Source organism: Paraburkholderia sp. MM5384-R2 (assembly GCF_014201025.1).
GTDB classification, from domain to species: Bacteria; Pseudomonadota; Gammaproteobacteria; order Burkholderiales; family Burkholderiaceae; genus Paraburkholderia; species Paraburkholderia tuberum.
Window position 1 is genome coordinate 57,672 of the sequence record NZ_JACHDI010000022.1, and the last position, 54,170, is coordinate 111,841.

Consider the following 54,170-nt stretch of genomic DNA (forward strand, 5'->3'; position numbering starts at 1 on the left):
CACGTTTCCGAGGATGGCATCGAGGTTCCGCAGGTCGATGAGCAACCTCCGCCCGGGATAAGTGCTTGCGAAAATCGAGCCAAGGGAGGCCGGCTGATCGTCTTCGGACCGTAGCGATAGAGCGAGCTGCCGGGACAAGTGACCGCGTCGTACTGACCACTGAGCTGCAACGTCAGCAATCTTCGAACGGCAACGTAGCGAAAAGTGTTTCGTCGACTGACGGCGACAGACCAGTCCTGGTCAGTAACAAACCATCGCACCACACACGTTCGACGCGTCCCCACGCACAGGCTGAAGCAGCGTCCGGGAAGAAACCTCGTCCGTGATAGTTGGCGCTCGTGTTGCAGAGCAACGGAATACCCGTCAGCTTTTCGTATTCGACCAGAAGCTGCGCCACCGGATGCTCGGAAGTTCTCGAAATGGTCTGCAATCGGGCAGATCCGTCGAGATGCACGACGGCAGGGATTCTTTCTCGCCATTCCGCGCGCGTCTGATGATCGAACAACATATAGGGATCAGGGCTCCCCGGGCTAAAAATGGTCGGCGCACGATCCTCAAGGCAAATTGGCGCAACGGGACGGAAGTGCTCTCGAAACTTGATGTCGTTGAGATGATCCTTCATTGTGGGCAAAGTCGCGGCGGCCAAAATGCTTCTGCCCCCCAATGCTCGTGGTCCGAGTTCGGCTCGGCCGGCAAGGAAAATGACGGGCTTGCTAGTGGCGAGTATGCTGGCGAGTTCTGCAATGGAGCAAGTAGACGCCGTCCATCCGGGCGGTACTTGGCAACCTTTTAAGGCCGGTCCGCTATATACCGACCACTCCAGCGGCACGAAGCCCTTCTCGACTGCCAGCGCGCAACAAGCGGCGCCAATCGCAGACCCGCTATCGTTGGGAAACGGCGGCACCCAGATTGCGTCGAACAAACCGCTTGCGCGCAGGGCGCTGTTCCATTTGATATTGAGTCCGCATCCGCCGGCGATGCACAGATTTTTCGGCCCCGCAATCGAATGGCGCTGCAGCGCGATACCCATTTCATCAACGAGAAGACGCTCGAGGAATACATGGAACGAGGCGAGTACGTCTTCGGGCGGCTTGGCTTCCAGTCGCAGCCCGCTTGCTTCGAAGAACTCTCCTACAGCCGCTAGTGACGCGTCCGCGCTGTGGATGTTCTCGCGATAAGCTTGCGCACACTCCGTGTCGCCAGCAAAGCGTGCCTGATAAAGCTCGCGAAATACCTCAACGATATCTTCGTCAACGGAGCCTAGCGCGATGTAAGCCATCAGCTTGCCGGCCACACCCAGATCCCACCGGGCGCCGCCCGGCTTCTTATAAGGACCAAAGTGATGACCCGCCGCAGCGTAGATGTGACCTATCACGGGGAACAGGCAGTCAATATGGCGGGCGTGGTGGCGTTCTACATGATAGAGGCGTGGGACGATGCCACCATCCCACACCAAACAGAATGCAGGTTGCCCGCTTTGGGCAAAGGGACTGGTGCAGTACGCGGAGGCCACATGGCCTGACACGTGAGGATAGCTTTTATAAGGAAAGGACTGGCCCCCGACAAGCAGTCCGGAGCCGTCGATCGAAGCGAGAAGATCATCGGCTTGGCGTTCGGCATAAGGGGCCCCTTTCAGGCTGACGGGAATCGACCCACTGAGGACGCGAAACTGCGACTCGACTACTCCGTCCCAGCCGTCGATGACAAAGTGGTCGATATCGTGCGCATCGAAACCATGCTCGGCCAATGCGATCGCGATCGCGTCGAGGTCGTCGATTGCCTGATACCGCGGATTGTTGTCTCGCTTTTCCTGCTCCACGCAAAAAACCAGTTTTCCATCCTCGACAAGGGCGATCGCTCCGTCGTGCGTCAGTTTGATCCCACAGATGCGCATAATATCTCCCGGCCTAAGGCTGGTAAGTTGGTCCACACGAAGGCGAAGCCGCGTTTCGAAAACTGGCGAGCAGACAGTCTTCATTCAACGACTGACCGACGCACCTCAAACGATCGATTTCAACCAGCTCTTCTTCCAGGATGGCTATGACCGTCTCGGCTCCGGCAATGTGGCCCCATCGCCGGCAATTGGCGTCATGTGCCGATCCGAAAACCAGCTGTCCACCGGGCGCAAGCATCCGTGCTAAATTGCGGACAGCCGCGCGCACCTCGGCGCTGCCGTCGAGGTAATAAAGAACCTCCGCCACCACGACCAGATCGAACTGTTGCTCAGTCGAAAAATGCTGGACATCGGAGACGATCCAATTGATGTGTGGTGGGTCCATCATCCGTTCGCGTGTCCTGGCAATTGCGTGTGGCACGATATCGATCACGGTGAGCCGTTGGCAGTGCGGTGCCAATATTTCCGTGAAGGCTCCGCCTGCGCATCCGACTTCGAGCGCATTTGTGACGGATCCCTGCGAAAGTGCCATCCGAAGCATTTGCCTGTGGCGCTCCTGCTCAAAGGGATTGCTGTCGAGCCGCCATGGATCGTCTGCGTCCAATTCCCGACGCAGCAATTCGAAGTTCGTTTGATGTGTCAATTCCGCCTACCTTTATGGTGCGCCACTGCAAGTGTCCGGACCTTGGGCCGGGACTGGTGCTCCGTTGGACACCGGCGTGTTGGTACAAGAACTACACGGCGGCCAAACGCTATTGTTTAACGTTCTAGACAAATAGCTCGCGAGCGCTGTTACCTGGTTTCAGATCTTCAGCCACTCATTGGAAGGGCGTCGTTACCGTGACAACGCCCGTGAGGGATGTAGCCGAACCCGACGCTGTTCCCACAATCCGCGCAGCTCCTCGACGAGGGCTTCACGTCGAGTCTGCTCAGGCGTAAATGTATCGAGAAGATGTCCGATTACGGCTTCGCCTTCGATCTGCATCAGCAGATCGAACAACTCATGTGAAATACGCACACTGTCACAGTTGGAGCCGCCGGTGCGAATTTCGCACACCGTCTCCTGACGATCCCGCGCTGTGTGAGCGCGGACTCGATAGAGCGATGCATAGGGCGGCAGTGAAACCGCGAGCGCAGTCCAATGTTCCTGCGTTGCGGGCCGCTTTTTGACGAGGAACGGCCCGACCACAAGTCCATCCAGCTCTGTCGTCAGAAATGTGGCAATCGCGTCTGCAACCGAATCTACGATCGGCTCAGCGTTGTTATTAAAGGAAGTATTGAGCAGAATTGGGATTCCTGTCCGCTTCTTGAACGCATTAATAACCTCCCAATAGGGGGGATTGGTCTTGCGCGATACTGTTTGCAGCCGCGCTGTACCGTCAATGTGCGTGATGGCGCCGAGCAAGGGACGCTTGGAGTCGCGCACGCGAACTACAAAATTCATAAAAGGGAATTCGCAGGTGCGCTCTGGGAGGTCAAAAAATTCGCGCGCATCGTCCTCGAGCACTGATGGCGCGAACGGTCGGTAACCCTCACGCTTTTTGACCATGGCGTTGATCCGGTCCTTGTTTGCCGCCGGCCTGGGATCGGCAAGAATGCTGCGGTTGCCAAGCGCGCGTGGCCCGAACTCCGAACGACCCTGCACCCAGCCGATCACGGCGCCATTGGCCATCCAGTCCGCTGCTCTGCCTGCCACGTCATCACTGCGTTCAACGTCGAGGTGTCCGGCCCACGCATTCAATTCTTGCTCCACGACCAGATCGCTCCCCAGATCGGGCCCCCAATAAACCTCCTGTAATCGCTCACGTGGCGCGGGCCGACCGAAGTCGTTTGACAGCATCAGCGCAGCGCCTAATGCGCAACCGGCGTCATGCGCTGCGGGCTGCACGAAGATGTCTTCGAAAAGTCCCGAATACAGCAGCTTACCGTTCATGGTGCAGTTATGAGCTACTCCTCCGGCTATACACAGCCGCTTCATACCGGTGACCTCGCGATGATGGCGGAGAATGTGAAACACGATCCGCTCCAGCGCTTCCTGCAATGAAGCACCCACATCTCGATGCTGCTGTGTGAATGGCATTCCCTTTCGCCGGACCTGGATGCTGCGGAGCAGCGTCGGACCGATGCGGTCCAGGTATACGCGGTACTCACCGTTGACGGACAGTTGATAGAATTGCTCGAAGAGCCCGCGATAGGGAGCGGGATCCCCATAAGGTGCAAGCCCCATGACCTTGTATTCGTCGAACAAGCCGTAACCGAGATACCGGATTGTTTCGAGATAAAACAGCCCTAGAGAATTATGCTCTGCGAAAGTCGCGAGTTGCGTAATTTCGGTTCCAGATCCGAGCGCCAAGAGCCCTGAGAGGAAATCACCGCCGCCATCGACCGCGAGGATCAGACTTTGGTCGAATCCAGACATCGCAAACGCGCTCACGGCATGCGCCAGATGGTGACTCACGAATGAGACTCGCGAAGGATCGACCTCGGTACCGAATTCCCGCATTAGTAAGTTACGCAGAAACAGCTTGGCATCCACCGGATTGGAGATGTTCGGCTGGGACAGGCACAGGCGTTCGAGCATAACGTTGCAATAGGCCTCGGTAGCGTAAAACGCGATGTGGTCGATATCGCTGAGCTGAATCCCTGCGGATGCGAGGCAGTATTGAATTGAACTGCTCGGGAACTTGTTAGAGTGCTTGATCCGGTTGAGGCGCTCCTCTTCGACGGCCGCTATTACGCGTCCGTCCCGGACAAGCACCGCAGCGCCGTCGTGCAGAAATGTGTTCGGCAGTTCGAGTGAATTTTCATGAACTTTGTCTAGCCCGCCGCTCACTCCTAAGCACAGCATGTTTCTCTCCTTCATCGTGGTAGGAAGCCCCTATTGGCAAGACTCGAACCCCTACCACATAAGTAAGGTAGGGTATCGCTCGCCGCTGCGAACACCGGTCAGACGTCACCAGCCCCAAAGAATCTCGCGTAGGGTCCGTCTGCAAAATGGCGCCGCAATTCATGAAAATTCTGTACCGTTTGGTCCAGGGTCGCGTTTCTTGGCGCTGAAGGATGGCGCGACCAGAAAGCTGAAGCGCTGGAACCCCGAGGAAATCCCCAATCGTTGCCAAACATGCGGCTGGTTCGCGAGGAGGGCTCCCGATGCATGTGATTGATCGACAACTGCTGCAACGTCATTTCCTCGGCTTTGCTCAGTTCTACGACACACTGCATCCAATACCCCGGCACCACGAAGGTGCCAGCAGGTTTGCGAAATTCAATCGGATTTACAAGGAACACTATCCTCCATGCCGTACAATTCGTAAAATCGTTTGTCTTGATGGAACACATCCACACTATGGATAAGTTGGGATCATGCGTTTCAAAGGCCTCGATCTAAATCTCCTCGTCGCGCTCGATGCTCTGATGACCGAGCGTAACCTCACTGCGGCGGCACGCAGCATCAACCTGAGCCAGCCGGCCATGAGCGCGGCCGTCGCCAGGCTACGCGCCTATTTCTGCGACGAACTATTTACGATGAGGGGCCGGGAACTTGTCCCAACACCGCGTGCAGAAGGGCTCGCTGCTCCAGTCCGGGAGGCTCTGGTGCACATCCAGCTCTCCGTTATTTCCCAGGACGTGTTCAACCCAGCCAAATCGGATCGCCGCTTCAGGATCATTCTTTCCGATTTCATGACAGTCGTATTTTTTCGAAAGATCGTGGAGCGTATTGCACGGGAAGCTCCCGCCGTCAGTTTCGAATTGCTGCCACTTGCCGATGACCCCGATGAGGTTCTCCGGCGCGGCGAAGCCGATTTTCTTATCTTGCCGGAATTTTTCATGTCGAGCGCGCACCCTAAAGCGAAGCTGTTCGAGGAGACGCTCGTGTGCGTAGGCTGCCGCACGAACCAGCAGCTATCAGGGCAACTCACATTCGAGAGATATATGTCGATGGGGCACGTTGTGGTCAAGTTCGGGCGGGCGCGGCAGCCCTCCATCGAGGAATGGTTTTTGCTTCAGCACGGTCTCAAGAGACGGGACGAGGTCATCGTGCCGAGCTTTAGCATGATCCCGCCTATGCTATTAAACACTGACCGTATAGGGACGATGCCGTTAAGGCTGGTCAAGTATTTCGAAAAAGCGATGCCTCTGCGGATCGTCGAACTTCCGCTGCCACGTCCCGCATTCACCGAGGCCGTCCAATGGTCTGCCCTTCACAACAGTGATCCGGCAAGCAATTGGATGCTGGAGATAATATTGCAGGAGGCGTCACGCATGATTCCTCCGCCTAAGACCACGCGAAGACCAATCCAGCCAAGTTAGGAAATGGGATCTTTCAGCAAGGTTTTTGCGGCATGGATTTGTGGGGTTTCGGGGGTTTTGTGGCGATATAACGTGTATCGGCACACCGGGCCTCATTCGGCGCGGTGACGGCAAACGCCTGATCGAGCAGGTTCGGCGCGACCGGCAAGCCGTGTGTCAATCTGGTTGTTGCCTTGATTTGCGTTTCTGGTTGCAACGCAACCCCTGCTTGCGACGCGGTCTCTTTATCGGATGTACGCCGAATTGTCGGCAGCGCTGGGCTACCGGTTTCCACGGCTCGCTGAAAAAGCGTCCACGGCATGAAGCGAAAAAAATCCTCTACAAGCACGTGTGCGAGCGCGAGGCATTGATTATCTGCAAGGCTTCAAACTGCGGCGATTGTGCCGATTTCGCGGATTGCTTCGGGCCAGAATGAAGATCTGACTGTCTAGGTAGGCCAGCGTGCGCGCCCGCGCGAAGTGTGCGGTGAGCGTCGGCTTTGACTACTGAAACGATCGCCATGAACTGCAATGGAGTTCTGCCATAGCCATGCCGGGGACATATTGTCAATCTGTCAGTTGATCTTCCGGCGGCGATTATCGGGATCCGGACTGTGCGAGCAAGGCTTCCACGACGTCCAAGCCTATGCAATCGATCGGGTCCAGCCTGCGCAGCTTGGCGATCAGCCTCAGTGCAACGGCGCGCTCACCGCGCCGCACGCTGATGAACGCGAGCGCCTTCAGTGTGAAGAGCCAGAAGCGGCCCGGACCAGGAATGGTGAAGTCGGTGTCGCCCGGCTGTACCGCACACCAGTCGCTGTCGAGCGATGCCTGCCGGGCGGCAACCGCCAAAGCCTTGGTCGCGACCTCCTGCGCCTCGCCAAGTTCACCCCGGTTCGCATGGAACTTATACAGCAGATAGTAGGGGGGCAGGCAGCGCGGGTACGACAGGACCGCAGTCCACAACGCGGCGGCCACATCGTCGTTGCTGCCGCCGCGGGTTCTCTCGATCAGCTGTAGCACGGGGGAGGGAACATTGCCGCCGAAGAGAACGGTCGATTCGATACCAGTAATGAGATTCATCAATTTGCTCCGATATGATGAGGCGTCCGGCCGCTTTTGCAGCGCTCGGAAGCCGATGTGACGATGGATGTGTTTGTCTACGCGAACCTGAACTGGATGCGATTCCCGCCGCGCGGACACGCCCATTCGAGGTTGTGATGGTCCGTGCACAGAATGCGGCAACTACGGGTCAATGTTCAGCTCAGTGCAGTCGGCGGTGAGGCCGGTCAAGAGCGTCGTTGCGACAGATCCGGCGAGATCCCGGGCCATCGAGGTTGCACCGAGCAGCAGAATCTCGGCGCGGTACTTGTTGACCAGGTCGGTCAGCCCCTTCGTGAACGGTTCGTTGCGATGGCCGGGCGACACAGTGTCGTGAATCACATACGCTTTGTCCGCGCCGAAACTGAACGCCTCACTGGCAAACTGCTCAGGCGGCTCGTCGGTACCGCCGAGCACGGCCACAGCGACACGACTGCCGAGTTTGTCGGCGAGCTTGTGCGCCTCACCGAGCAGCTCCCACGACACGCTATGCACGTGGCCGCGGTCGTGCTCGAGAAAGACCCAGACGCCCTGGTAGGCTTTCAGATGTTCGGGCAGATTGAGGTTACGGCCGGCGGCCCGTTTGACCGGCGCGGCCGGCTTCTTTTCCGAGGCAGCGGGCGAGTTCATGGGGCCCTCTTCATCAACAGGTCCGCCTCCAATGTCGGATGGCGAGCGAATATCTTGTGCACGAGTTTCAGCGACACGTCGCGCAGGCTGGACGCTTTGAAGACCTTTTGCTCCGCGGGCGTGGATACAACGAAGTCGTTGTAGGCCTTCTGCAGTAAGCATCGATAGACGGCGAGCACGGCCGTCGCGTTGTTACGCGGTAGTTCTTTCTGTTGCTCGATATACTGAAAGAAGCGCTTGAGGACGTGCAGGCGGCTCACGTTCACCACCTTCTTGTCGAATGCGATGTCGAAGAATCGCAGGAAATCCTCGGCCGACGACGGGTGACGCAGTTGTTCGATAACTTCTTGCATGTCGTTACTTCTATTGGACAAGTTTGGCCGCCATAACCACACTCACGACACCTTCACCCGCGTGCTGTGGGCTTGGGTCAGGAAGCGGCGCAGATCGCTTGCATTCGGCGCCTGCTTGTACTGCGTGACGAAAGAGCGGATGCGCGCAAGCAGGAGCGGGATGAGCCGCTCCGACACCCTCACGCCTAGAGCGTCGTAGGCCTCACGCACACTTTGAGATCCAGAATGTTTCCCGAGTATCGTCGACCGTTGCCGGCCGAGCTCTGCCGGATCGAATCCCTCGTAGGTCGTGGGGTGCTTCGCGAGGCCGTCGGTGTGAATGCCCGACTCGTGAGTAAAGATGCTCCTACCGATGATGCTCTTGTTGAAGGAAACTGCGCGGCCTGAGGCTTGTTCGACCAGCGACGAAATGTCGGGCAGCGCTCTGGTGTCGACGCCAGTGTCTCGTCGCAGCAGGTGCCGCACGCCCATCACGACTTCTTCCAGCGCTGCATTGCCGGCGCGCTCACCCAACCCGTTGACGGTGGTGCTCGCATGGGTCGCGCCGGCCCCAAGGGCGGCCAGGGTGTTGGCTGTGGCGAGCCCGAGGTCGTCGTGCGCATGGATTTCGATCTCCAGATCGACGGCGACGCGCAGCGCTGCAATGGCGTAGAAGGTCTTAAAGGGGTCCAGGATACCGACAGTGTCGGCAAAGCGCACGCGCTGGGCCCCGTGCTGCTGCGCGCATTGAGCCACTTCTATGAGAAATGAGGGATCCGCGCGCGAGGCGTCTTCCATGCCAAGGGAAATCTTGGGATGGTTTTTCGCTGCCTCGTCGACGACGCGTGCGATCTGCGCCAGGACCCAACTGCGCGACTGCCGCAGCTTGTGTTGCAACTGAATATCCGAAACGGGAACCGAGAGATGAACGATATCGGCATCGCAGCGCAATGCCGCGGTGAGATCCTCGTCCGTGAGGCGCCCCCAAACCATCAGACGGGCGTCGAGGTTCAGGTCGACGATCGCAGCGATGCACGCCATTTCGTCTTCGCCCATGGCAGGAATTCCGATTTCGAGTTCGGCCACGCCGGCTTGCGACAGTGCGGCGGCGATCGCGCATTTTTCCTCGGTGCGAAACGCGACACCGGCGGTCTGCTCGCCGTCACGAAGCGTCGTGTCATTGATGATCGGATTGAGCATGTCAGGTCTCTTGAGTTGTCGGCGATGGATCGCAAGCGTTGTGCCAAGCGAGCATCTACAGTCGGAGCACAATTTGCGGGATGTTGACCGGCACAATGTCGGGTTATGGCGGTGCATCATCCGATTGTTCGTGTCGCGAATGTTACGTTCCGGACAATGCGGCAGCGCTGGAGGTGGCTCGATCGGTTCCATCCGCTAGCGGACAGAATGTCGAACTCATGTCGGTGGCGTCCCGCAGCGTTTTCGGAATTTCCGATAGATCGGCATCCCGATAAGCGTCGCCGACAAGCGGGTCTGGCAATGCCAGCTTCTCGTCGATGCCCGCAAGCCCCGCCGCGATCAGGGCCGCAAAAGCGGGATACGGATTCAGATCCGCACCGCCAATGCGGCACTCAACGCGGACGGCGTCCGAGCCTTCGCCGTAAAGGCGGAAACCGACCGTCCGATTGTCTTGGCTCCATGCGACCTTGGTCGGCGGAAACGTACCGATCTGGAATCGCTTGTAGGAGTTGATGTGGGGCGCCAGAAAGAGGGTGATGTCCTTCGAATATTTCTGCAGGCCCCCAAGGTAATGGTGCATCAGATTGAGACGTTTATATGTGGATGCGGTACGAACGCTTTGCCGCGCGGGCAACGCTTCACAGGGGAATCTTCCTGTCCGTGCAAAATCTGGCGGTGGGCCAGTGCCGAGCTGATTGCGGTAAGGCTCAGAAGCTCCCAGGTTTCACGGAGTCGACGGATGCACAAATCGTTAGTCGGTAAGGGATTTTAGAAACCAACTGCTAGATTCTCAACGGAAAGCACGAGCGTCATCTAGATGCTTTGGGAGTGCGATGGACTCCAGGCATGCCGAGAGCGCGCGCGGGTCCTCGTTGAAGCAGGGAACGATGACATCCACGCCCGGCAGAGTGTCGGAGTCGACCAGGCCGTCCGACAGCGATGACACGTTTGTCGGCTGAGCATAAAGCGTCTGAGTGCTTTTATAGACAGTCGAGAGCAGCGCATAACACGAGACAGCGACAGTGCTAGTTGCGCCAAGCAGGTTCATAGGGTGTCTGGTTTGTCCGGTGAGGTTGAGGAAGCGATCGGATTGCAAACCCCCGGTCATGCAATGCTGGAATCATGAGGGAAAGCGCCATGAGGGTCTGCTCGCGCCGACTAGCGAGAGTGCATCGTCCCAATTCATCGGGAGGGCATCCGTCGTGCAAGAGCACAATTGCACCCGGCCGGACAGAGGCCAGCACTGCGCTGACAATCGCGTCCACGCCGGGACGAGACCAGTCTCGCGGGTCTACCGACCAGTGGAGGGGCGCCAGACCAGCGCTCGCTGACGTAGTGAACACTGCTTCGGTCCACATGCCATACGGGGCACGCATATACCGCAGCGAAGCATGGGGGCTCGCCATCCTGATGACCTTGCTTGCCGTTAGTATTTCTTGTTGTACTTCGGTGGGTTCGCATCTGGACAGGTCCGGATGAGTCATCGTGTGGTTTGCGACCTCGTGCCCTTCTGCGATCATCCGTCGGATCAGCTTCGGCTGGTCCGCTGCGTACGCACCGATGACGCAGAAAGTAGCTGGCACCCGGTGTTCCGCCAGCACATCGAGGACGTCCGGTGTGCAAAGTGGATTAGGGCCGTCGTCAAACGTCAAATAAACGCTGCGACGTCCGTTGGTGTCAGCGCACTCGCTGCGCGCTTCGGATAAGCAGTGCCTCACAGCTCTGGCCCGTTCCGATCAATTATCGTTCCGGTCGGCCAATCGCTCATTGACCGTCCAATCGGTAAGACGACAATGAGTACGTCCTCGATGCGCGTGGGCGGCGTGTCGAGATGCACTTCTCGAAGGGTCGACCTCACGCGAACTCCAGACACAATAGTCGCCAGACCGTGTCGGCCGAGCAGCCTTGCAATATGTTGCCGCAACGCGTGTCGAACCGTGCCGAAGCCGAATGGAACGTCAAGTTCCTGCAACACGGGATACATCACGCGCATTAAATGAGGGATTCCGAGTCCCTCGAGATCCGGACGTACCGCGTACAATCCTAGTTCGGCCACTAGTAGATCGACTGCGCCAACCTTGATGAAACGACGCAGTGCGCCGACATGAGCCGCTACGCCGCGCGCGTCGTAGCCGATTGCACGGACCTCTGGCCTCGCACCAGCCCAACTGTGATTGCCTTCGAATGGTTTTGCATTAAACGCCCCGGTCGGTCCGTAGGTCTTTTGGAAGAACTCGGACAGTTCGATGTGGTCGGCGAGTCGCAACTCATTTTCCCAAGCCAGCCTCCACCGCACCTGAGAGCGCAGGGAGAGAGGTCCTCTATCTGTGGACACGGCCAAATTCACGACTGCCTCCTATGCGCCGTCCGGCCTTTGAGGGTGGACCTGACGCACGCGAAGGACTTGCTGAGAAAGCGGTGCGATTTCAAGAAATCATCTGCACTCTGGAACAGTGCTGGGATGAAGCCCGAAGAAAAGAGTATTTCCGTCAACGCTTCACGGACCGATTGAACCTCTTCCACGATGGAGATTACATCGACTGCGCGTGCCTTTCGCACCGGATCTACCAAAGACTTCCCCCGCATCTTCCGCACGATCTGACCGCGATTGACACGAGATCCATTTGGCCGGGTCACTGAAGCATTTGGCACCTGCAATCGGCTGCTCCCGATTTGTCGCGAAGCCCAGCCGAAGTCGAGGGTTGCCTCAACTGTACGAAGGTAAGCGGCCGATATAGAAAGGGTTTGGAGAACTATGCGAAGTTTTGCCGGTAGTAAGCGCCTACGCGACCTGCCAGACGCTTGCCGCGTCGTGTCGGCGCGATCCAGCTTGCCCATGCCGCCGAAGACCGTGGCCGCATTGGACATGTGCCTCGGTTGATGCTCGGCGTACACCTGAGGATTTTTCTCGGAGTCAGGGCAAAGATCGACAACCATCTTGATATGCCCAAATTCTATTTCTCCGGCCCGACGTTTTGCTACAGTATTCATGAGAGCGTCCACGAGAAATTGACTTGAAATTCGGTGCCGTATCCGCCGAGAAAGTTCAGCGAGTTCGGGATCGGCGATTTCCTTCGTCCAGGTGATGAAGCGTCGCCAGTGCTGCTTCATGTGCCCACCGTTATGGCCGCCCATCGGGCCGTACACGCCGCTGTTGCGCCATGCGTGAGCCGGTCACGGACCGACTGCCCGCTCACGCCGAGTTGCCCGGCGGCGAGCTTGCGCTTGATCCTGTGTCCGCGCAACGACAGGGCCGCCGCTCGCGTGCGCGTGTCCCGATGCATGTGAGTGATCGACAACTGCTGCAACGTCATTCCTCGGTTTCGCTCAGTTCTACGACACACTTCATCCGCTACCCCGGCACGACGAAGGCGCCAGCAGGTTTGCGAAATTGAAATGGACTTACCAGGAACACTATCCTCCATGCCGTGCATTTCGTAAAATCGATTGTTTTGATGGAACGCATCCACACTATGGATAAGTTGGGATCATGCGCTTCAAGGGCCTCGATCTAAATCTGCTCGTCGTGCTCGATGCTTTGATGACCGAGCGTAATCTCACCGCGGCGGCACGCAGCAAGGCCCAACTCAACGTCGTTCGCTACGCCGATGACTTTATTGTGACCGGTATGTCGAAAGAAGTGCTCGAATTCGAGGTGCTTCCGGCGGTCAGGCAGTTTATGGCCGCTCAAGGTCTGGAGCGCTCGGAAGAGAAGACCCGGATCACGAACATTGCAGACGGTTTCGATTTCCTTGGCCAGAACGTGCGCAAGTACGACGGCTACCTGCCCAGCGCCTGCCCGCTCAAGGAACGATGTCACCCGGCGACTACCGTCGCATTCGACGATGGGAACATGAGCATATAGTTGAAGCCATGCAGCGTCGGCTAGAGCGCAAGCCTGACGCAATGAACATCCGCAGAAGCACATGTCGAATATGTCTTCGGCACGCTGAAGCACTGGATTGGGGGCCACACACTTCCTGACCCGAACGCTCGGACGGGTCAGCACCGATAGGCTCGGATCTGACGATCTGAAAACAGTTTCCATACGTTCTCGGCCAGTTCAAGAGGAACATTTTGTCGCCCGACACGGAAGCGCTTCTTGTGCCAAATATCCCGCTGCGCCGGGGTGGGCATGCCCGAAGAGGTCGCAAAGATAGATCATCTTCGTCCTATGCTCGGATGCGGCGAGTTATCTCACGGGCACCGAGGCAGAAATCAATGATGGACGACACCTGTAATCGGCTGCACCTGGAGTAGACAAATCGCAGTTGATTTGAGCGACATCAATGGAACTCGCGTTCCTAACGGAATCCACGCAGCGAAATCGCAAAAGCAGAAAATAAGTACATCAAGGCACTACAGTTTCACCGTCCTTCCATGAAAGGGCATTATCTTTTGAAGTCAGCCCGTGAAATTGGGCGCTAGATCGAGGATGATATGCAACACAATGCCCGCAAATCCGAACAAGGTGACGGGGAGCACGGCCCCCACAACGGGGACGTCGTCATGCTGCATATCGCTTCCGTACGCGAAAGGCCTGGCTCAAAGTCCGAGACGGACCACGCGGTCCCTATTGTGCAGTGGCACGAGAGCGTGCTTACCGGCATCTTCGAAATATCGAAGGTACTCACCGCCCCCTACCGGCTCGAAGTCACGTTGGCCAACGTCATCGATCTCCTGCAATCGTTTGTTCAGATGCGACTCGGTATCGTCTCTCTCTTCGACGATGATGGCGTACCGGACATTACCGTTGGCGCGGACTGGAGCGAAGGCAGCGATGAGCACTACCGGATGCGCCTGCCGCAGAAGGCAATTGACCAGATCATGGCGACGGACAGGCCGCTCGTCGCCGAGAACATAGCGGTGCATTCGGGCTTCAGTGCCGCCGACATGGGCGTGCTCGGTGCCTCCGACAACATGCGAGTGTCGTTCATTGGCGTCCCTATTCGCATCGACGCGAAAGTCGTAGGCACGCTGACCATCGACCGCATCCTGGGCTATGAGTCGAACTTCCGGCTCGATTACGACGTGCGGCTGCTTACCATGGTCGCCAACCTGGTGGGGCAGACGGTGAAGCTGCATCGCTTTTTCAAGAGCGACCGCGAGCGACTGATGGCGGGGAAGGACGGGCTGCAAAAGCCATTGTCCGAGCTCAAGCACCCTGCAGGTGAGCGTAAGAAGTTTCAGATCGAGGGGATCATTGGCGACAGCCCGGCGCTGCGCGGGCTGCTCGCGAAGATCGCGGTGGTAGCCGAATCGAACAGCACAGTTCTGTTGCGCGGCGAATCCGGTACCGGGAAGGAGCTGGTCGCCAAGGCCGTTCACGAGCTGTCGCCGCGCGCCAAGCGGCCCTTCATCAAGCTCAATTGCGCGGCGCTCCATGAGACGGTGCTGGAATCCGAATTGTTCGGTCATGAGAAGGGTGCCTTTACCAGCGCCTTCAATTCGCGCAAGGGGCGCTTCGAGCTCGCCGACAAGGGGACGCTGTTTCTGGACGAGATCGGCGAGATCTCGGCCTCGTTCCAGGCAAAGCTGCTGCGCGTCCTGCAGGAGCAAGAATTCGAGCGCGTCGGCAGCAACCAGACCATTAAGGTCGATGTTCGCGTGATTGCCGCCACGAATAAAAACTTGGAAGAGGCGGTGGCAAGGAACGAGTTCCGCGCCGACCTTTATTATCGCCTCTGCGTGGTTCCCTTGCTGTTGCCGCCGTTGCGTGAAAGGCGCAGTGATATTCCGCTCCTCGCCGTTGAGTTTCTCGAGAATTTCAACAGCGAGAACGGCCGTACGCTGACCTTCGATGCGAGCGCGATTGAAGTATTGATGAACTGCGGTTTTCCCGGCAATGTCCGCGAGCTCGAGAATTGCGTGCAGCGGAGCGCGACCCTGGCGCCGGGACCAGCGATCGTGAGAAACGACTTTGCCTGCTGCCACGGCCAGTGCCTGTCCGCGATGCTGTGGAAGAGCCGATCGGACGAAATGGCGCTGCAGCCTGGGCCAATCGTACCAGTGCCCGTGGAGCCGGCTACGCCGCAGGCTGAGGCTGCTACGTCGCGCGCAGTTGCTGCGGTCCAGCCTGTCGGCAGCGAGCGGGCTCCGTTAGCGGCTGGCGGCGCAGTCCTCGGAAGTGATTCGAAGATGACCAACCGCGAGCGTCTCATCGCCGCCATGGAAAGATCCGGCTGGGTGCAGGCAAAAGCGGCGCGGCTGCTTGGACTGACACCGCGCCAGATTGGCTACGCGCTGAGGAAATACGGTGTCGAGATCAAGCGTTTCTGAAAGGACTGTCGGACTTGCGGCGTGTCGGGGCCGCGACATCGCGACTGAGGCGAATGGCTCGGAGAAGTCAAATCTGGATTTGGCGCGGACCTTGGCACGATCACGATCGGAAGCGGCCCCCGTGTCGGTGCTAATTCGGTAAGCGTCGAGAACAGCACGTCCGATCTTAGGGGGCGGTCCGTATCTCGACTAAGGTGGTGCGAACGCGGCGCTGTCATCGCCGGTTCGTTGGCCATGTCGCGCTCAGCGCACGGTCGACTGCTGCCACGCCGCCGGCTGCCAGATTGTCGTCGGCCAACGATGCGATGGCGGGCCGTTGGACATCGTGTGTCTCCTCAGACGGCCCGTTGCAGCAACGCTTCCACTAGGAGCCGAGGCAGCCCGAATACATGATCGCGACGGTATCGGGCGCCTGGCGTTTCTGCTGTTCCGCCCAGAAGGCCTTCAGCAGCGCGGTCGAGCCCTTGCCGCCCGGCGCCCCGCGGATGCGGCGGCGGCCGGTTCTCGGTGCGAGCAAACACATGTCGTTCTGGTCTGGCAATGACGATGTTCCTCAACCGAACTTGAACAGGATGCCGTGACCACCGCGCGGGTAGTCCCACTCGATATTCTGGTGGTCGGTACAGAGGATGCGGCAACTGCCGCATTCGAGGCAGCCGTCGGTGATCAGCGTCACCGCGCCGTTGCCTTCGGCCTTGTAGCACGAGGCCGGGCAGACGAAGGTGCAACTCTTCGCGCTGCATTCGCTCTGGCAGACGTCGGCATCCTTGATGTGGACGTGCGGCCGTCCTGCATCGACGCGATAACGGTTCTGGAACAGCTTTTCCTCTACGTTGACGGGTAGGGTGCTCATCGGAAGGCCCTCAGGAGTTTGTAAGCGTCACCCACGATGCCGGAAAGCGAACGGGCTGTTCGGAAGCTCGAAAAAATCTCGCGCTCCTTGCTTTTCTTGTCCTTACCGTCGACCGTGATCATCGTGCGCGCGGCGCGTGCCATGAGGTCGGGGTAGGTCGTGAAGAACTGCGGATTCTGGTGCAGCACGGCCGGCATGTCGCGGTATTTGTGCAGGTCTTTCATCACGAAGCTCTGATCGAGCGCGGCCTTGTAGGCCTTGAGCGTGCCGGCGCGGTAGCCGTGGCCCGCGGCTTTCGCGTGGATCACCGTTTCGGCGGCGAGGCGTCCCGTGGTCATCGCAAGATTCGATCCTTCTCGGTGCGCGGCGTTCACGAAACCGCCTGAATCGCCAACGATCATCCAGCCGTTGCCGTAGACCTGCGGGATTGCGTGAAAACCGCCTTCGGGAATCAGATGCGCGCAATACTCCTTCATCTCGCCGCCCGCAATCAGCGGTGCGATCGACGGGTGCTGCTTCATCTTTTCGAGGAGCGCGTAGGGGCTCGTGCGGTTGGGGTTTTTCTTGAAGTCGCTCAGCATGCAGCCCACGCCTATGGTGAGCGATTCCTTGTTGGTATAGAGGAAGCCAGTGCCCATCATGCCGTCGGTGATCCTGCCGACCATCTCGATCACGACGCCGTCGTCCTCGCCGACGTTGAAGCGCTGGCGGATCGTCTCCTCCGGCATGAAGAGAATCTCCTTGACGGCGAGCGCAACGTTGCCGGCCCCGATCTCTCCATGAAAGCCCGCCTTGCGCGCGAGCGTCGAATTCACGCCGTCGGCGAGCACCACCACGTCGGCATAGACATCGCCGTGCTCGCGGTCGCACTGCACGCCGACCACCCGGTCGCCGTCCATGATCAGTTCCTTCACCGTGGTCTCGCAGAGCAGCAGTGCGCCGGCTTCGCGCACTTTCGATGAAAACCACTTGTCGAACTGCGCGCGGATGATTGTGTAGCGGTTATAGGGCGGCTTGTTGTAATCCTCGCTGCGCACATGTGTACCGACAAACGACGTATCGTCGAGCATCCACATCCGCTGCTCGATGATGTGGCGCTCCAGCGGCGCATCGTCGCGGAAGTCCGGGATGATCTCTTCGAGCGCCTTCGCGTACAGGATCGCACCCTGAACGTTTTTGCTGCCCGGATATTCGCCCCGCTCGATCTGCAGCACTTCCAGACCTGCCTTGGCCATCGTGTAAGCGGCAGCGTTGCCGGACGGACCGGCGCCGACCACAATCACATCGAACTGTGAAGGTTTTCTCATCGTGATTCTCCTCAGGCAGCCTGCTTGCGGCGCCGGGTCAAATGCTCCGCAAAAGCCTGCTTCAGCGCGGGCAACACTTGCAACGCATTGCCGACAATCCCGTAGTGTGCGAAATCGAAGATGGGTGCGTTCGGGTCGGTGTTGATCGCCACGATCACGTCTGCGCTTTCCATGCCCACGCGGTGCTGGATCGCTCCGGATATGCCGGCGGCGATGTAGAGCTTGGGCCGCACCGTCTTGCCGGTCTGTCCCACCTGGCGCTCCCCCTCGACCCAGCCGGCCTGCACGCATGGCCGGGTCGCACCCACTTCGCCGCCGAGCACGTTCGCCAGTTCGAACGCCAGCTGGAAGTTCTCAGGGCTCTTCAACCCCTTGCCGCCGCTCACGATCACATCGGCATAGGGCAGGTTGATCCGGTTGCTGCTCGCATCCGGGATAAAGTCGAGCAGCCTCGTGACGATGTCCGTCTCGATCATCCCCAGCGTTCCATGGACGATGTTGCCGGTGCGTTCGGCGTCGCGCGGCGGCATCGGCATCACGCGGGGGCGCACCGTCGCCATCTGCGGACGGTACGCGAGCGTCATGATCGTGCACAACAGGGAGCCGCCGAAGGTGGGGCGCGTCGCCGCCAGCGCCCGCGACGCGGGATCGATGTTGAGTCCGGTGCAATCGGCGGTCAGCCCGGTCAGCAGGGTCGTCGCTACGGAGCCGGCGAGGTCGCGGCCCATCGACGTCGCGCCCAGCAGCAGGATCTCGGGCTGATGCCGGTTGACGAGGTCGGTCAGCCCTTTCGTGAACGGCTCGTTGCGATAGCCTTGCAAGACCGGGTCGTGGACGATGTACGCATCGTCCGCACCGTAAGTGAAGGCTTCTGCGGCGAACTGTTCGAGCGGTTCATTCGCGCCGCCGAGCACCGCGATGCCCACTCGGCTGCCGAGCGTGTCGGCCAATTTTCGCGCTTCACCGAGCAGTTCCCACGAGACGCTGTGCACGTGTCCACGGTCGTGCTCGATAAAGACCCAGACGCCTTTGTAGGCCTTCAGGTGTTTCGGCAGTTCGAGATTGCGTCCTGCGCGGCCGGCGGGTTTCTTCGCGGGGGCGGCGGGTGCGTTCATGAACCCTCCTTCATCAGCAGGTCAGCTTCCAGGGTAGGATGGCGCGCGAAGATCTTTTGCAGCAGGTTCACCGACACGTCGCAAAGACTCGTTGCGTCGAGGTCGAGCATCTCCGCTTTCTCGCTGCGCGGCGTCGGTCCAAAGACTTTACTGACCACCGTCGGCGAGCCCTTCAGGCCGATCTTGCCAAGATCTTCGATGCCGGCCTGTTCGCAGTTCCATTTGTGCACCGGATAGCCGGCCGCGTGAATCATCGCGGGCAGCGTCGCAAAGCGCAGTTCGTTGGTGTTCTCCAGCATTGTGATCAGGCACGGCAGCGCAGTCCTGAGCACGTGCACGCCGCCCTCGGCGCGGCGCTCGACGGTGATCGTGCGCGCATCGAGAGCGGTCTCGACGATGCGCGACACGTAGGTCAGCAGTTGCAGCCCGAGGCGTTTGGCGATACCGGGGCCGACTTGCGCGGTGTCGCCGTCGATCGTCTGCTTGCCGGTGAACACGATGTCCACCGCCTGCTCCTTCGCGATCTGCTGGATACCCGCTGCCAGCGCGTACGACGTAGCGAGCGTATCCGCGCCAGCGAATGCACGGTCGGTGAGCAGCACGGCGTCGTCCGCGCCGAAGCTGATGCACTTGCGCAGCGCTTCCTCGGCCTGCGGCGGGCCCATGCAAAGCAACGTGACCTTGCCGCCGAAGCGGTCCTTCAGTCGCAGCGCCTCTTCGAGTGAAAACAGGTCATACGGGTTGACGATCGCCGGAACACCTTGGCGCATGATCGTGTTGGTGACCGGATGAACGCGGATCTGCGTCGAGTCCGGGACCTGCTTGATGCAGACGACAATGTGCATGGTCTTAACGATGTGCATGGTCTTGCTCCACCTGTCCGGCAAGGGTGCGCGCGGGCAGCGACGCGCGCAGACTGTCGAGTGAAACGTGCTGCCGCCCATTTGTGTCCCGGAACACCTTGAACACTTTTTCCTGCGCCGGCGTGGAGGTGACGAAGTCGCCGTAAGCCTTCAGCAGCAGCGCGTGATATGACGCGAACAGGGCGGCTTCGTCGCCTTCCGGCAGCGCGTCCTGTTGCTGGATGTACTGAAAGAAGCGCTTGAGGATGTGCAGTCGACTCACGTTGACGACCTTCTGGTCGAACGGAATGCCGAAGAACTGCAGGAAGTCCTCGGCTGAGGACAGCGCCTTGAGTTGCTGGACAAAGCTTTCCATCGCGTTTACTCCTTGCAAGCGGATGAGGATAGGTGTGGACAGAACGTCGGCTCGGCGAAGTACTTGTCGCAGGCGCCGCTGGTGGGGCACGGCGTCGTCGTGCCCGACTGTTCGGATCGCGCGACGCACTTCGTGAAGCCGACCACAGCGCCGCTCATGACAATTCTCCGACGGTGTAGCGCAACTCGATCAGGAAGCGATAGAGGTCGGCGGCGCTGGGCGTTTGCTTGTGCTGGGTGGCATGGTGGCGGATACGGGGCAGCAGCAGCACGAGCAGCTTTTCACTGACGGCCAGGCCGAGCGCGTCATAAGCCCGGCGCACGCTTTGCGAACCCGAATGCTTGCCGAGCACGACCGAGCGTTCGCGACCGAGTTCGGCGGGATCGAAGCTCTCGTAGGTCGATGCATTCTTCGCGAGCCCGTCTGTGTGGATGCCCGACTCGTGCGTGAATACGCTGGCGCCGACAATGCTTTTGTTAAGCGCGACCGGGCGTCCTGAAGCCCGTTCGACAAGCCGCGAGATGCTCAATAGCGCGGTCGTGTCGACGCCGGTGTTGCGACCCATGATATGGCGCACGCCCATCACGATCTCCTCCAGCGCGGCATTTCCGGCGCGTTCGCCGAGACCATTGACAGTGGTGTTGGAGTGGGTTGCGCCGGCGCGCAGTGCGGCAAGGGTGTTCGCGGTCGCGAGCCCGAGGTCGTTGTGCGCGTGGATTTCGATTTCCAGATCGACCGCGTCGTGCAATCGCGCAATCGCTTCATACGTCGAAAAAGGATCGAGGACGCCGAGCGTGTCCGCAAAGCGGATGCGTTGCGCACCACACTGTTGCGCGTGCCGCGCCACGTCGGCAAGGAACGAGGGGTCCGCGCGCGAGGCATCCTCCGCGCCCAGCGAAACCTTGCGGCCGCTTTTGACGGCGGCGCTGATCACGCGATTCACCTGCGCGAGCACCCACGAGCGCGGCTGGCGCAATTTGTGTTGAAGTTGGATATCGGACACGGGAATCGACAGGTGAATGATGTCGGGATTGCAGCACAAGGCCGACGCCAGGTCCGCGTCGGTGAGACGGCCCCAGACCATCAGATCGGCGTCGAGATTCAGCGCGACGATGGTCTGGATGCAATCGATTTCCTCGGCACCCATCGCGGGGATACCGATCTCCAGTTCGGGTACGCCGGCGCTTGAGAGCGCCTCGGCAATCGCGCATTTTTCGGCAACCGTGAATGCGACGCCAGCGGTCTGTTCGCCGTCGCGCAGTGTGGTGTCGTTGATGATCGGATTCGACACGGGAAGTTGTCCTTTAGGCATTTGATCATACGGTTTGCAAGTACTGCGCCATGCACCGTTAGTGCGAATAGCCGCTTGCCGCGGGGCTTTCCCGTGTTCGCTGGCGCTGTGATGAAGCGGTTCCAACGAAGACCTGTCGCGAATGTCCTGTTTCGAACAGCCAGGTGTAGCGATGAACACGGCGCTGCAGAAAGCGATGCGCGATGCGATGGGCGTGGTCAGCCAGGATGTGCGGATGCGGTCGGCGCGATGCAAACGCTGGAGGAATTGGCTATCCATGGCGACGGCGATGCGGGAAGAAAAACACAGGCGGCGGCTATCAGCGCGGCTATGACCGCTATGGCGCTTGAAGAGGCCGCACAGCGCTAAGGACGCATGCCCTCAATGCTCACGCGCGAGCTCGCGCGTATGTGGCGGCAGTTCGATCGTCAGGTCGGCGTTGCGCAGCTTCACGCAGCACGCGAGACGCGATTGCACGTCAAGGCCCCACGCATTGTCGAACTGGTTGTTCTCCTCGTCGTCGGGAGGCGCCAGTCAGTGAGATTTCATGATTGCCTCACACGGAAAACGAACTGCCGCAGCCACAGGTGCTCTGCGCATTGGGGTTGTGAATGACGAAGCGCGAACCTTCCAGGCTGTCTTCGTAGTCGACGCGCGCGCCGGGCAGGTATTGCTGGCTCATCGAATCGACCAGCAGCGTGACGCCGTCCGTGACGGTCTGCATGTCGTCGTCCGCCACCTGGTCGTCGAACGCGAAGCCGTACTGCAAGCCCGAACAGCCGCCGCCTGACACGTACAGCCGCAGCTTCAGGTTGGGATTGCCTTCTTCCTCGATCAGCGAGGCCACTTTCGCAGCGGCCTGAGGCGTGAATTCGAGTAGGCCGGGCATGACGCCGGGTGTGGCGGAAGCCGGTTGGGCGAGCGTTTCCATGGAGGTTCCTCTCAGGCTTGAATGGACTCATTTCGGGTTAGACGAGCAGGTCGGTTGCTTGGCGAGTTACAGGTCGTCGGCTGCTGCGCCTCGAATCGTCTGGCGCGAGCGAAAGTCAGACACGGCCGCCTTGATCGCGTCCTCGGCGCGAGAATCGAGCAGTGGATCTCGATCGGCGGCAATGGCAGTTCCTCGACGATCTGATGCGTGCACAACGTCCCCGAGCGCATGCCGCGCTCGTGGACGCCGCCGTGCAGTTGGCACGCGATCCGCATGCGCGGCCCGAGCCCCACGAGGTCCAGACAATCTCGTCCGGGTCCCCGTTGACGAGCGAGCTGACCTGCTCGCGGGCGAGTTCCACCGCTTCTTCGCCGACCCAGCCGTAGGCATGCGAACGGCTGGCGGGATTGCCGTACATCTCGGTCAGGTAAGGCAGCATGCGTCTGATCACGCACGGATCGACCGGCGTGGTGGCGGCATGATCCAGATGCACCGGGTGGGCGCCGCGCGGATGGAGGCTGGTACTGACGCGTTGGAAATCCGACATTGCAGGCTCTTGAAAGCGGGGTAATGCGACCTTGAGGCAACTTCCATGCCACTGGATTGTCACGCTCTAGTGGCCTCTTTCAGCTGGGCCGCTGTTGTTTCGCTGTTGTTTTTGAGTCGATGCGCCCGACGAGTGAGGATTGCCGCCGTTCTTTTTGTCGGATTTGTCGTTACGCGCGCGGGATTGACATGCGCGATGGCTGAATCGTCAGGCGTTGAAATGCGCTTACTTCAAACGCTGTGTCTTTGGGTCGATCGTGCGCCTTGCGCTGGTACATCGAAAGCGCGCAGCGCACGAAGGGGAAGTCAACGGTGAACATTCAGGCAAGCGTTGGACGGCGTCTACGAGGTGAGCAAGACGCTGGTTTCGTCGCTCGATGTGGCGAAAGCCTTCCGCGAGTCCCTGAACTATCTTGTGCAGACGATGGAGTGGCGGCGCGCCTTTGTGGTGCTGGCCGAACCGGACGGGCAACTGCGCGGCCGTGAGCGCTACGGGACTTTCGCGTGACGAGCAGCAGCGGGCGACCACACGTTCGCGAAATCGCAAGCCAGGGAAGCCGGAGGGTGAACGCGAACGATTGATCTGGTTTGTGCGGGTCCCTCTCGCTGGTTTAGAACATGCCGTCCGGGTCGTGTGAGATTTGTCGCAACACCGACACGACGCAACGAAAATGTAGGGATACGTCGCGCGCCGGGATCAAACAGAACTGCGAAATATATCCTAACCCATTGATTCCTGGCGTTCTTGTCGAGTGGCATGGATCTGGCTCTATGGCTTGCGCGCGGCCGCCGTTGGTTGCGAGGAGATATCCATGCAAGCGAGTTCAAATGCGAGCGACTTGCCCGCAGCGGCCTATATCAGCATCGGGCAGATTAAACCGCTCGGTGTGAAGATCGAAGACCCGTCCACCGGTGCCGGCTGCGGCACGCACGGTGGCGAGGGTAAGGCCAGCTGCGGCGCGTTGGGTAGTCTCGACGACATGCCGCCGGACATCTGGGAGAAGGTCAAGAATCACCCATGCTACTCGGAAGAAGCCCATCATCACTATGCGCGCATGCATGTGGCGGTGGCGCCGGCTTGCAACGTCCAGTGCAACTACTGCAACCGCAAATACGACTGCGCGAACGAGTCGCGTCCCGGCGTGGTCTCTCAGAAGCTAACGCCGCAACAGGCAGTGAAGAAGGTCGTGGCGGTCGCAAGCGAGATTCCACAGATGACGGTGCTTGGCATCGCCGGTCCCGGTGATTCGCTGGCGAGCCCGAAGAAGACCTTCGAGACGTTCCGGATGCTGCAGGAACAGGCGCCGGACATCAAGCTGTGCCTGTCGACCAATGGCTTGGCGTTGCCCGACCTCGTGGACGAAATCTGCAAGTACAACATCGACCACGTGACAATCACCATCAACATGGTCGACCCGGCGGTGGGCGAGAAAATCTATCCGTGGATTTTCTGGAAGCACAAGCGCGTGACCGGTTACGAAGCAGCCCGAATCCTTCATGACCGGCAGATGAAGGGTCTCGAGATGCTCACCGCACGCGGCGTGCTGACCAAGATCAACTCGGTGCTGATTCCCGGCATCAACGAGGAGCACCTGATCGAGGTCAACCGCGACGTCAAGAAACGCGGCGCGTTCCTGCATAACATCATGCCGCTGATCTCGGAGCCCGAGCACGGCACTCACTTTGGCCTGAGCGGCCAGCGCGGACCGACTGCGCAGGAACTCAAGGCCGTGCAGGACGCCTGCATGGGCGGCGCCAACCTGATGCGTCATTGCCGCCAGTGCCGCGCGGATGCGGTTGGCCTGCTGGGCGAGGACCGCAGCGAGGATTTCACGCTCGACAGGATCGAGCAGATGGAAGTGGTCTACGACCTCGACCGCCGCCGTGAATACCAGCAGCGCGTCGAAGCCGAGCGTCAGGCGCAGCACGACGCGAAGCAGGAAGCGCTGGCTGTCTCTCGCGAGATCGACGTCGCCGACGACATGAAGGCGCTGGTCGCGGTCGCAACGAAGGGCGGCGGCCGGGTCAACGAGCACTTCGGCCACGTCACGGAGTTTCAGATCTTCGAGGTCTCGGCAGCCGAAGCGCTGTTCGTCGGCCATCGCCGGGTGGACCTGTATTGCCGGGGCGGTTACGGCGACGACGAGCAACTACCGTCGGTCGTGCGCGCGCTTCGCGACTGCCACGCGGTGCTGGTCGCGAAGATCGGCGCCTGCCCGAAAGACGAACTGGCGCAAGCTGGCATCGAGCCGGTCGATCAGTACGTCGGCGAATTTATCGAAAAAGCGGTGCTTGCTTGGTTCAACGACTACCGCAGTCGCATCGCCAGCGGCGCCATCGTGCACCTGGACCGCGGCGATGCTTCGATCCGCCAGGGTGCTTACACCTCGTCAGCCTCAGCGGCGTGACACCCCACACCCTTCCAGACAGGACAACAGGAGAGCCTCCATGTCTCTGAAGATTATTGCGTCCACCTGTACGGGATGCTCGGCCTGCGAACCGGAATGCCCCAATGTCGCGATCAGCGACAAAGGCGGCGTGTTCGCGATCGACCCCAAGAAATGCAGCGAATGCGAAGGCCACTTCGACGACCCGCAGTGCGTCGCCGTGTGTCCCGTGGACGGCTGCATCGTTCAGGTTTGAGTCTGGCTCGTGGCCGGGCCGGCCATTCATCCATCAGGAGACTACGCATCATGCTGTCCAACGTAACTGTTACGAGCGCCGCAGAGAAGTTCATGCGTCGTATCGTGCGCTTTTCGGGCCTGCCGGCTGGGGCCGGCTTTCGTCTGGTGGTGAGCGCCGGCGGCTGTTCCGGCTATACCGCGAAATTCACCGCCGAGCCGGCGCTGCAACCAGGCGAACAGGAACTCGACATCAACGGCCTGCGCGTATTCCTGCCGGCTGAGAGCCGGCTGATGCTCGAAGGCATAACGATCGATTTCGCCGACAGGCTAACCCAGTCCGGCCTGATCTTCTTCAATCCGAACCAGGCCGCTTGTGGTTGCAGTAGTAGTGCGGAGTCGGCGCCGCCGGGCGTGGCGACCATCGATGTCAGCGCGATTGGCCGCGGGCGGCCGCCGCTGCCGCGTCAGATCTCCTGAAGAGGAGCGATGGCGATGGAGTCCGGCGACCGTGCCCTCGACGACGTAATGACCGCGTTTGCGCAGAGCGCGATTGGCGGCGGCTTGCCGTCGGGCGTCAATGCATTGATCGCCGAGGCGGGTCGGTTGCGCGAGCGCCCCGGCGAGGCGCTCGCGCTGTTGCAACGCGCCCGCGCCGCCGCGCCGCGCCATCCGGTGCCGTTGATCGCGCTGTACCGCTTTTACTTCTACGACCATCAATTGGCGCAGGCGCGTGCGATCGGCGAAGACGCGCTGGCGGTCGCCCGCACCGCGCTGGGCTCAGATTTCGGCGATGAACCGCATGCGGCCGCGATCGTGACCACGCGTTATGACGCGGCCGCGCGTTTTTATCTGTTCACGCTGAAGGGCCTCGCGTACCTCAACATGCGTCTCGGCGACTTTGAAGAAGCGCGCATGCGACTGCGCGAATTGCGCCGGCTCGATCCCGAAGACCGGGTGGGGGGCGCGCTGCTTTCGCAGGTCTTGGATCGTCATGAGTCCGGCGTCGGGTCCGACGATGCAATGGATGCGCTGAGTGCATATCCGACGCGCGGCTGGACGGGGACGAAACCATGAGCGTACAGAACGTGCGCGTACCAGGCGGCGACATTGCACCGCGCCACTGGCAGGGCGGCCCGCTCGACTGCGCCGGCTGCGGGTGCGTGCGGTTGCGCGAGTTGCCGGCGGAGCACGATTGCGGGCCAGCGAGTCACGCCGGTGTGTTTTGTCTGCCGGCATTGCTCGGCGACCCGGACGAGATGGTCCGGCTGCAGCTCGCGTTGCGATTGCCGCAGGCGCAACTGGCACGCCTGATCCACGATCCGCATCGCGAGGTGCGGATTCGCGTGGCGCAGCGCCTGTCGCCTGCTGCATTGATCGGCATGCGGGGCGATGCCGACTACGGCGTGCGTGAATGGGTGGCGCGGCGTCTGCCGCTCGCGCTGCTGCCGCAGATGATCGGCGACCCTGATCGCGGAGTCCGGATGCGACTGGCCGAGCGTCTTGAGATGCCCGCGCTGCTGCGTATTGCCGACGACAGCGAGGCCGAGGTACGCCGCATCGTTGCCGAGCGTCTGCCCGCGACGCTGCTATCGCGCCTCGCGTTCGATCCCGATTGGCGAGTGCGCTGGCAAGTCGCGCGGCGCGCCGCTGGCGAAATCGTGGCGTCGCTGATGGATGACGCGGACGAAGAGGTGCGCGCGCTCGCGCGGCAGCGCCGGCAGTCGGGCGAGGTCGCGAACCTGATGACCACCGGACAGACGCAACGATCAGCAGGAGTGAAGCATGGCTGACATCAACCGCGATGACGACCTGATCGAGGTCGCGTTTCCCCCGCGCTTCAACTACGGCGAGCGCGTGATCGCACGCGCGGTGATCCGCAACGACGGCACCTACAACGGCAAGGACATCGGCGAAGTGCTGGTGAACAAGGGCGAGATTGGCTACGTCACCAGCATCGACACCTTCCTTCAGCAGTTCTATATCTACGCGGTGTATTTCGTCGAGAGCGGCCACCGTGTCGGCATGCGCGCGAAAGAGCTATGCACGCTCGACAACCTGCCGGACGACGTGCTGCAAGGCTTGGGCGAGCGGGCCGAAGCGCTGCACAAGATCGGCACGCGGGTCCAGCCGGAAACGTCGCAACCGCAGGAGCCGTCAGCATGAGTATCGAACCGGTTCAGCCTGCTTATCAGTGGGGCATGCGCGTGATCGCGCTGGATGACCTGTGCAACGACGGCAGCTTTCCGGAGCGCGGCCAGGACGATTGTCTGGCCGAGGCGGGTACGGTCGGCGAAATCGTCAACGTCGGCCAGGTGATTGAGAGCGGCGAGCCGGTCTATCTGGTGGAGTTCGGCAACTGTGTCGTCGGATGCACGGAGAATGAAATTGCGCCCGCACCCGCCGGCCTGCTACCCGAAGAAGGAGCCATGTCATGACGGTTCAGGCGAGCGCGCCAGAAGCGGCGGCGCCGCGCGACGGTTTGCGCGCGGGCCGCCCTTTCGACCTGACCCAGCGCCAGATCGAGCAAGCGTTGCGCGAGCGTACCCGCTACCGCTATGTGGTGCCGCGCGTGCTGCGCGATGGGCCGGGGTTCCGTGTCGAGAGTCCGTGCTGCTCCCGCAATGTCGACGCGAATGGCGGGCTGATCGACATAGCCTGGCTCACGCGCGATGAAGACGGTATGTGGCACCTGAGCGCGCGCGATCATGCATCGCACCGATGGATGCCCCAGCATGAGAGCACCGGCCTGGCCGAGTTGCTGGACACGCTGTGCATCGATTGCGAATGCGTGTTCTGGCCGTGAAGCAAACTAACGGAGCCGGGCGACGATCTATGGTGTGCCGCGCGATGAGGCGCTGGCGGCGGTGCGGCTGTCGCTCGGCGAAATCACTACGGCGCAGGACATTGAGTACGTGCTCGCCCATCTGCCGCGGTTGCTTCGTCCACTGCTGGAGGAAGCAGCGCATCCCGCTTGAACCTGGTTTGAACCTGTCATCAACCTCCGGAGTCCGCAACCATGAAAGTCATGATCCGCAAGGACAGCAAGGGCGCGCTGAGCGCCTACGTGCCAAAGAAGGACCTGGAGGAGCCCATTGTCGCGATGGCGCAGCCCGGGATGTGGGGCGGTCTCGTCACGCTCGCGAACGGCTGGCAACTCGAATTGCCCGCGATGGCCGACGATACGCCACTGCCCATCACGGTCGAAGCGCGGCGTATTGCGGGCGTGGAGGAGTGAGATGAGCCTGAACGCCGAGCAATTGGACTTCGCGGCGGACCTGCTCCGCACGGCACCGACGCTACGCGACGCCGCCGCGCAATGGCACGAACGTTATCCCGAGGTGCGCACAATGCATGTCAGCGCAACGGCGATGCGCGACGAGACAGCAGCGCTCCGGTTCGGTGTGCGCAGTATCTATTTCGCGATATCGGCCGGGTATTACAGGACCATCACGCGGCGGCCTGAAGAGGCCGATGCGTTGATCCTGACTGAGGACAAGGCGCATGGAAATCGATGAGATCGCGTTGAGCGAACCGGCTTGCGCGGCGCGCGAGATCGATCTCGTCAACGCGGTGCTGCAATCCTCGCGTTGGAGCGACGGGCCGATGCTTGATTCGTTCGAGCGCGCGTTTGCGGGCTGGGTTGGCCGGGAGCATGCGGTCGCGGTCGCGAGCGGCACGCTCGCCACCTGGATTGCGTTGCGCGCGACTGGGATCGGCCCGGGAGACGAGGTGGTCTGCGCGTCGCACACGTGGCATCAGGTGGCGCAGGCGATCACGCTGGCGGGAGCCGTGCCGGTGTTCGCCGACATCGACTACTGGAGCGGTTGTCTGAGCGCCGAAAAAGCCGCGCAGAAGATCGGCCCTCGCACGCGCGCGATCCTCGCCGGCAATACCAACGGCCACCCGGCCGCGTGGGCGCTGCTGCGCGAACTGGCCGACGCGCAGCGCTTGCGGCTGATCGAAGACAGTACTGAGGCGTTGGGCTCGCGCTACCGGGGCCGCAACGTCGGCTGTTTCGGCGACGTATCAGTGTTCGACTTCTCCAGCCCGTCCGCGCTGTGCACAGGAGCGGGCGGCATGCTCGTCACCGACGATGACGAACTCGTCCATGAACTGCGCTATCTGCGCGAGCGGCGCGTCACGGACCGCGCGTCCGTCTCGGTCGGCTCGCGGGTGCCGCTGCAGGCGGGCATCAGTGATCTGACCGCCGCGCTCGGTCTCGCGCAACTGGCCGAACTCGACACGCGCCTCGCGCAGCGAAAGCAGGTCGAGACCTGGTATCACGAAGAGATGCAAAGCTTCGAAGGGATCAAGCCGGCCTACGTGGCCGAGGACGTCGAAGAAGTGCACTGGATGCTCTATGTTGTGCATTTGGGCAAGCGTTTTACGCAGAGCGCGCGCGCCCAGATGATCGACGACATGAAATCTTGCGGCATTGAGACGGTGGCCTACAGCCATCCGCTGCATCAGCAGTTCCACTACATGAACTCGGGCGATGCGATCGGCCGCAAGAGCGGCCTGTTGCCCGACACCGAGCGCATCGGCGATCGCGCGCTGGCGCTGCCGCTGCACACGCTGCTCGACACCGACCAGGTCAGGTACATCGTCAAGACGCTGAAAGACACCGCGACCAACGTGGGCGCCGGCGCTGCCATTTATCTGTGAGGCGCACTGCATAACCGTTTCAGTCCAGACCATCGCCGAACGCCTGCGGGCGGCGTCATTCCGCACCTGGGACCGGCGCTGCTCGCGCTGTGCCCCGACACGGCCGTCCCTGCCACGCCGCTCGCGCTCGCCGAAATCATCACGGCCAAGGTCAGCGTGCTGCACAAGATCCGCACCCGGCTGACCCAGGCGGCGCAGTTCATCGAAAACTTCAAGCATCGCAAGTCGCTGGTGAGCGTCATGAATGAGGCCTTCGCCATGACGCCGACGCCGTCGGCACTGCATTGCGCGCTGGCGCAGGCGCGGCCGCAGGGCGGCTGGGCGCAGTTGCAGGGGCTGTCGCAGGCCGAGCATTTCGGCCATTGGTTCGCGGCCTATAGCGCAGACGGCGCGTTGCTGGATGACGTGCCGGCCTCGGGCGCGCTGCTCTACAAGCCGATTGGCGGCCATGCGCCGGCCTCTAACTACTTGGTCTCTGACAGCGACTTCGTCGAAGTCATGACTGAGATCGATATCCAGACGCCCATTCCGCCTGCCGTGCAGGCGTGGCGCAGCGGTCGCAGTTTTTTGTTTCTGGGCTTTGAGCGACGAGATGACCGCGGTCGAATCGCTGGTGGTCGAAGTGGCCATCGTCGGCGCGGGTCTACGCGGCCTCGCGCTGGCGCGCGTACTGCATGCGCAGGACGTTTCCGTCGTGGTCATCGAAGGGCGCGAGCGCGAGGGCGGCCGTGCTGACGCAATGTTGCGAAGCCACGCGTCGATATACGGTCAGATGCCCTTCGCGTGTTCCAGCAGGCTGTCGGCGGTGGCCCGATCCAGCGTGCCGGCCATGAAGACGGTGAGACTGAGTGCCATCTCGTAGGCGCCCTCGAGGTTCATCTACATCGACAGCGCGATTCCCCGTTGGGCTCAGCGCAGCAGCTTGCGGCGCTCGGCCGGCGAATAGTTGCTGAGGTGCCCTTCGCGCGCCGCCTGACGCCGCGCGCGGGAGATGATCGCGCGGCTCTTGCCGGGCGAGGCCGGCGCGCTGACCTGCTTGTCCAGCGCGGTGCCGCCGCATTGCGGGCAGACGGGCGTGTGGCCGGCGCGCACCAGCGTTTCGAATGCGTGGCCGCAGGCCGCGCAGCGGTAGTCGTACAGAGGCATAGTGACCAGATCTCCGTTTCAGGTGGATGGGGCGCAGCGGATCGCCCGTTGGTGCGAGCTGTGGTCTGTCATTGCGCGCTCGCTAGAACTTCATCCCGACGCCTATTCCCAGTACCAGTGGGTCGATGTCCAGTCGGCCCAACGAACTATCGCCGACCGAGGCGTCCGTGTGCATCCAGATCTTCTTGATATCCGCGTTGAGAAAGACGGTCTTCGTGATCTGCACGTCGACGCCAGCCTGCACCGCCGGACCGAAGCTGCTGCGTGACACCTGGATGCCTTCGGAGCCCGCGCTCAGGCCGTCGTTGTAGAAGTACGTGTAGTTGACCCCCGCGCCGACATACGGTCGGATCATGCCAGCATGGTTGAAGTGATATTGCAGCAGCAGCGTCGGTGGCAGCACGTTCACGCCACCGAGATCGCCGAGGCTGGACGTCACGTGGTGCCGCGAGGTGGCGAGAATCAGCTCGATGCCGATCGCGTCGCGGATCATATAGGTCAGGTCCAACTCCGGCACGAGTGCGTTATTGACACCCACGCCGAGCGACGACAACGTGCCGCTGGTGTGCACTTCGGGCTCGATCGAGATGGCACGCAGACGCACGAGCACGTCACCGGCGTGGATCCCATCCGCCGTCACCTCGCCTGCCATCGTGCTTCCGTTCGCGCTGACGTCATCCGCGTATGCCAGCACTTCGAACAAACCGGTAGCGCACAGGCTTGCCACGATCATGACGGCCTTGATCATGTGCTTCATCGCTTTCCCCTTGTTGATGTATGCGGGGAATTGTCGCCGCGCAAATCAGGGCTGCCCTTGCGCAGGGTCAACCGGTCCCGATCCCGAAGTCAGGATGCGACACCGGGTCACGCGGAGGAATGTCGAGATAGCGGGAGCCTTGAGGCCGGACTATTGGCCTTCAACCGCATTGACTCGTACCCAAGATGTTTCTCGCACCCGGAGACACCGATTTCGCAGCCATTGCCGGACTGGCTGCAGCCGCCGAACGGCACGCAGATCATTCTGCTACTTCTGCGCATGCAACAAGGTCATTACGCACGACCATGGCTGCAGCGCCAGATATCTGAGCTACCTCGTTCGTGAGATGGATCTGGCCGCGTCACATCTCGGACCTGACCGGCGAACCGTGCAGCTGCATCTGGGAGGTGGAACGCCGACCTTCTTCCCTGTTGCCGAACTCGAAGAGCTTTCCAGCAACTGCAGAACCGCTTCGCGTTCTCGATCGACGCAGAACTTGCCATCGAAATTGATCCGCGAACCGTCAGCACCAAAACGCTTTCACCACTCGCGCGCCTCGGCTTCAACCGAGCGAGCTTCGACGTACAGGACTTTGCTACCGACGTTCAGCAAGCTGTCAATCGCATCCAGCCACTCGATGTGGTGGAACGCGCACTCAGCGGCGCACGCGATGCGGGATTTCTCTCAATCAACGTCGACCTGATCTACGGTTTGCCGCAGCAGACTGTCGCCTGATTTAGCCCGCGCACTGCGTCAGTGCACCGCACCCCGCCGCTTTGTTCGTCCTTGATCGACATCAATCACAAAGCTGGCCGGTTGTCGGACCATGACGCTGCGAGTGTGATGCCGCATGCGTCAAGCCAGCTTCAGGTCGAAAGTGCCACAACCCGGACTTAACCACTATGACAGACAGAAAAGCCTTAAGGAAACGGTCGATAGCCATCGTCACGACATTGAGCGCCTGTCTATCGGGATGTGATCTGACTGTGCTTGATCCAAAAGGGAGCGTCGGCGCGGCCGAGAAGTCGCTGATCGCCACCGCCACGTGGGCGATGCTGATCGTCGCGATCCCGGTGATCCTGCTGACGCTGTTCTTCGCGTGGCGCTACCGTGCGTCGAACCGTCACGCGGTCTATGCACCCAAATGGGCGCACTCGACGGCGATCGAGATCGTCGTCTGGACGATCCCCGCCCTGATCATCCTGTACCTCGGTATCCTGACCTGGCGCACCACACATGAGCTCGACCCGTACCGGCCGCTGCAGTCGAGCGTGAAGCCGATCGACGTCGAGGTGGTCGCGCTCGACTGGAAGTGGCTCTTCATCTACCCGGACCTCGGCATTGCGTCGGTGAACCAGCTCGCCGTGCCAGTCGATACGCCGGTAAATTTCCGGATCACGTCCGATTCGGTGATGAACTCATTCTTCATCCCGCAACTCGGTACCCAGGTGTATGCAATGGTCGGCATGCAGACCCGTCTGCACCTGATCGCGGATGCACCGGGAAATTTCGAAGGCATGTCCGCCAACTTCAGCGGCAAGGGATTCGCCGACATGAAGTTCCGTACGCTCGCGACGAGCGCCACCGACTTCGACGCATGGGTGCGGAAGGTCAAGGCTTCGCCGGACCGCCTGAGCATGGACGAATACGCCGAAGTCGCGAAGCCGAGCGAGAAGCAGTCGGTACGCTACTTCTCATCGATCGACCAGTACCTGTTCCGCAACATCGTTGCCCGATACAACAACGGCAACGTCACGGCCTTCCGCGACGCCGCCTGTCGCACGCAGACCACGGAGTAAGCCATGTTTGGAAAACTCACGCCCGGCGCGATTCCGTTCGATCAGCCGGTCATCATGGGCGCGGCCGCGTTCATGGCGCTCATCGTGCTGGCGGTCATCGTCACGCTCACGAAGCTCGGCCGCTGGAAGTGGCTCTGGACCGAGTGGCTGACAAGCGTCGATCACAAGAAGATCGGCATCATGTACATCATCGTCGCGGTGCTGATGCTCGTGCGCGGTTTTGTCGACGCCGTAATGATGCGGCTTCAGCTCGCGATCGCGTTTCACGGCCCCGGTTACCTGCCGCCGCACCACTACGACCAGATATTCACCGCGCACGGTGTCATCATGATCTTCTTCATGGCGATGGCGCTGATGGTCGGCCTCTTCAATCTTGTCGTGCCGCTGCAGATCGGCGCGCGCGACGTCGCCTTCCCGTTCCTGAATTCGCTGAGCTTCTGGATGACGGCGATCAGCGCGATCCTGATCAATCTGTCGCTCGTGATCGGCGAGTTCGCGCAGGTCGGCTGGCTCGCGTATCCACCGCTGTCGGAGCTGCAGTTCAGTCCGGGCGTCGGGGTCGACTACTACATCTGGAGTCTGCAGCTCTCCGGCGTCGGTACGCTGATTACCGCGATCAACTTCTTCGTGACGATCGTCAAGCTGCGCGCGCCCGGCATGACGCTGATGAAGATGCCGGTGTTCACGTGGACCGCGCTGTGCTCGAACGTGCTGATCATGGCAACGTTCCCGATCCTAACCGTGACGCTCGCACTGCTCGGCCTCGACCGCTACGCAGGCATGCACTTTTTCACAAACGAGCTCGGCGGCAACGCGATGCTGTACCTGAACCTGATCTGGGCGTGGGGCCACCCGGAGGTGTACATCCTCGTGCTGCCCGCGTTCGGCATCTACTCGGAAGTGATCGCGACCTTCGCGAAGAAACCGCTGTTTGGCTACAGAACGATGGTCTACGCGTCGTGCGCGATCACGGTGCTCGCATTCCTCGTGTGGGCGCACCACTTCTTCACGATGGGTTCCGGCGCGGACGTCAACGCGTTCTTCGGCATTATGACGATGGTCATCGCGATCCCCACGGGCGTGAAAATCTTCAACTGGCTGTTCACGATGTACCGCGGTCGCATCGAGTTCACCGCACCCGTGCTGTGGACGATCGGCTTCATGGTCACGTTCACGATCGGCGGCATGACGGGCGTGATGATGGCGATCCCGGGCGTGGACTTCGTGTTGCACAACAGCCTGTTCCTGATCGCGCACTTTCACAACGCGATCATAGGCGGCGTCGTGTTCGGCTATCTCGCAGGCTTCCATTACTGGTTCCCGAAGGCGTTCGGCTTCAAGCTTAACGAGAAGCTCGGCAAGCGGGCGTTCTGGTGCTGGTTCGTCGGCTTCTACGTATCGTTCGTGCCGCTCTACGTGCTCGGCTTCATGGGCATGACCCGGCGCCTGAATCACTACGACAACCCGACCTGGCATCCCTGGCTGTTCGTCGCCGCATGCGGCGTGGTGCTGATCGCACTCGGTGTCGTGCACCAGATCGCCCAGGTCGTCGTGAGCGTGATCCATCGCAACGAGCCGGAATACGGCGACCTGACGGGCGACCCGTGGAACGGCCGCACGCTCGAATGGGCCACCTCGTCACCGCCCGCTGTCTACAACTTCGCGCGCATACCGGTCGTCCACCAGCTCGACGCGTTCGCGCACATGAAGGAAAGCGGCGCAGCAAATGCCGCACTGGCGCATTACGAGGACATCCACCTACCGTCGAATACCGCGGACGGGTTCCTGATCGGCGCATTCAGCCTCGTGCTCGGCTTCGCCGGCGTCTGGCACATCACGTGGCTCGCCGTGCTGGCCTTCGTCGCGATCGTCGCCGCGCTGATCGCGCGTAGCTTCCGCGACGACCATGGCTACGTGATTCCGGCCTCGCGCGTGCGCGAAATCGAAGCACGACGCGGCAGCGCACCCACCCCGGCCGCCCTTGAATTACCCGAATCCGCGGAGACCTGATCCATGACGCAATCTGCATTACTCGTCCATCACGGCAGGTCGAGCGCTGACCACGGCCCAACGCCCACCGTGTTCGGCTTCTGGCTGTACCTGATGACCGACTGCATGCTGTTCGCGTCGCTGTTCGCCGTGTTCGCCGTAATGGCGCACCAGTTCGCGGGTGGACCGTCCGGACGGGACCTGTTCGACATCCCCGGTGTCGCACTTGAAACCGGCGCGCTGCTGCTGAGCAGCACCACCTACGGCTTCGCGATGCTCGGCGCGCAGCGCCAGGGGCGTGGTGCCGTGATCGGCTGGCTCCTCGTGACGTTCGTGCTTGGCGCGCTGTTCCTCGCGTTAGAACTGGGCGAGTTCTCGCACCTGGTCGCCAACGGTGCCGGGCCCAGTCGCAGCGCCTTCCTGTCGTCGTTCTTCACGCTGGTTGGCACCCACGGCCTGCACGTAACAGCGGGCCTCGTCTGGATGGCCGTGCTCGTCGTGCATGTCGTCCGCTCGCCTGAACTGTCCGGTCGCGACCTCACGAGTCTGACATGCCTGAGCCTCTTCTGGCACTTCCTCGACATCGTGTGGATCTGCGTGTTTTCGTTTGTCTATCTCGGGAGCATGCTCTAAATGGTCCATTCACACTCGACGTCCACGACCGCCTCGCGTGGTGACGTCGCCAGTTATATCACCGGTTTCGTGCTTGCCGTGGCGCTGACGGCTGGCTCATTCTCGATCGTCACGCAACGGTTGCTGCCGTCCGGCTCCGCGATTATGGCGCTCGCGTTGCTGGCGTTCGTGCAGATCGTCGTGCATCTGGTGACGTTCCTGCATCTCGACCTGTCGCGCGGCCAGCGCTGGAACGGGCTGGCGTTATGCTACACCGCGCTCGCCGCGCTGTTCCTGATCTTCGGCACGATCTGGGTGATGCACAATGTCAGTATGAACATGATGTCGCGCTGACTCGCCACCAGCGCGAAACGGTCTGGTCACATCATCGCGGACACGGCATGTAGCCGTTGGCCGCGTGCGTGGTGTTGTGCTGCACCGCTCTACCGGTCTTCTTCATGAACAGTCCGAATCACCCCGTTCCCGCCAATGAGCCATTGCCCCATCGCAAGGTCATCCGCTCGTGGCTGACACCGTTCGCCGAACGCTGCACCGCCTACGCGCTTCTGCTGCTCGTGTTCGACTACGTTTTGCTATTGTGTGCGCTCGCCGCGAGCGTGTTCGCGCACGGGTTCGTGCTGCAGACCGTATTCGGATGCATGGCGGGCTTCGTCATCGGGCGGCTCTTCGTCATCGGTCACGACGCATGTCATGAGAGCCTGACCCGGCACCGCACGCTCAACCGCTGGCTGGGCCGGATCGCCTTCCTGCCGTCGCTCACGCCGTACAGCCTGTGGCAAGTGGGTCACAACGTGGTGCATCACGGCTACACGAACCTGAAAGGCATCGATTTTGTGTGGGCACCACTGACGATCCAGGAATATCGCGCCTTGAGTGGGCCACGGCGCGCACTGGAACGTATCTATCGCAGCGGCTGGGCGCCTGGTCTCTACTACATGATCGAAATCTGGTGGACGAAGATGTTTTTCCCGTCGCGGGTCGCAATGCCGACGCGGCGCCCCGTGTTCTTCCGTGACTGCACGCTGGTATCGGTGTTCGCGCTGCTGTGGATCGGCGCGCTCGCGTGGATCGCTCGCGCGACGCAGCGGGGGGTGGTCCCGTCAATCGCATGCGGGTTCGGGGTGCCGTTCCTGTTCTGGTGCGCGATGGTGGGTTTCGTCGTGTACGCGCACCACACGCATCCGCAAATCCGCTGGTACGACGATCGCGCGAAATGGGGGCGTTCAGATCCGTTCGTATCCACGACGGTGCACTTGACCTTTCGCTGGCGTTTTGGCGCGCTGTTTCATCACATCATGGAGCACACCGCGCATCACGTCGACATGAGTCTCCCTCTATACGGGCTCGTCGGTGCTCAGCGAACCCTCGAAGCGATGCTTCCGGAACGGATCGTCGTGCAGCGGTTTTCGTGGCGTTGGTACTTCGACACCGCACGAGGCTGCAAACTATACGATTTTTCGACTGATCAGTGGACCGACTTCGCTGGTCGCGCGACGCACGTCCTTCTTAAGACTCGCTAACAAAGCCTGTCATCCGAAAGCAAGCAGCAGTTGCAGCCCGAGGTCGGCTGCCATGTCGAGCGCGCTGCGACCATCCGGTGCGCACAGTTCTGCGTTCGCCCCATGCGCAAGCAGCATCTGCAGGACGTCGAGGCGGCCGCTCGCGGCTGCCTGCATCGGGCATGTGATGTCGTCGTCGTTCACATGGTCGATCGGCGCGCCGGCGTCGATCAGCCGCAGGATGGTCGCGGGGCCGCCGTGCAGGCACGCGAACCAGAGCGCATGGTTGCCGTCGTCATCGAGCGCGTCGGCGCGTGCGCCGAGTGCGAGCAACGCTTCGACGACCGCGTCCTCGCCATGCTGCGCGGCGCGCATCAACGGGGTTTCGCCGTTCACGCAGCGCGAATGCGGATCAGGGAAGCCGTGGTACGCCAGCCACGTGCAAAGTACGGCGGGCACGATCGTTTCGAGTTGTGCATCGGGGTTCCGGACAACGCGCGAGGCCAGGCGTTCGCGGACGACGAAAGCAGTGTCGGTGTGCATGATCATGGTCGCGTTCGGGTGCAAGGGAACATCGGTTAGCGCAGCCGCGCGGGCGGCAGCCGTCGGGACCCGAGCCTCACACGGGCCGGTTCTCGTTGGGGTTGCGCACCGGCCCCATCAATTCAAGTCCTTCGCTGTAGGTGATCGTCTCGAAGGTCACGTCGAACTTGATGGCCGCGTCCGCTACCGCATCCAGCTTGCCGCCTGAGTCCTTTTTCTTCAATTCGTTCTTTTCGAGGTACAGCAGTTCGAGCATCTCGTTGTAGACGGTGGACTCGAGAATCGGCAGCACATAGAACATCGCGCCCTTGTACGGCACCTGATATCGCTTGCTCAGGTCGATGTTGTCGCAAAACAGAAAGTACTTGCCGTCCGCCGAGAGCGTGTCGCTGAGCACCTCGGCCACGTTCTTCAGATGCTCGAAGCTCAACAGATACCCGGCGAAGAACGGCAAGTGCTTATGGCCGATCGTCGCGCATGCCATCACCTGATCGCAGGTCAGCTCCGGCGGCCGCGCTTCGTCGGCGAGCTTCGGGGCAAACCGCAGCGCAAGTTCGCCACGGAAGCCGACCCGGTCGAGCCTGTTCGTCAGCCCCTTGAGAACCGGGTTGAGCAGACGGCCTTCATGTTCGAGACGGGCGAACGCGGTGTCGTCGATCTCCTTGTGCGCGAGCGTTTCGGTCATCACAGATCCTTGGGTTAAACAGCGTTGAAGAGGGATTCACGTCTGCGTATTGCGCATCCGGTCGGCGATTTTGAAAAAGGCCTGCATCAGTTCATCGCGTAGCACCGGATCGACACCCGTCTCGTCGAACGCGGCGCGCATGCAAGCTAGCCACGCATCCCGTTCGGCGGTGCCGATCGCGAATGCGGCATGACGCGTGCGCAGCCGTGGTTGGCCGCGCTGTGCCGAGTACCGCTTGTCGGCGCCGAGCCATTCGCACAGATACAGCACCAGCACGGCCTTCGTCGAAGACAGGTCCGGGTGATGCATCGCGCGAATGCGCTGCGCGTCGGCCCGCGTATCCATGTGCCGATAGAACGCATCGACCAGGCGGATGACGGCGGTCTCGCCGCCTAGACGGTCGAAGTGCGTCTCGCGCGGCACGGGTCGCGAAGCTTGGGTGGCTGGTGTGTCCATGGCGCGATCAATGCAATAACCGAACCAGGCCGCAACCCGGCGATTGTCCGGCTGCACGCTGGCCAATACGACAGAAATCGCACGACAAACGCGCCCGAATGGTTTCATTGGCGACGAAGTTCGCGTGGTTTGTCGCGAAATCGACAAGACAGAAGAGGAGTCCGCAAAAGTCCCGAACCAACCGCCGCAGCGCGGCGGGGCGGACGCGACGCAGTACCGCTGGTGACGTGGCATAGAAGCTGCGTTTGGAGTCCAGCGCGGACACAGGTCCGGCCGATGCGTGACTCGATATAAGAAGACCCATACAGGCACGACAGGCTGACATGGTCGCGGTTACGCAACCCTGGTTTCAACCCTTCTTCCTGAATGGAGAAATGCAATGTCTAAACTTCGGCAAATCGCTTTCTACGGTAAAGGCGGTATCGGCAAGTCGACCACCTCGCAGAACACCCTGGCAGCCCTGACTGAACTCGGGCAGAAGATCCTGATCGTCGGCTGCGATCCCAAGGCGGACTCTACCCGCCTGATCCTGCATGCAAAGGCGCAGGACACCATCCTGTCGCTAGCGGCCGAAGCCGGCTCGGTGGAGGACCTCGAACTCGAGGACGTGATGAAGATCGGTTACCGCAACATCCGTTGCGTGGAGTCCGGCGGTCCGGAACCGGGCGTCGGCTGCGCGGGCCGTGGCGTCATCACGTCGATCAACTTCCTCGAAGAAAACGGCGCCTATGACGGCGTGGACTACGTGTCGTACGACGTGCTCGGCGACGTGGTGTGCGGCGGTTTCGCAATGCCGATTCGTGAGAACAAGGCGCAGGAAATCTACATTGTGATGTCCGGCGAAATGATGGCCATGTATGCGGCCAACAACATTTCAAAGGGCATTCTGAAGTACGCGAACAGCGGCGGTGTGCGGATCGGCGGGCTCGTGTGCAACGAGCGTCAGACCGACAAGGAACTCGAACTCGCCGAAGCGCTGGCGAAGATGCTCGGTTCGAAGCTGATCCACTTCGTGCCGCGCGATAACATCGTGCAGCACGCCGAGCTGCGCCGCATGACGGTGATCGAGTTCGCGCCCGAATCCAAACAGGCGGAAGAGTATCGCCAGCTCGCCACCAAGGTGCACAACAACGCGGGCAACGGCACGATCCCGACGCCGATCTCGATGGATCAACTGGAAGACCTGTTAATGGAGCACGGAATCATGACGTCCATCGACGAATCGCAAGTCGGCAAGCCTGCAGCGGAACTGACCGCCTAAGCGAGCGCCGCTGCGCGCGGCCCGGTGTTCTTCTTCACGCGATGAACCGGGCCATGCCGGCTACCCGCTGCCAGGCTTGATACTCACCCTATGGAGCATTCCCCCATGAGCGTCACTGTTGAAGAGCGCAAGGCCGCGAACAAGGCCCTGATCGATGAAGTGCTGAAGGCCTACCCGGAGAAGATGGCCAAACGGCGCGCCAAGCATTTAGGCACCTTCGAGGACGGCAAGCCCGACTGTGGCGTGAAATCAAACATCAAGTCATTGCCGGGCGTGATGACGATTCGCGGTTGCGCGTACGCCGGCTCGAAGGGCGTCGTCTGGGGGCCCATCAAGGACATGATCCACATCAGTCATGGTCCGGTCGGTTGCGGCCAGTACTCGTGGGCCGCGCGTCGCAACTACTACATCGGCACTACCGGTATCGACACCTTCGTGACGATGCAGTTCACGTCGGACTTCCAGGAAAAGGACATCGTATTCGGCGGCGACAAGAAGCTCGACAAGATCATCGACGAGATTCAGGAACTGTTTCCGCTGAACAAGGGCATCTCGATCCAGAGTGAATGCCCGATCGGCCTGATCGGCGACGACATCGAGGCCGTCTCGAAGAAGAAGAGTGCGCAGTATGAAGGGCACACCATTTTGCCGGTGCGCTGCGAAGGTTTTCGCGGAGTCAGCCAGTCGCTGGGCCACCATCTGGCTAACGATGCGATTCGGGACTGGATATTCGACAAGGCCGATCCGGACAAGCGGCCCGAATTTGTTTCGACGCCTTATGATGTTGCGATCATCGGCGATTACAACATCGGCGGCGATGCCTGGTCGAGCCGGATTCTGCTCGAAGAGATCGGCCTGCGCGTGATCGCGCAATGGTCGGGCGACGGCTCGATCGCCGAGCTCGAGAACACGCCCAAGGCCAAGCTCAATTTGCTGCATTGCTACCGCTCGATGAACTATATCAGCCGGCACATGGAAGAGAAGTACTGCATTCCGTGGGCGGAATACAACTTCTTCGGCCCGTCGATGATCGAGAAGAGCCTGCGCGAGATCGCCAGCCACTTCGACGACACCATCAAAGCCAACGCGGAGAGGGTAATCGCCCAGTATCGTCCCCTGGTCGATGCGGTAAACGCGAAGTTCAGAGCGCGCCTGCAGGATAAGACCGTGATGCTGTTCGTTGGCGGCCTGCGTCCGCGCCACGTGATCGGCGCCTACGAAGACCTCGGCATGAACGTGGTCGGCACCGGCTACGAATTCGGCCACAACGACGACTATCAGCGCACCACGCACTACGTGAAGGACGGCACACTGATTTACGACGACGTGACCGGCTACGAGTTCGAGAGGTTCGTCGAACAGGTCCAGCCCGATCTGGTCGGCTCCGGCATCAAGGAAAAGTACGTGTTCCAGAAGATGGGCGTGCCGTTTCGCCAGATGCACAGCTGGGACTATTCCGGTCCATATCACGGCTACGACGGCTACGCCATTTTCGCGCGCGACATGGACATGGCCATTTCCAGCCCGGTGTGGGGGCTCGCCAAGGCGCCCTGGAAGAAAAACCCCTAAGCGGTGGCCACCGCACCGATCACCGGACTGATCACCGGCCGGCAGGCCATTGAATTGAATATCAGGAGCATCCCGTGCCCCAATCCGCAGACCAGATTCTCGACCAGGAACTCCTGTTCCGTGAGCCCGAGTACCAGAAAATTTTCCGCGCGAAAAAGGAAAATTTCGAGTTCAACCATTCAGACGAGCAGGTCAAGCAGATCGTCGAGTGGACCAAGAGCGAAGACTACCGGCAAAAGAACTTTGCACGCGACTCGCTCACCATCAACCCGGCCAAGGCCTGCCAGCCGCTCGGCGCAGTGTACGTGGCCAACGGCTTTCACAAGACGCTCAGTTTTGTGCATGGCTCGCAGGGCTGTGTAGCGTTTTACCGCTCGCACTTCTCGCGTCACTTCAAGGAGCCGACCTCGTGCGTCAGCTCGTCGATGACCGAGGACGCGGCGGTGTTCGGCGGCATGAACAACATGATCGACGGCCTCGCAAATGCGTACAACCTGTACAAGCCCGACATGATCGCGGTCTCCACGACCTGCATGGCGGAAGTGATCGGCGATGACCTCGACGCGCTCATCAAGAACAGCAAGCAGAAGGGCAGCGTGCCGGAAGACTACGACGTGCCGTTCGCGCACACGCCGGCCTTCGTCGGCAGCCACGTGACCGGCTACGACAACGCGCTCCTCGGCATCCTCAAGCACTTCTGGGACGGCAAGGCCGGCACAGCGACGCCGCTTGAGCGCGTACCCGACGACAGCGTCAACTTCATCGGCGGTTTCGACGGCCACGTGGTCGGCAACATGAAGGAAATTCGCCGCATCTTCGATCTGTTCGGCGTGACAATGAACATTATCTGCGACCCATCCGAAACGTGGAATACGCCGACCGACGGCGAGTTCCGGATGTACGAAGGCGGCACGACCAAGGAGGAAGTCGAGCGCGCGTTGAACGCGAAGGCGACCTTCGTGTTCCAGGAATACTGCTGCGAGAAGACCAGCAAGTTCATTGGCGAGCATGGCCAGGAAGTGGTGGTGCTGAACTCGCCGGTTGGCGTCGCGGGCACCGATCAGTTCCTGATGGAAATCTCGCGCGTGACCGGCAAGCCGATTCCGGCGCAACTGGAGAAGGAGCGAGGCCAGCTCGTCGATGCGATGGCCGACAGTCAGGCTCACCTGCACGGCAAGCGCTTTGCACTCTACGGCGACCCGGACCAGATGCTGGGCTACACGCAGTTCCTGCTGGAACTCGGCGCCGAGCCGGCTCACGTGTTGGCGACCAACGGCAACGAAACCTGGGCTGCGAAGGTGCAGGCGCTGTTCGACGCGTCGCCCTACGGCGCCGGCTGCAAGGTGTATCCGAAACGCGATCTGTGGCACATGCGCTCACTGCTGTTTACCGAGCCGGTGGATTTTCTGATCGGCAACACCTACGGCAAATATCTCGAGCGCGATACCAAAACGCCGCTGATACGCATGGTATTCCCGATCTTCGATCGCCACCATTACCATCGCTTCCCGACCTGGGGCTATGAAGGTGCGTTGCGGGTGCTGGTCACGCTGCTGGACGAGTTCTTCGAAGCGCTCGATGCCAACACGATCGACGTGGCGAAGACCGACTACAGCTACGACATCATTCGCTGACGAGGAGAGCGCGGCCATGGCAGACACAGCAGATGTATCGGGCGCGGCAGATGCAGTTCTGGTCAAGATGACGCAGGACGGCCGTAACGTCGAGGTCATCAACGGCTAGGTTTGCCTGGCTGGTGGGGGCGAGGCCGGATGCGTTGCTGGAGGCGCGCGCGAATGCGATCGGACGGGTCCTGCTCCATACGGAACGGCAAGGCAGGCAGTGAACGTGTGTTGTCGTTTTCTGTGTCGCGAGCCGTCTGTCGGAAACCGTTCAAACCCGCCATGGCGATGCGCGCGAGCGACTGCTTCAGCGCCAATTGGCACGTTTTCAAGGCGTTTCCCGGTGGTATGGTACTTGCCACTAGAGAAACGTCCATCCATCAGGAGCACGTCATGTCTGCTTCGCTCAATGCCCAAATCGCCGAAGTTTTCGACGAGCCGGGTTGCGACAGGAATCAAGGCAAGAGCGAGAAGGAACGCAAAAGGGGCTGCACGAAGCAGCTTTCGCCGGGTTCGGCCGCGGGCGGGTGCGCGTTCGACGGCGCGAAGATCGCTTTGCAGCCGGTGGTGGACGTCGCACACCTCGTGCACGGGCCGATTGCCTGCGAAGGTAACTCCTGGGACAACCGGCACGCCGCTTCGTCCGATTCGCAACTCTATCGCACCGGCTTCACCACCGATATCAACGAACTCGACGTGGTGTACGGCGGCGAGAAGCGCCTGTTCAGGAGCGTGCGCGAAATCATCGAGAAATACGATCCGCCCGCAGTGTTCGTCTACCAGACCTGCGTCACTGCGCTGATCGGCGACGACATCGAGGCAGTCTGCAAGCGCGCCACCAAACAATTTGGCAAGCCGGTGATTCCGGTTATTTCCCCCGGTTTCGCCGGGCCGAAGAATCTGGGCAACAAGCTTGGCGGCGAGGCGATCCTCAACCATGTGATCGGCACGCGCGAGCCCGAGTACACGACGCCGTACGACATCAACGTCATTGGCGAATACAACCTGTCAGGTGAACTCTGGCAGACCAAGCCGCTGCTCGACGCGCTGGGCATCCGTATCCTCTCGTGCATCTCCGGCGACGGGCGCTACAACGAGATAGCAAGTTCGCATCGCGCCAAGGTCAACATGATGGTCTGCTCGAAGTCGATGATCAACATCGCGACAAAGATGCAGCGGCGCTACGGCATCCCTTACTTCGAGGGCTCGTTCTATGGGATCGGCGACATGAGCGACACGCTGCGCCATATCGCCAGCCTGCTCGTGCAGCAGGGCGCGCCGGACGATCTGCTCGAGCGGACCGAGCGCCTGATCGCCGCCGAGGAAGCGCGCGCGTGGGAGCGCATCGCGCACTACAAGGCGCGCCTTACCGGCAAGCGGGCGTTGCTCATCACAGGTGGCGTGAAGTCTTGGTCGGTGGTTTCCGCGCTGCAGGAAGCGGGGCTCGAAATCGTCGGCACCAGCGTCAAGAAGAGCACTAAGGAAGACAAGGACAAGATCAGGGAGATCATGGGCGACGACGCCCACATGATCGACGGCATGACGCCGCGGGAGATGTACGCGATGCTCAGGGACGCGCGGGCCGACATCATGCTGTCGGGTGGCCGCTCACAGTTCGTCGCACTGAAGGCCCGCATACCGTGGCTCGACATCAATCAGGAACGCCACCACCCTTATGGCGGCTACGAGGGGATCGTCGAGCTGGTGCATGAGATCGACCGCGCGATCTACAACCCGGTGTGGCAACAGGTGCGGATCCCCGCTCCGTGGGGCGACGACGGGGGAGCGCTCGGTGTGATCCAGGCGCAAGCCGCACGCCCGCTGTCGAGCGCCGCGGGGTGGGGGCGATGAGCCTCGAACCCGGTGTACCGAACTGACGCCCCCGAACTCGAGAACATGCCATGGCCGATGTCGTCGAATCTATGAAAGCCTGTGCGGTCAATCCGCTCAAGATGAGCCAGCCGCTGGGCGCGAGCCTCGCGTTCCTTGGGCTCGATGCCTGCATGCCCGTGATGCACGGCTCGCAGGGCTGCACGTCGTTCGGCCTCGTGCTGCTGGTGCGCCACTTCAGGGAGGCGATCCCGCTGCAGACGACAGCCATGGACGAAGTCACCGCGGTGCTCGGCGGCTACGAGAACATCGAGGCCGCGCTGCTCAACATCCGCAAGCGCGCTGCGCCGAAGGTCATCGCGATCTGTTCAACAGGTCTCACCGAGACCGAGGGCGACGACGTGGACGGCTATCTCGTTACCGTGCGCAAGCGCAAGCCCGAACTCAACGACACTGAGATCGTCTATGTGCCGACCCCCGACTATGTCGGCGCATTCGAAGACGGCTACCGGCATGCGATTACCGGCATCGTCAACGCGCTGGTCAAGGCGTTGCCAACGGTGGCCAATCAGGTGACGCTGCTGCCCGGCAGCCATCTGTCGCCTGGCGACATCGACGAACTGCGCGAGATCATCGAAGCGTTCGGCCTCGATGTCATTGTGCTGCCCGACATTTCCGGCTCGCTCGACGGCCATATCGCGCCGGACTGGCGCGGCACCACACTGGGCGGTACCACGCTCGCGGAGATCCGGGCCGCGGGTGCATCGGCATTTACGATCGGCGTGGGCGAGCAGACGCGCGACGGCGCCGAGGCATTGCATGCTATCGCCGGCACACCGTACGAAGTGTTCGGGCGGCTCACCGGACTGGAACCCAACGATCGTCTGCTGCAATTGCTCGCGCAGCGCTCCGGACGACCCGTTCCCGCGAAATACCGGCGTCAGCGCAGCCAATTGCTCGATGCGATGCTAGACGGCCATTTCTACACCGGAGGCATCAAGGTCGCGATCGGCGCAGAGCCCGATCTGCTGTTCGCGGTCGGCAGCATGCTGCACGAGATGGGCGCGCAGTTGCGCTGCTGCATCAGCACGACGCGATCGCGCGCGCACGCGTTGCTGCCCGCTGATCAGGTCGTGATCGGCGATCTCGAAGACATGGAGCTCGCCGCGGCGGACTGCGACCTGCTGATCACCCATTCGCACGGCAGGCAGATGGCCGAGCACCTGCAAAAGCCGCTCTTCCGGATCGGTTTTCCGGTCTTCGACCGGGTTGGAAACGCACATCGACGCTACGTCGGCTACCGCGGCACGATGAACCTGATCTTTGAGATCGCCAACCTGATGATCGAGCAGATTCCGCATCACGATCCGGGCGACTGGCCGCTGCCGCAGGCCGCTATCGATCTGGCCGCGCGCGATCCGGCGCGCGAAGCGAACATTCCTGTCGTCGCGGCCGGTGCTTGACCCACCTGAAGGAGCACACAGCATGAAGATCGCGTTCGCCACCCAGGACAGGCAGTTCGTCGATGCGCATTTTGGCTGGGCGAGGAGCATCGTCACCTACAACGTCACACCGGACGGCTACCAGTTTGTCGAGGCGTTCGACTTTGGTGACAAGCTCGAAGAGGACGGCGACGAGGACAAGCTCGCGCCCAAGCTCGAAGCCGTCAAGGATTGCGCGATCCTGTACGTCGCCGCAATCGGCGGCTCGGCCGCGGCTCGAGTGGTTGCGCTGAAGATTCACCCGATCAAGGTGCCGCGGCCCGAGTCCATCGAGGAGACTCTCGGCAAGTTGCAACAGGTGCTGAAGGGCACGCCGCCGCCGTGGCTGCGCAAGGCGTTGGCGAAGGATGGCGAACGTGTATACGACTTTGAAGACGATGAGGTATCCCATGGCTGAAACATCCGCAATTCAGTCCAAGGCCAGCGACGAAATGCTACTGGTCGCACCGTTTGTGCAGCAACTCGTCAGGCAGTTGCGCGCGCAGGACACCCTCGGCGTGTGGGACGGAAAGACCGACCTGCAACTGCTCAAGCCGTACATCCACACGCCGGAGGAACGCCGCGCGATCCCGGTCATGGGCGACCCCGACCCCGACACGCTGTGGCGGCTCGAGCTTTTCTATAGCGCGATTGCGGTGGCGATCGAGCGTGAGACCGGCCAAATGGTTTCGCCGATGATGAAGATGAGCCACGAGGGCTTCGGCCGCATGGTGTTGATCGCGGGGCGGCTCGTTGTCGTCAACAAGCAGTTGCGCGACGTACACCGGTTCGGCTTCGCTTCGCTGGAGAAGCTCGCCCAGGCGGGCGCAAAGCTTTTCGACGAAGCGGTCGAGGTGATCCGGATGTACCCCGCCGTCGCACAGTACGGCGCCTGAAGGAATCGTGAGGGGACCGAGACGATGAGCACCGATGCCGATGAACTCAAAACGCACCTGAAGAAACTCAACGCGCAAGCGACCCGGGCGAAGTTGGACCTGCACGACCTCTCAGAGGAACTCCCGACCAACTGGGAGAACATTCTCGCTGTCGCCCAGCGCTGCCATGACGCCCACGCCGCGCTGATGGCAGCCCGCAAGGCTGCCGCTGCGGCAGCGGCCTGAACCAGCGAAGCCATGGAGCCACATCATGAGCGATACCTTCAGCGTTACGCTGCCAAGCGGCGCCACCTGGACGCCGACCTTCGTCAACAGGCTCGACGAAGAAAAATGCATTGGTTGCGGACGTTGTTTCCGTGTCTGTCCGCGTGGCGTGCTGCAACTCGTCGCGCTTAACGAGAACGGCGCGCACGTCGCACTGGACGGCGACGACGAAGACGAAGACGACGACGAGTACGAGAAGAAGGTGATGATTATCGTGCATCGGGAACTGTGCGTCGGCTGCACCGCGTGCGCGAAGATCTGCCCGAAAAAGTGCTACACGCACGCGGCGGCCGTTCTCTGAGCGATGCCGCGATGGACGCCTATGCAACCCTGATGGCGTGTGCGGTGGATGCGGGCGATCCCACCGTGCTGGCACTGGCCGGCGTGCTGTCGAGCGGGTTCGAGCACCACGGCGTCGATGTGCTGCCGATGCCCGGACTGGACGCCGACCAGACGCGCCGAATGCTCGCGCGCTGGTTCCCGGGTGCCGGCTCGGCGCTCGGTCTTACGTGCGTCTTGTCGCCCGCCACGATGCCGCGTGGCGACGAACTGGAAGACCTGGTGGCGTTGCTCAATCACCATGCCGATCCGCGCGCCGGCCCGGCAGACGAGGCGAACTGCGTGGCTCATGCATTGGCCTGCGCGAGCCTCGGGCAAAACCACCTTTGGCAAGACCTGCTTCTGCCGTCCCGGCGCGAGTTGTCCGCATTGATCAGCCACTGGTTTCCGCGGCTGGCCGCGAAGAATACGCATGACATGAAGTGGAAGAAGTTCTTCTACAAGCAACTGTGCGAGCGCGAGGGCCTGTTCATCTGCAAGGCGCCGAGTTGTGGCGTCTGTTCTGACCATGCGCTTTGCTTTAGAGCGGAGTAGGCAGCACGCGTCGGTCACCGCTTCGATTGTGTCGCGTCGCGGGTGGCCGACTTCTGGGGCTGGGCGAAGCCGCTGTCCGAGCATCGGCTGGCGCCGCACGCGCGTCATGCCGGCCGGACGCGCTACACGTACGACACGGTGCGTAGCTGGTTTTTCACTCCGGCAGCGGGCGAACGGCTTGCGGGCCATGTCACGAGGCGCTCTCCATGAGACCCATCCCGCCTGCCGTTGCCGTAACGGTGCGATCCGAAGCGCAGCCCGTCATGAATCAGAACCGCGGCACATGCCTTCCCGACAGCAGTGCGAGCCTGTCGCTGGAGCGCGCGCGGGCACATGTCGCGAGCCTGCAGCACGAGTTGTTCGCGGTTGAGCAAGCGCTGCTCGACGAGCGCGCATTGACGCGCGCATTGAGCGGGCGTCGATGGGTTTATGTGGGCGGGCGGCCAAGCATCAACGCCGTGCTGCGTGCGCTGGTGGAGGCGGCCGGAGGCGAGTTCGTTCATCACACCGGGACCATCGACGACGATAGCCGTGCCGAAGGCTTCGAGGCTTTGCTGTCAGGCGCCTACCGGGTGCTGTGCCCATTGGATCTGATCGACCCGGACTCGCTGGTCGCGCTGCGGCGATTGTGCGCGCGTCACCGCGCGCCGTGGTCCGCTTTGCGTTCGTCGAGCGTGACGAGCTTCATCGCGGGCGTGTTGCGGGCTCGGCCTGCCCAGCCGCGCGGCGCGGTCGCAGCGTCGCGCTTCTGCCTGAGGCATGGCTGACGTCGTCATGACTTTACGTAGCGCGAGATGTGGGCGCAAAACTTGCCTTTGACGTGGTCTTTCCACGAGAGGGCTTGCCACGTCGGATTCCGCACAACGCTACGGCCTTTTCCTCAACGTCGAGAACCCCGACGGCGACGCGCGCGATGCGCTGACGCAAACCGTGCGTAATGCGACGGCCATAGCTGGCATTAAGACATGAGGCGTCGACGTAACAGCGCCACCGACAGGAAGAACGGCAACACCGTGCAAATGCAGAGAGCGCCAATATGCAAGGCAACACTGCCCACCGGGCGTCCGAGCATCGCGGGACGGATAAGGTCGACGGAATGTGCCAGCGGCAAGAAGCGCGCTACGTCGCAAAAAACGGCAGGTAGCTTGCTGATCGGGAAGATCACGCCGCTCAGGAGCACCATGGGCGTGAGAACGAGCGTTTGATAGAACACGAAGTAATCGTGACTGGGTGCAAGCGCCGTGAGGATCATCGCCAGACTCGCGAAGGCGAGGCCAGTCAGGGCGATGGCAGGCAATGCATAGAGAATGGATGACCACGCTGCATAACCCAGCACGGTGGCTACCACCATGACGGCGATGCCGGCAAAAAAGGCCCTGGTGGCGGCCCATGCCAGTTCACCGAGAACGATATCGCCGAGCGTGAGCCGTGTACACAGGATCGCTTCCCACATGCGCTGAACATGCATGCGAGAGAAAGCTGCGTAAATCGTTTCGAAGGTCGCGGAGGTCATCGCGCTCGTGGCGACCATACCCGCCGCGAGAAACGCGATATAAGATGCGCCATCGACGCGACCTACCATTATCCCGAAACCAAAGCCGAGGCCGAACAGATAAATCATAGGATCGGCAAGGTTACCGAGAATCGAGGCAAACGCGACTTTTTTCCATGCCAGATAGTTGTGGCGCCACACTGCAACCCAGTTCCACACGTTCGCGGGCAGGGCCGCTGCATAAAACTCTCTCATCGTTCACTCCTTCATCCCGCGCCCGGTTAACTGCAAAAAGACATCCTCGAGATTTGCTGGACGCTGTAAAAGGCGCAGCGCCGCGCGCCCGCGCAACTGTACACACACCCGTTCCGGATCGGACACATAGCAGAAGAGGGTCCCGCCACTGACCTCGATACGCTGCGCGTGCGGCGCGATCAACGTGCGCAGCTCATGTGGATTGCCGCCGTGGATCTCGACCACGTGGCTCCCGATCTGTTCTTCGATCAGCACGCGAGGCCCGCCTTCGGCGATCTTTCGCCCCTCCTCCAGCACACACAGTCGGTCGCACAACCGCTCGGCCTCTTCCATGAAATGGGTGGTCAAGAGGATCGTCTTGCCGCGCGCCAACAATGAACGCAGGCTTTCCCAGATCAGGTGGCGCGCATGCGGGTCGAGACCCGTTGTAGGCTCGTCCATGACCAACAACTGTGGATCGTTGATCAGCGCGCGTGCCAGCATCAGCCGCCGCTTCATGCCACCGGATAGTTCGGTGACGCGCGCATCGACCTTGCTTTCGAGGCAAGCGAATTCGAGCAGCGACGGCACGACCGCTTCAATTTCACGTGTGCTCATGCCGAAGTAGCGCCCAAACACCAGAAGGTTCTCGCGCACGGTAAACCCGGGTTCGAGGTTGTCGAATTGCGGCACCACGCCAATGCTCATACGTGCCGAGCGAGCGCGCGCCGGCACTGGCTCCCCGAGCACGATGATCTTGCCTGCGTCGGGCGGCGCCATGCCGAGAACCATACGCACCGTCGTGCTCTTGCCCGCGCCATTTGGCCCTAGCAGACCGAAGCACTCTCCAGGCGCGACGCTAAACGACAATCCGTCGACTACGATCTTGTCGCCATATGACTTCCTTACGCCGGTGAAGCTGATTGCTGCTTTGGACATGGAGATAAGAAGGAAAATTACGCACTCGTCTTGGAGAAAAATAAGCCGTTCTGCTGCCGCGGCCCGATTGAAAACGCCCCGGTCGATAGAAGATCCTTGCCTGCCAAGCGCATGAGTTACTGACAATGGAGTACCAGGATTTCGGTGAATGCACCGGCGTTGGGAAGACGACAATCGAGCCTTTGCGTGAGACGATCGCACTCAAGCGGACCAGTGCCGATGGTGGGCGGTTCTGGGTTGGCGCAATACTCGAGATCTATATGTACGATTAACTAATCGCCATCGAATGCTTCGTCAGACGTCGCTAATGTTGAAGACTCGCACGTGTGATCCTGCCGACGGTGTGGAGTCGCAGATCTTGACGCTGAAGTCGCGTTCGGCTTTGTAACCGGATTCGGAGTATCGACCTGTTTTTCACGAACGTTCGAAACGTTCCCTGCAGAGCCACGGGACAGCCAATTGCTATTGCTCAATGTACACAGCGCATAGACTTTCAGGGGGAGCAAGAGAAAGAGGTTAATGGGTGTGTGAAGAGAAAAGCCAAGAAATCGAACCTGGCGAGCGCGAACCGATGCCACGCTACAGCGGATCATGGTCGATGATGCGATTATCAGGGCAGTCCACCACGGCACTGTCGCTGTCAATGCGAGCTGCGCGAGACCCGCTAGTAGCGATAAGCCGAGAAATAGCGAGCCCAGATTGTGTCCGATCACGTCCAGCGTAAGGTAACGATCGAGACGGGGCAGCAGGCGCAGCGAAAGCAACGTGTCCCGATACGTACTGCGCGCCCAGCGCAGTTGTTGGCGCAGATACGCCCCCAGTCTGTCTGGAACGACTGTCGCCGCAATGGCGTCGTGAACGTACACGGTCCGATAACCTGCCGTCAGCATGAGAATCGTCAGATGACGGTCCTCGCCGAAGTCGCTCGGCTTCCCGCGAAAAAACTGTGTCTCGTACTGATCTAGCAGCAAAAGGAGCGCGGACCGGCGGTACATGGCACATGGACCGGAGCAGCACATAACAGCGCCGAAGCGAGCCTGTGCGGCGCGCTCTTCGTTGCAAGCCAACCAGTACTCCATATCGATCAGACGGGTCAACCAGGTGTCGCTCCGGTTGCTGGCCGTCAACTGCCCCATGGCGGCGCCTATCGTCGCTTCTCGCATTGTCAATACGAGCTTCTTGACGACATCGGGCGCCAGCGTCGTGTCCGAGTCGACGTTGAGTACCAGTTCCCCGGATGAAGAGCGTATCGCGGCGATCTGTGCCTTGCGCTTTCCCATATTTTGGGGAAGCGTAATGAAGTTGAATTTCGGGTCGCGCGAGTACTCATCGTATACCGGCCTCACGGCGTCGAGATTCGCAGAACCATCATCGACCACATAGACGCGCAGTTTTGCGGCGTAGTCCTGGTTTGCGATGGACTCCAGGCATGCCGAGAGCGTGCGCGGGTCCTCATTGAAGCAGGGAACGATGACATCCACGCCCGGCAGAGTGTCGGAGTCGATCAGACCGTCCGACAGCGATGACACGTTTGTCGGCTGAGCATAAAGCGTCTGGGTGCTTTTATAGACAGTCGAGAGCAGCGCATAAAACGAGACAGCGACAGTGCTAGTTGCGGCAAGCATGTTCATAGGGTATCTGGTTCGTCCGGTGAGGTTGAGGAAGCGATCGGATTGCAAACCCCCGGTCATGCAATGCTGGAATCATGAGGGAAAGCGCCGTGAGGGTCTGCTCGCGCCGACCAGCGTGAGTGCATCGTCACAACTCATCGGGAGGGCATCCGTCGTGCAAGAGCACAATTGCGCCAGGCCGGACAGAGGCCAGCACTGCGCTGACAATCGCATCGATGCCGGGGGGCGAGACCAGTCACGCGGGTCTACCGACCAGTGGAGGGGCGCCAGACCAGCGCTCGCTGACGTAGTGAGCA

At 61.1% G+C, this 54,170-nt stretch carries 63 protein-coding genes and 5 pseudogenes; 37 read left to right on the forward strand and 31 right to left on the reverse strand.

The annotated features are described in order from the left end of the window. Positions 1-172 precede the first annotated feature (172 nt). The 4 genes from nodU to HDG37_RS40110 all read right to left on the reverse strand — a co-directional run bounded on the left by nodU (position 173) and on the right by HDG37_RS40110 (position 5,182). A complete protein-coding gene (gene nodU, locus HDG37_RS28605) occupies positions 173-1,894 on the reverse strand; it encodes a nodulation protein NodU (protein ID WP_184053407.1) in 1,722 nt (573 codons plus the stop codon). A 13-nt stretch (positions 1,895-1,907) separates the two neighbouring features. Continuing rightward, the gene (gene nodS, locus HDG37_RS28610) at positions 1,908-2,537 is read right to left on the reverse strand and encodes a nodulation methyltransferase NodS (protein WP_184053409.1); all 630 of its coding nucleotides are present in this window, start codon (positions 2,535-2,537) and stop codon (positions 1,908-1,910) included. A 192-nt stretch (positions 2,538-2,729) separates the two neighbouring features. Beyond that, positions 2,730-4,742: a carbamoyltransferase gene (locus HDG37_RS28615; protein WP_184053411.1), complete on the reverse strand. Its 2,013-nt coding sequence runs from the start codon at positions 4,740-4,742 to the stop codon at positions 2,730-2,732. Positions 4,743-4,840: 98 nt separating this feature from the next. After that, a complete protein-coding gene (locus tag HDG37_RS40110) occupies positions 4,841-5,182 on the reverse strand; it encodes a hypothetical protein (protein ID WP_311541612.1) in 342 nt (113 codons plus the stop codon). 75 nt (positions 5,183-5,257) lie between these two features. Here HDG37_RS40110 and HDG37_RS28625 point away from each other — a divergent pair, with 75 nt between their 5' ends. After that, positions 5,258-6,205 (forward strand): LysR family transcriptional regulator, encoded by a 948-nt coding sequence (locus HDG37_RS28625; RefSeq protein ID WP_184053413.1) that lies wholly within the window; start codon positions 5,258-5,260, stop codon positions 6,203-6,205. A gap of 58 nt (positions 6,206-6,263) precedes the next feature. Here the strand turns inward: HDG37_RS28625 and HDG37_RS39595 are convergent. Next, positions 6,264-6,451 (reverse strand): annotated as a pseudogene (locus HDG37_RS39595) (IS3 family transposase); the annotation flags it as partial. 82 nt (positions 6,452-6,533) lie between these two features. On the opposite strand from HDG37_RS39595, the gene HDG37_RS39600 reads away from it, so the two are divergent. Continuing rightward, positions 6,534-6,620: a nitrogen fixation protein NifQ gene (locus HDG37_RS39600; RefSeq protein WP_311541616.1), complete on the forward strand. Its 87-nt coding sequence runs from the start codon at positions 6,534-6,536 to the stop codon at positions 6,618-6,620. Positions 6,621-6,780: 160 nt separating this feature from the next. Here HDG37_RS39600 and HDG37_RS28635 read toward each other — a convergent pair whose 3' ends face one another. From HDG37_RS28635 to HDG37_RS28670, 8 genes and pseudogenes are all read right to left on the reverse strand, one after another. After that, positions 6,781-7,266 carry a hypothetical protein gene (locus tag HDG37_RS28635; RefSeq protein ID WP_184053415.1) on the reverse strand — a complete coding sequence of 162 codons (486 nt, stop codon included), beginning with the start codon at positions 7,264-7,266 and terminating at the stop codon, positions 6,781-6,783. A 165-nt stretch (positions 7,267-7,431) separates the two neighbouring features. Further along, positions 7,432-7,914: pseudogene (locus HDG37_RS28640) on the reverse strand (electron transfer flavoprotein subunit alpha/FixB family protein); the annotation flags it as partial. Continuing rightward, on the reverse strand, positions 7,911-8,267 hold the full coding sequence (gene nifW, locus HDG37_RS28645) for a nitrogenase-stabilizing/protective protein NifW (RefSeq protein WP_260335095.1): 357 nt from the start codon (positions 8,265-8,267) through the stop codon (positions 7,911-7,913). The gene nifW (HDG37_RS28645) and the pseudogene HDG37_RS28640, both read right to left, overlap by 4 nt. Before the next feature lie 42 nt (positions 8,268-8,309). Continuing rightward, positions 8,310-9,446 carry a homocitrate synthase gene (nifV, locus tag HDG37_RS28650; protein ID WP_184053418.1) on the reverse strand — a complete coding sequence of 379 codons (1,137 nt, stop codon included), beginning with the start codon at positions 9,444-9,446 and terminating at the stop codon, positions 8,310-8,312. Between the two features lie 142 nt (positions 9,447-9,588). Further along, a complete protein-coding gene (locus tag HDG37_RS28655) occupies positions 9,589-10,080 on the reverse strand; it encodes a glutamine synthetase (RefSeq protein WP_260335096.1) in 492 nt (163 codons plus the stop codon). A gap of 391 nt (positions 10,081-10,471) precedes the next feature. Next, positions 10,472-11,164: a chitooligosaccharide deacetylase NodB gene (nodB, locus tag HDG37_RS28660; RefSeq protein WP_184053424.1), complete on the reverse strand. Its 693-nt coding sequence runs from the start codon at positions 11,162-11,164 to the stop codon at positions 10,472-10,474. Beyond that, the gene (locus HDG37_RS28665; protein WP_311541613.1) at positions 11,161-11,793 is read right to left on the reverse strand and encodes a NodA family N-acyltransferase; all 633 of its coding nucleotides are present in this window, start codon (positions 11,791-11,793) and stop codon (positions 11,161-11,163) included. Before HDG37_RS28665 ends, nodB begins: the two co-directional genes overlap by 4 nt. After that, the gene (locus HDG37_RS28670; protein WP_184053427.1) at positions 11,790-12,557 is read right to left on the reverse strand and encodes a hypothetical protein; all 768 of its coding nucleotides are present in this window, start codon (positions 12,555-12,557) and stop codon (positions 11,790-11,792) included. Before HDG37_RS28670 ends, HDG37_RS28665 begins: the two co-directional genes overlap by 4 nt. A 379-nt stretch (positions 12,558-12,936) precedes the next feature. Here HDG37_RS28670 and HDG37_RS40455 point away from each other — a divergent pair. Then, positions 12,937-13,233, forward strand: a pseudogene (locus tag HDG37_RS40455) (reverse transcriptase domain-containing protein); the annotation flags it as partial. A 653-nt stretch (positions 13,234-13,886) separates the two neighbouring features. Further along, complete coding sequence (gene nifA / locus HDG37_RS28685; RefSeq protein ID WP_184053430.1) at positions 13,887-15,725, forward strand: nif-specific transcriptional activator NifA; 1,839 nt, start codon at positions 13,887-13,889, stop codon at positions 15,723-15,725. A 364-nt stretch (positions 15,726-16,089) separates the two neighbouring features. Here nifA and HDG37_RS28690 read toward each other — a convergent pair whose 3' ends face one another. The 7 genes from HDG37_RS28690 to nifV (HDG37_RS28720) all read right to left on the reverse strand — a co-directional run bounded on the left by HDG37_RS28690 (position 16,090) and on the right by nifV (HDG37_RS28720) (position 21,509). Next, positions 16,090-16,242 carry a hypothetical protein gene (locus tag HDG37_RS28690; RefSeq protein ID WP_260335097.1) on the reverse strand — a complete coding sequence of 51 codons (153 nt, stop codon included), beginning with the start codon at positions 16,240-16,242 and terminating at the stop codon, positions 16,090-16,092. Positions 16,243-16,278: 36 nt separating this feature from the next. Further along, the gene (locus HDG37_RS28695) at positions 16,279-16,578 is read right to left on the reverse strand and encodes a ferredoxin family protein (RefSeq protein WP_018423212.1); all 300 of its coding nucleotides are present in this window, start codon (positions 16,576-16,578) and stop codon (positions 16,279-16,281) included. Next, complete coding sequence (locus HDG37_RS28700; RefSeq protein WP_184053433.1) at positions 16,575-17,885, reverse strand: FAD-dependent oxidoreductase; 1,311 nt, start codon at positions 17,883-17,885, stop codon at positions 16,575-16,577. Before HDG37_RS28700 ends, HDG37_RS28695 begins: the two co-directional genes overlap by 4 nt. A gap of 11 nt (positions 17,886-17,896) precedes the next feature. Next, complete coding sequence (locus HDG37_RS28705; protein ID WP_184053435.1) at positions 17,897-19,000, reverse strand: electron transfer flavoprotein subunit alpha/FixB family protein; 1,104 nt, start codon at positions 18,998-19,000, stop codon at positions 17,897-17,899. Beyond that, on the reverse strand, positions 18,997-19,845 hold the full coding sequence (locus HDG37_RS28710; RefSeq protein ID WP_184053554.1) for an electron transfer flavoprotein subunit beta/FixA family protein: 849 nt from the start codon (positions 19,843-19,845) through the stop codon (positions 18,997-18,999). The genes HDG37_RS28705 and HDG37_RS28710 overlap by 4 nt, the downstream gene beginning before the upstream one ends. Before the next feature lie 4 nt (positions 19,846-19,849). Beyond that, positions 19,850-20,218, reverse strand: coding sequence for a nitrogenase stabilizing/protective protein NifW (nifW, locus tag HDG37_RS28715; protein ID WP_184053439.1), 369 nt, complete (start codon positions 20,216-20,218; stop codon positions 19,850-19,852). A 154-nt stretch (positions 20,219-20,372) separates the two neighbouring features. Continuing rightward, positions 20,373-21,509 carry a homocitrate synthase gene (gene nifV / locus HDG37_RS28720; RefSeq protein ID WP_184053442.1) on the reverse strand — a complete coding sequence of 379 codons (1,137 nt, stop codon included), beginning with the start codon at positions 21,507-21,509 and terminating at the stop codon, positions 20,373-20,375. Between the two features lie 111 nt (positions 21,510-21,620). On the opposite strand from nifV (HDG37_RS28720), the gene HDG37_RS28725 reads away from it, so the two are divergent. Next, a complete protein-coding gene (locus HDG37_RS28725) occupies positions 21,621-21,878 on the forward strand; it encodes a hypothetical protein (protein ID WP_184053445.1) in 258 nt (85 codons plus the stop codon). Positions 21,879-21,890: 12 nt separating this feature from the next. Here HDG37_RS28725 and HDG37_RS28730 read toward each other — a convergent pair. The 3 genes and pseudogenes from HDG37_RS28730 to HDG37_RS28740 form a co-directional block, all read right to left on the reverse strand. Beyond that, a pseudogene (locus HDG37_RS28730) lies at positions 21,891-22,043 on the reverse strand (2Fe-2S ferredoxin); the annotation flags it as partial. Between the two features lie 22 nt (positions 22,044-22,065). Then, on the reverse strand, positions 22,066-22,440 hold the full coding sequence (erpA, locus tag HDG37_RS28735; RefSeq protein WP_184053448.1) for an iron-sulfur cluster insertion protein ErpA: 375 nt from the start codon (positions 22,438-22,440) through the stop codon (positions 22,066-22,068). Between the two features lie 292 nt (positions 22,441-22,732). Beyond that, positions 22,733-22,987: pseudogene (locus tag HDG37_RS28740) on the reverse strand (aminotransferase class V-fold PLP-dependent enzyme); the annotation flags it as partial. 348 nt (positions 22,988-23,335) lie between these two features. Between HDG37_RS28740 and HDG37_RS28745 the strand changes: the two are divergent. The 15 genes from HDG37_RS28745 to HDG37_RS39610 all read left to right on the forward strand — a co-directional run bounded on the left by HDG37_RS28745 (position 23,336) and on the right by HDG37_RS39610 (position 31,137). Beyond that, entirely contained in the window at positions 23,336-23,494 is a 159-nt protein-coding gene (locus tag HDG37_RS28745) for a hypothetical protein (RefSeq protein WP_260335099.1), read from the forward strand. A gap of 304 nt (positions 23,495-23,798) precedes the next feature. Beyond that, positions 23,799-25,394: a nitrogenase cofactor biosynthesis protein NifB gene (gene nifB, locus HDG37_RS28750; protein WP_184053451.1), complete on the forward strand. Its 1,596-nt coding sequence runs from the start codon at positions 23,799-23,801 to the stop codon at positions 25,392-25,394. Between the two features lie 40 nt (positions 25,395-25,434). Beyond that, a complete protein-coding gene (locus HDG37_RS28755) occupies positions 25,435-25,629 on the forward strand; it encodes a 4Fe-4S binding protein (RefSeq protein ID WP_184053454.1) in 195 nt (64 codons plus the stop codon). A 50-nt stretch (positions 25,630-25,679) separates the two neighbouring features. Continuing rightward, positions 25,680-26,087 carry an iron-sulfur cluster assembly accessory protein gene (locus HDG37_RS28760; protein WP_184053457.1) on the forward strand — a complete coding sequence of 136 codons (408 nt, stop codon included), beginning with the start codon at positions 25,680-25,682 and terminating at the stop codon, positions 26,085-26,087. A gap of 15 nt (positions 26,088-26,102) precedes the next feature. Further along, the gene (locus HDG37_RS28765; RefSeq protein ID WP_184053460.1) at positions 26,103-26,684 is read left to right on the forward strand and encodes a hypothetical protein; all 582 of its coding nucleotides are present in this window, start codon (positions 26,103-26,105) and stop codon (positions 26,682-26,684) included. Further along, a complete protein-coding gene (locus HDG37_RS28770; protein ID WP_184053463.1) occupies positions 26,681-27,400 on the forward strand; it encodes a hypothetical protein in 720 nt (239 codons plus the stop codon). The genes HDG37_RS28765 and HDG37_RS28770 overlap by 4 nt, the downstream gene beginning before the upstream one ends. Beyond that, on the forward strand, positions 27,393-27,773 hold the full coding sequence (locus HDG37_RS28775; protein ID WP_184053466.1) for a nitrogen fixation protein NifZ: 381 nt from the start codon (positions 27,393-27,395) through the stop codon (positions 27,771-27,773). Before HDG37_RS28770 ends, HDG37_RS28775 begins: the two co-directional genes overlap by 8 nt. Further along, entirely contained in the window at positions 27,770-28,045 is a 276-nt protein-coding gene (locus tag HDG37_RS28780) for a nitrogen fixation protein NifZ (protein ID WP_071336673.1), read from the forward strand. The genes HDG37_RS28775 and HDG37_RS28780 overlap by 4 nt, the downstream gene beginning before the upstream one ends. Next, the gene (locus HDG37_RS28785; protein WP_184053469.1) at positions 28,042-28,413 is read left to right on the forward strand and encodes a hypothetical protein; all 372 of its coding nucleotides are present in this window, start codon (positions 28,042-28,044) and stop codon (positions 28,411-28,413) included. Before HDG37_RS28780 ends, HDG37_RS28785 begins: the two co-directional genes overlap by 4 nt. 34 nt (positions 28,414-28,447) lie before the next feature. Then, positions 28,448-28,585: a hypothetical protein gene (locus HDG37_RS28790; RefSeq protein ID WP_260330635.1), complete on the forward strand. Its 138-nt coding sequence runs from the start codon at positions 28,448-28,450 to the stop codon at positions 28,583-28,585. Between the two features lie 41 nt (positions 28,586-28,626). Continuing rightward, complete coding sequence (nifT, locus tag HDG37_RS28795) at positions 28,627-28,845, forward strand: putative nitrogen fixation protein NifT (protein WP_007177241.1); 219 nt, start codon at positions 28,627-28,629, stop codon at positions 28,843-28,845. A 1-nt stretch (position 28,846) separates the two neighbouring features. Next, on the forward strand, positions 28,847-29,125 hold the full coding sequence (locus HDG37_RS28800) for a hypothetical protein (RefSeq protein WP_184053472.1): 279 nt from the start codon (positions 28,847-28,849) through the stop codon (positions 29,123-29,125). Further along, complete coding sequence (locus HDG37_RS28805; protein ID WP_184053475.1) at positions 29,112-30,275, forward strand: DegT/DnrJ/EryC1/StrS aminotransferase family protein; 1,164 nt, start codon at positions 29,112-29,114, stop codon at positions 30,273-30,275. The genes HDG37_RS28800 and HDG37_RS28805 overlap by 14 nt, the downstream gene beginning before the upstream one ends. Positions 30,276-30,431: 156 nt before the next feature. Continuing rightward, positions 30,432-31,010: an SIR2 family protein gene (locus HDG37_RS28810; RefSeq protein WP_311541614.1), complete on the forward strand. Its 579-nt coding sequence runs from the start codon at positions 30,432-30,434 to the stop codon at positions 31,008-31,010. After that, complete coding sequence (locus HDG37_RS39610; protein WP_311541615.1) at positions 30,898-31,137, forward strand: NAD(P)-binding protein; 240 nt, start codon at positions 30,898-30,900, stop codon at positions 31,135-31,137. Before HDG37_RS28810 ends, HDG37_RS39610 begins: the two co-directional genes overlap by 113 nt. A 47-nt stretch (positions 31,138-31,184) precedes the next feature. Here HDG37_RS39610 and HDG37_RS28815 read toward each other — a convergent pair whose 3' ends face one another. Continuing rightward, positions 31,185-31,421: a zinc ribbon domain-containing protein gene (locus tag HDG37_RS28815; RefSeq protein WP_090811320.1), complete on the reverse strand. Its 237-nt coding sequence runs from the start codon at positions 31,419-31,421 to the stop codon at positions 31,185-31,187. Positions 31,422-31,503: 82 nt separating this feature from the next. Further along, a complete protein-coding gene (locus HDG37_RS28820; RefSeq protein WP_184053478.1) occupies positions 31,504-32,178 on the reverse strand; it encodes an OmpW family protein in 675 nt (224 codons plus the stop codon). A 507-nt stretch (positions 32,179-32,685) separates the two neighbouring features. On the opposite strand from HDG37_RS28820, the gene HDG37_RS40460 reads away from it, so the two are divergent. From HDG37_RS40460 to HDG37_RS28850, 6 genes are all read left to right on the forward strand, one after another. After that, positions 32,686-32,913, forward strand: a complete 228-nt coding sequence (locus HDG37_RS40460) for a radical SAM protein (protein WP_409260252.1) — start codon at positions 32,686-32,688, stop codon at positions 32,911-32,913. 167 nt (positions 32,914-33,080) lie between these two features. Beyond that, complete coding sequence (gene cyoA, locus HDG37_RS28830) at positions 33,081-33,977, forward strand: ubiquinol oxidase subunit II (protein WP_260335100.1); 897 nt, start codon at positions 33,081-33,083, stop codon at positions 33,975-33,977. A gap of 3 nt (positions 33,978-33,980) precedes the next feature. Then, positions 33,981-35,987 (forward strand): cytochrome o ubiquinol oxidase subunit I, encoded by a 2,007-nt coding sequence (gene cyoB, locus HDG37_RS28835; protein ID WP_184053481.1) that lies wholly within the window; start codon positions 33,981-33,983, stop codon positions 35,985-35,987. Positions 35,988-35,990: 3 nt separating this feature from the next. After that, complete coding sequence (gene cyoC / locus HDG37_RS28840; protein WP_184053484.1) at positions 35,991-36,599, forward strand: cytochrome o ubiquinol oxidase subunit III; 609 nt, start codon at positions 35,991-35,993, stop codon at positions 36,597-36,599. Further along, on the forward strand, positions 36,600-36,932 hold the full coding sequence (gene cyoD, locus HDG37_RS28845) for a cytochrome o ubiquinol oxidase subunit IV (protein ID WP_184053487.1): 333 nt from the start codon (positions 36,600-36,602) through the stop codon (positions 36,930-36,932). It begins immediately after the preceding gene. Between the two features lie 104 nt (positions 36,933-37,036). Continuing rightward, positions 37,037-38,119, forward strand: a complete 1,083-nt coding sequence (locus HDG37_RS28850; RefSeq protein WP_260335101.1) for a fatty acid desaturase — start codon at positions 37,037-37,039, stop codon at positions 38,117-38,119. 9 nt (positions 38,120-38,128) lie between these two features. Here the strand turns inward: HDG37_RS28850 and HDG37_RS28855 are convergent, their stop codons facing one another. From HDG37_RS28855 to HDG37_RS28865, 3 genes are all read right to left on the reverse strand, one after another. Further along, a complete protein-coding gene (locus HDG37_RS28855; protein ID WP_260335108.1) occupies positions 38,129-38,641 on the reverse strand; it encodes an ankyrin repeat domain-containing protein in 513 nt (170 codons plus the stop codon). A gap of 76 nt (positions 38,642-38,717) precedes the next feature. Next, the gene (locus HDG37_RS28860; protein WP_184053494.1) at positions 38,718-39,326 is read right to left on the reverse strand and encodes a hypothetical protein; all 609 of its coding nucleotides are present in this window, start codon (positions 39,324-39,326) and stop codon (positions 38,718-38,720) included. Positions 39,327-39,362: 36 nt separating this feature from the next. Then, positions 39,363-39,782, reverse strand: coding sequence for a group II truncated hemoglobin (locus tag HDG37_RS28865; RefSeq protein ID WP_026226291.1), 420 nt, complete (start codon positions 39,780-39,782; stop codon positions 39,363-39,365). A 379-nt stretch (positions 39,783-40,161) separates the two neighbouring features. Here HDG37_RS28865 and nifH point away from each other — a divergent pair, with 379 nt between their 5' ends. The 11 genes from nifH (at position 40,162) to HDG37_RS28920 (ending at position 50,345) form a co-directional block, all read left to right on the forward strand. Next, a complete protein-coding gene (gene nifH / locus HDG37_RS28870) occupies positions 40,162-41,043 on the forward strand; it encodes a nitrogenase iron protein (RefSeq protein WP_184053497.1) in 882 nt (293 codons plus the stop codon). 105 nt (positions 41,044-41,148) lie between these two features. Beyond that, on the forward strand, positions 41,149-42,612 hold the full coding sequence (nifD, locus tag HDG37_RS28875) for a nitrogenase molybdenum-iron protein alpha chain (RefSeq protein ID WP_184053500.1): 1,464 nt from the start codon (positions 41,149-41,151) through the stop codon (positions 42,610-42,612). 74 nt (positions 42,613-42,686) lie between these two features. Next, the gene (nifK, locus tag HDG37_RS28880; protein WP_184053503.1) at positions 42,687-44,246 is read left to right on the forward strand and encodes a nitrogenase molybdenum-iron protein subunit beta; all 1,560 of its coding nucleotides are present in this window, start codon (positions 42,687-42,689) and stop codon (positions 44,244-44,246) included. A 381-nt stretch (positions 44,247-44,627) separates the two neighbouring features. Further along, positions 44,628-46,085, forward strand: a complete 1,458-nt coding sequence (gene nifE / locus HDG37_RS28885) for a nitrogenase iron-molybdenum cofactor biosynthesis protein NifE (protein WP_184053567.1) — start codon at positions 44,628-44,630, stop codon at positions 46,083-46,085. Positions 46,086-46,135: 50 nt separating this feature from the next. Then, the gene (gene nifN, locus HDG37_RS28890) at positions 46,136-47,527 is read left to right on the forward strand and encodes a nitrogenase iron-molybdenum cofactor biosynthesis protein NifN (protein ID WP_184053506.1); all 1,392 of its coding nucleotides are present in this window, start codon (positions 46,136-46,138) and stop codon (positions 47,525-47,527) included. Positions 47,528-47,549: 22 nt separating this feature from the next. Continuing rightward, complete coding sequence (nifX, locus tag HDG37_RS28895) at positions 47,550-47,963, forward strand: nitrogen fixation protein NifX (protein WP_184053509.1); 414 nt, start codon at positions 47,550-47,552, stop codon at positions 47,961-47,963. Continuing rightward, positions 47,956-48,441, forward strand: coding sequence for a NifX-associated nitrogen fixation protein (locus tag HDG37_RS28900; RefSeq protein WP_184053512.1), 486 nt, complete (start codon positions 47,956-47,958; stop codon positions 48,439-48,441). Before nifX ends, HDG37_RS28900 begins: the two co-directional genes overlap by 8 nt. Before the next feature lie 24 nt (positions 48,442-48,465). Next, the gene (locus tag HDG37_RS28905) at positions 48,466-48,666 is read left to right on the forward strand and encodes a CCE_0567 family metalloprotein (RefSeq protein WP_184053515.1); all 201 of its coding nucleotides are present in this window, start codon (positions 48,466-48,468) and stop codon (positions 48,664-48,666) included. A 25-nt stretch (positions 48,667-48,691) separates the two neighbouring features. Beyond that, entirely contained in the window at positions 48,692-49,006 is a 315-nt protein-coding gene (gene fdxB / locus HDG37_RS28910) for a ferredoxin III, nif-specific (RefSeq protein ID WP_184053518.1), read from the forward strand. A gap of 11 nt (positions 49,007-49,017) precedes the next feature. Beyond that, the gene (locus tag HDG37_RS28915) at positions 49,018-49,578 is read left to right on the forward strand and encodes a nitrogen fixation protein NifQ (protein WP_184038027.1); all 561 of its coding nucleotides are present in this window, start codon (positions 49,018-49,020) and stop codon (positions 49,576-49,578) included. 263 nt (positions 49,579-49,841) lie between these two features. Next, positions 49,842-50,345, forward strand: a complete 504-nt coding sequence (locus HDG37_RS28920; RefSeq protein WP_244145119.1) for a DUF2325 domain-containing protein — start codon at positions 49,842-49,844, stop codon at positions 50,343-50,345. A gap of 191 nt (positions 50,346-50,536) precedes the next feature. Here the strand turns inward: HDG37_RS28920 and HDG37_RS28925 are convergent, their stop codons facing one another. The 3 genes from HDG37_RS28925 to nodC all read right to left on the reverse strand — a co-directional run bounded on the left by HDG37_RS28925 (position 50,537) and on the right by nodC (position 53,874). Continuing rightward, positions 50,537-51,325, reverse strand: coding sequence for an ABC transporter permease (locus HDG37_RS28925; RefSeq protein ID WP_090811273.1), 789 nt, complete (start codon positions 51,323-51,325; stop codon positions 50,537-50,539). 3 nt (positions 51,326-51,328) lie between these two features. Continuing rightward, on the reverse strand, positions 51,329-52,243 hold the full coding sequence (gene nodI, locus HDG37_RS28930; protein ID WP_184053521.1) for a nodulation factor ABC transporter ATP-binding protein NodI: 915 nt from the start codon (positions 52,241-52,243) through the stop codon (positions 51,329-51,331). A 272-nt stretch (positions 52,244-52,515) separates the two neighbouring features. Further along, positions 52,516-53,874 carry a chitooligosaccharide synthase NodC gene (gene nodC, locus HDG37_RS28935; RefSeq protein WP_184053524.1) on the reverse strand — a complete coding sequence of 453 codons (1,359 nt, stop codon included), beginning with the start codon at positions 53,872-53,874 and terminating at the stop codon, positions 52,516-52,518. Between the last annotated feature and the right edge of the window lie 296 nt (positions 53,875-54,170).

What these genes read in the sequence shown, in the direction of transcription:
- HDG37_RS28700 (WP_184053433.1), bottom strand. Translation starts at nt 17,885, where the DNA reads ATGAGAAAACCTTCACAGTTCGATGTGATTGTGGTCGGCGCCGGTCCG.
- cyoD (WP_184053487.1), top strand. Translation starts at nt 36,600, where the DNA reads ATGGTCCATTCACACTCGACGTCCACGACCGCCTCGCGTGGTGACGTC.
- HDG37_RS28925 (WP_090811273.1), bottom strand. Translation starts at nt 51,325, where the DNA reads ATGAGAGAGTTTTATGCAGCGGCCCTGCCCGCGAACGTGTGGAACTGG.
- erpA (WP_184053448.1), bottom strand. Translation starts at nt 22,440, where the DNA reads ATGGAAACGCTCGCCCAACCGGCTTCCGCCACACCCGGCGTCATGCCC.
- nifA (WP_184053430.1), top strand. Translation starts at nt 13,887, where the DNA reads ATGCAACACAATGCCCGCAAATCCGAACAAGGTGACGGGGAGCACGGC.
- HDG37_RS28770 (WP_184053463.1), top strand. Translation starts at nt 26,681, where the DNA reads ATGAGCGTACAGAACGTGCGCGTACCAGGCGGCGACATTGCACCGCGC.
- HDG37_RS28900 (WP_184053512.1), top strand. Translation starts at nt 47,956, where the DNA reads ATGGCTGAAACATCCGCAATTCAGTCCAAGGCCAGCGACGAAATGCTA.
- nifB (WP_184053451.1), top strand. Translation starts at nt 23,799, where the DNA reads ATGCAAGCGAGTTCAAATGCGAGCGACTTGCCCGCAGCGGCCTATATC.
- HDG37_RS28855 (WP_260335108.1), bottom strand. Translation starts at nt 38,641, where the DNA reads ATGCACACCGACACTGCTTTCGTCGTCCGCGAACGCCTGGCCTCGCGC.
- HDG37_RS28915 (WP_184038027.1), top strand. Translation starts at nt 49,018, where the DNA reads ATGGACGCCTATGCAACCCTGATGGCGTGTGCGGTGGATGCGGGCGAT.
- nifV (WP_184053418.1), bottom strand. Translation starts at nt 9,446, where the DNA reads ATGCTCAATCCGATCATCAATGACACGACGCTTCGTGACGGCGAGCAG.
- HDG37_RS28710 (WP_184053554.1), bottom strand. Translation starts at nt 19,845, where the DNA reads ATGCACATTGTCGTCTGCATCAAGCAGGTCCCGGACTCGACGCAGATC.
- nifT (WP_007177241.1), top strand. Translation starts at nt 28,627, where the DNA reads ATGAAAGTCATGATCCGCAAGGACAGCAAGGGCGCGCTGAGCGCCTAC.
- HDG37_RS28820 (WP_184053478.1), bottom strand. Translation starts at nt 32,178, where the DNA reads ATGAAGCACATGATCAAGGCCGTCATGATCGTGGCAAGCCTGTGCGCT.
- HDG37_RS28865 (WP_026226291.1), bottom strand. Translation starts at nt 39,782, where the DNA reads ATGGACACACCAGCCACCCAAGCTTCGCGACCCGTGCCGCGCGAGACG.
- cyoC (WP_184053484.1), top strand. Translation starts at nt 35,991, where the DNA reads ATGACGCAATCTGCATTACTCGTCCATCACGGCAGGTCGAGCGCTGAC.
- nodU (WP_184053407.1), bottom strand. Translation starts at nt 1,894, where the DNA reads ATGCGCATCTGTGGGATCAAACTGACGCACGACGGAGCGATCGCCCTT.
- HDG37_RS28860 (WP_184053494.1), bottom strand. Translation starts at nt 39,326, where the DNA reads ATGACCGAAACGCTCGCGCACAAGGAGATCGACGACACCGCGTTCGCC.
- HDG37_RS28755 (WP_184053454.1), top strand. Translation starts at nt 25,435, where the DNA reads ATGTCTCTGAAGATTATTGCGTCCACCTGTACGGGATGCTCGGCCTGC.
- HDG37_RS28760 (WP_184053457.1), top strand. Translation starts at nt 25,680, where the DNA reads ATGCTGTCCAACGTAACTGTTACGAGCGCCGCAGAGAAGTTCATGCGT.
- HDG37_RS28850 (WP_260335101.1), top strand. Translation starts at nt 37,037, where the DNA reads ATGAACAGTCCGAATCACCCCGTTCCCGCCAATGAGCCATTGCCCCAT.
- HDG37_RS28615 (WP_184053411.1), bottom strand. Translation starts at nt 4,742, where the DNA reads ATGCTGTGCTTAGGAGTGAGCGGCGGGCTAGACAAAGTTCATGAAAAT.
- nifH (WP_184053497.1), top strand. Translation starts at nt 40,162, where the DNA reads ATGTCTAAACTTCGGCAAATCGCTTTCTACGGTAAAGGCGGTATCGGC.
- nifW (WP_184053439.1), bottom strand. Translation starts at nt 20,218, where the DNA reads ATGGAAAGCTTTGTCCAGCAACTCAAGGCGCTGTCCTCAGCCGAGGAC.
- cyoA (WP_260335100.1), top strand. Translation starts at nt 33,081, where the DNA reads ATGACAGACAGAAAAGCCTTAAGGAAACGGTCGATAGCCATCGTCACG.
- HDG37_RS28805 (WP_184053475.1), top strand. Translation starts at nt 29,112, where the DNA reads ATGGAAATCGATGAGATCGCGTTGAGCGAACCGGCTTGCGCGGCGCGC.
- HDG37_RS28670 (WP_184053427.1), bottom strand. Translation starts at nt 12,557, where the DNA reads ATGAAGCAGCACTGGCGACGCTTCATCACCTGGACGAAGGAAATCGCC.
- HDG37_RS28695 (WP_018423212.1), bottom strand. Translation starts at nt 16,578, where the DNA reads ATGAGCACCCTACCCGTCAACGTAGAGGAAAAGCTGTTCCAGAACCGT.
- HDG37_RS28920 (WP_244145119.1), top strand. Translation starts at nt 49,842, where the DNA reads ATGAATCAGAACCGCGGCACATGCCTTCCCGACAGCAGTGCGAGCCTG.
- HDG37_RS28905 (WP_184053515.1), top strand. Translation starts at nt 48,466, where the DNA reads ATGAGCACCGATGCCGATGAACTCAAAACGCACCTGAAGAAACTCAAC.
- nifN (WP_184053506.1), top strand. Translation starts at nt 46,136, where the DNA reads ATGGCCGATGTCGTCGAATCTATGAAAGCCTGTGCGGTCAATCCGCTC.
- nodC (WP_184053524.1), bottom strand. Translation starts at nt 53,874, where the DNA reads ATGAACATGCTTGCCGCAACTAGCACTGTCGCTGTCTCGTTTTATGCG.
- HDG37_RS28705 (WP_184053435.1), bottom strand. Translation starts at nt 19,000, where the DNA reads ATGAACGCACCCGCCGCCCCCGCGAAGAAACCCGCCGGCCGCGCAGGA.
- nifW (WP_260335095.1), bottom strand. Translation starts at nt 8,267, where the DNA reads ATGCAAGAAGTTATCGAACAACTGCGTCACCCGTCGTCGGCCGAGGAT.
- HDG37_RS28815 (WP_090811320.1), bottom strand. Translation starts at nt 31,421, where the DNA reads ATGCCTCTGTACGACTACCGCTGCGCGGCCTGCGGCCACGCATTCGAA.
- nifD (WP_184053500.1), top strand. Translation starts at nt 41,149, where the DNA reads ATGAGCGTCACTGTTGAAGAGCGCAAGGCCGCGAACAAGGCCCTGATC.
- fdxB (WP_184053518.1), top strand. Translation starts at nt 48,692, where the DNA reads ATGAGCGATACCTTCAGCGTTACGCTGCCAAGCGGCGCCACCTGGACG.
- HDG37_RS28765 (WP_184053460.1), top strand. Translation starts at nt 26,103, where the DNA reads ATGGAGTCCGGCGACCGTGCCCTCGACGACGTAATGACCGCGTTTGCG.
- HDG37_RS28775 (WP_184053466.1), top strand. Translation starts at nt 27,393, where the DNA reads ATGGCTGACATCAACCGCGATGACGACCTGATCGAGGTCGCGTTTCCC.
- HDG37_RS28725 (WP_184053445.1), top strand. Translation starts at nt 21,621, where the DNA reads ATGAAGCGGTTCCAACGAAGACCTGTCGCGAATGTCCTGTTTCGAACA.
- HDG37_RS28785 (WP_184053469.1), top strand. Translation starts at nt 28,042, where the DNA reads ATGACGGTTCAGGCGAGCGCGCCAGAAGCGGCGGCGCCGCGCGACGGT.
- HDG37_RS28800 (WP_184053472.1), top strand. Translation starts at nt 28,847, where the DNA reads ATGAGCCTGAACGCCGAGCAATTGGACTTCGCGGCGGACCTGCTCCGC.
- nodI (WP_184053521.1), bottom strand. Translation starts at nt 52,243, where the DNA reads ATGTCCAAAGCAGCAATCAGCTTCACCGGCGTAAGGAAGTCATATGGC.
- HDG37_RS28780 (WP_071336673.1), top strand. Translation starts at nt 27,770, where the DNA reads ATGAGTATCGAACCGGTTCAGCCTGCTTATCAGTGGGGCATGCGCGTG.
- HDG37_RS28635 (WP_184053415.1), bottom strand. Translation starts at nt 7,266, where the DNA reads ATGAATCTCATTACTGGTATCGAATCGACCGTTCTCTTCGGCGGCAAT.
- HDG37_RS28625 (WP_184053413.1), top strand. Translation starts at nt 5,258, where the DNA reads ATGCGTTTCAAAGGCCTCGATCTAAATCTCCTCGTCGCGCTCGATGCT.
- cyoB (WP_184053481.1), top strand. Translation starts at nt 33,981, where the DNA reads ATGTTTGGAAAACTCACGCCCGGCGCGATTCCGTTCGATCAGCCGGTC.
- nifX (WP_184053509.1), top strand. Translation starts at nt 47,550, where the DNA reads ATGAAGATCGCGTTCGCCACCCAGGACAGGCAGTTCGTCGATGCGCAT.
- nifE (WP_184053567.1), top strand. Translation starts at nt 44,628, where the DNA reads ATGTCTGCTTCGCTCAATGCCCAAATCGCCGAAGTTTTCGACGAGCCG.